The organism is candidate division WOR-3 bacterium, from assembly GCA_016867815.1.
In the GTDB taxonomy this organism is placed as follows: domain Bacteria; phylum Hydrothermota; class Tepidihabitantia; order Tepidihabitantales; family Tepidihabitantaceae; genus UBA2258.
In genome coordinates this window covers 1-49,259 of record VGIR01000011.1, presented here as the reverse complement: position 1 = coordinate 49,259, position 49,259 = coordinate 1, and the positions used below count along the sequence as shown (strand labels likewise).

Below are 49,259 nucleotides of genomic sequence, written 5' to 3'. Positions count from 1 at the left end.
AGGCCGTGTTGCAGGCCATCCGGACCGACGTCTTCAACGTCGTCGCGCCGGTTGCCCCTTAGGACGGCTGACGGCCGGAGCCGGAAGCGAACTGCGGGCGGGGTCTGGCTGCCGGACCCCGCCCGCGTTCGGCGGACGCCGGAACTCGACTTGGCATTGACAAGCCACGGTAGCGGCCGATAATTGACCACTCGGGAGGTACTATGAAGTGTGCTTTCGTGCTGCTTGCGTTGGGCTGCCTTGTGACAGCCGTCCATGCCCAGTGGCTGGAGGAGACGGTCTATCTCCCGGATTCGCTGTCAGTGTTGCCCTATCCGTCATGCATAACCTACAGCCCTTTGAGCAGCAAGGTCTACGTGAGCGGGGGAATCGACGAGTATGGTTCTAGGCGAGTCGGCCAGGACTGCTGGGTAGTGGTGATCGATGGCACGACGGACCAACGGGTGAAGCGCATAGCTGTACCATCGGCCATATCCGCTCTCTGCTATGACTCCATCGACAACAAGGTCTACGCGATCAACTACTGGGATAGCATAGTCAGCGTCATTGACGCAGCGTCCGATTCGGTCGTGGCGGAAGTGCAGTTGCCGTGCGACCCCAACTTCGGGCTCTGCTGGAATGGAGCGCGGAACAAGGTCTACCTGGAGCTGAATGTTGACTCCGCAGTAGCAGTCGTTGACTGTTCATCAGACAGCGTGACGGGGATCATCCAGACAGTGTACCGTGCCTCGATGTTGGTATGCGCGGCTGAGTACGACCGCGTGTACTGCGGCGGCAAGTACATGAGCGAGGTGGCCGCCGTGGACTGCAAGGCCGACACAGTTTGTGCGAGGTTCCCGCTAACGAGCTACCCGATGGCGATGTGCTATGATACATCCGGGGGCAGGGTTTTCATAGGCAGCGGCAATGAGGTCCTGAGCGTGGATGCCAGTTCGGACACCATCATGGCCACGACTCCGGTTAGCGGGATCGTCGCATTGAGCTACAACTCCCAGCGCAACCGGCTGTACTGCGCCCGGTCGTACGACAGCGTGTACGTGCTGGACGCGACCACCCTGGCACTGGTCGATCGACTGCAAGTTTCGCTTTTCGGGGCGAAGTCACTGTGGTGTGACTCTCCAGACGACAGACTTTACTGCGCCGGCGAGAATGACGGGGACATCGTGGTCATCGATTGCGAGGACAACAGGATCGTGGCCGTCCTCACGGCTGGCATCGCTCCTGTAGCTCTCTATCCCAATTCACAGCAGGGCAAGGTCTACAGCGTGAACCACGGAAGCGACGATCTGGCAGTGATTGTGGGCGACTCCGTAACCACCAGGGTTGCCGTTGGTAGCCGGCCCGCCCTGTCCTGCTTCAACCCGACGCGCAACAAGGTCTACGTCACACACGGCCCGAGCGGACTGGTTTCCGTGATAGATGGCGTGACCAACCAGGTGCTTGCCAACATTCGAGCCGGCTACGGCGCCTACGCCCTCTGCTATGCCTCGGGCGCGGACAAGGTTTACTGCCCGAGTCAGCTGGAGGGCCGGGTGACGGTGATAGACTGTGCCACCGACTCGGTTGTAGCTCGGATCCCGGCCGGCACGCTGCCGACGTTCATATCGTACAGCCCGGTGCAGAATAGGATCTACTGCTCCAATGCGGCGGGACCGGACCCGAGTGTGCATGTTATCGACTGCGCGACAGACAGCGTGCGGTCAAAAGTGGTCTTGCCCGGACCGCTCCAGTCGCAAGGATACCACGGTATGGCAGACAAGCTGTACTGCGGCTTCGAGGATCACTCGCCCCACTACTCCATCCGGGCAATCGCCTGTGGGCCTGACACGATTGTGGACACTGTACCGGGAACCCGAGGCGGCTGCTGGGACATCCTCAGCAGTCCGCTTTACAACAAGGTCTATTGCGACATCGGGCAATACGGCGAGATCGCAGTCGTGGACGGCGCCGCCGATACAATAGTCCGCACGATTGACCTGCCCGGCTTCGTGTCGTGCTGGAGTGGCGCCTGCTTCAGCCAGAGACATGACAGGCTCTACTTGGCACTGAGCGCAAATCCTGGAGCGATGTGGGTGATGGATGCAAAGACCGATTCGATAATGGAGTTGGTCAGAAGCTCTCCCGTGCGCGACGTCTGCTACAATGCGACGAATGACAAGGTCTACGCGGCAGTCGCATCTGACTCAGTCGACGTCTGGGATTGTGCATCCGGCGGATACATCGCCCAAATCCGAGTCGGGCGCGCCCCAGCCTACCTCATTTGGAACAGTGTCAGCAACAAGGTCTATGCGTTGAACCACCGTAGCGGCAACGTGTCCATCATCCGAGACAGCGGCGGCGGAGTCGAGGAGGCTGCACGCTACGAAGTTCGGCGGCGACGCTTGGCGACCGTCGTGCGACGTGTCCTCCACGTACCGACAGAACAAGATCCAATTCCATTGTCGCCAGCCGTGCTTCTGGACGCCACTGGCCGTAGGGTGCAGGACCTACGTTCTGGGGGAAATGATGTGCGGGCGTTGCCACCCGGCGTCTACTTCCTGCGTCAGGCGTCAGGCGCAGAGCGTGGTGCGCCAAGCGTCACCAAGGTCGTCATTCAGAGGTAGCCACCAGCTTCAAGCCGTAAGCTACTAGCCCGGTTAGAATCCAGACAATCTGCGTCGTCTGCGTGATCTGCGGATGCGTCTGCTGGAACTCGGGCTAGGAGAGGACCGGGACGACGGCGCCGGCGTCGGGGATGATGTAGACGCGGGCGTCTTTGCCGAGTTTGGCAAAGGCCGCGTCGAGCGCGGCCTGCGCGGTCTTGTAGGGGTGCATGAAGACGCTCTTCACGACTGCGTCGTCTATTCCCATCACCGTGTAGAGGTCAGCAGTCTGCATTATCTGGGCAAGGCGGGCGGATTTGTGCCAACCAAGGAGAGAGGAGTGAGGAGAGAGGAGGGAGGAGTGATGAGTGACGGAAGTCGAGGAGGAAGGGGAGGAGGGAGAGGAGATTTCAGATTGCTGATTGCAGGTTGCAGATTGCAGAATCTCGGAGGGGGAGGAGCAGCCTTGGAAGACCTTGATGAAGCTGTCGTTGCCGACGCCGTCGTAGCAGGCCGAGACGGTGATGTGAACAGACGGGTCTTTGAGCACGGGCCGGGCGAATTCGACCGCCCGCTGGGCCTGGTAGAAGTTGATGTTCGAGGGCGGGCCCAGCACGCTGAGGACGATGTCAGCCTTCTCTTTCACCGGCACGGCGAAGACCGTGTGCGCGTCGGCTGCGGCTTCGTCGAATGACTTGAACAGGTCGCCGCAGCGGATGGAGAGTAGGTTGTGGTTCCGGTCCTGGGAGAGCTGGATGGAGAAGACCGGGCGCGGGAGCATCCGGGCGGCTTCGGTCATGTCTTCATGCACCGGGTTGCCTTTGAGTCCGAACGTCGTCGAACCTGCGCGGGTGACCATGTTGTGGTTCTGGGTGATGGTGTCGTACCCGGCAATCCCGGGCAGGAAGCCTTTGCGGCCGCCGGTGTAGCCCGCGAAGTAGTGCGGTTCGATGGAGTTGATGGTGATGACTTTGTCGGCCCAGAGAAGCTCTTTGTTGAGCCAGACGTCGGTGCCGAAGCTGGTCTTGCCGAGGAAGAAGAGGCGGGAGTTGTCTTTGGAGTCGTGGCAGAGAAGCGATGAGCGATGAGCGATGAGCGATGAGTTGAGGAAGTCGGGGCCGAAGATGCGTGCGAGTTCGGGTTCGGTTGGCGGGCGGTGCGTGCCGAGGCAGACGAGGTATTTCGCGTCGCGGTTGCGGAGCGTCGGCTCCAGGGCTGTGAGAATCGGCGCGTTGGGAGTGGGACGCGTGTAGTCGTTCACGAGCACCAGGATGCGCTGCGCGTCGCCGAGGAACCGGGCGCAGGCCTCGGCTGCCTGCCGTAGTGCCGCGCTGGTGTCATGGAACGGACAGCAGTCGTTGGGTTTGAGGATTGCGGCCAGGTTTCGGTCCGGCACTTCGACCGTCTCTTTGCCCGGGGCGTGGATGAGTTCTATTCGCACGAGCAAGTATAGGCAGGCGGTCGTTTCTTTACAAGCTGAGCCGGAATTCATAGAATAGCCTACCATGAAAAACCAGCCAGTTGTCGCCATAGCGATGGGCAGTGATTCGGACCTGGCGGTGATGTCCGAAGCCGCGAAGGTCCTGGATGAGTTTGGTCTCGGGCACGAGGTGCTGATAGTCTCGGCGCACCGGACTCCGGACCGTTGCCGCACGTTCGCACGCGGCGCGGCCGGACGAGGCATCAAGGTGATTGTGGCCGGGGCAGGCAAGGCCGCTCATCTGGCCGGGGTGATTGCCGCGCACACGACTTTGCCTGTAATCGGCGTGCCGCTGGACGCGGGGATGAACGGGCTCGACGCGCTGCTCTCGACCGTGCAGATGCCGGGAGGAATCCCGGTGGCCTGTATGGCAGTGGGCAAGGCCGGGGCGAAGAATGCGGGCCTGCTGGCCGTCGCCATCCTGGCCCTGGGTGACCCGGGCCTCGCCAGGGGACTTGCGGCCTACCGTGACCGGATGGCGAAGGAAGTCGCGGCCAAGGCAAAGGCAGCCGCACGTTCCGCCGGCGCGGCAAAGAGCTAGACCGGCAGAAGGCGCAGGCAGGTATGCTGGGTTTGCTGCTGCTGTGCGGTGTCATGGTCCAACCGGTCGGCTCTGATTCCCTGGTCAAGCTGCCTCCGCCGGATACGGTTGGCCGTATCACGGTCGAGCAGGCGCTCTGGCACCGGCGCTCGGTCCGGTCTTTCGCCGACGAATCGCTTTCAGTCGCGCAGGTCGGGCAGTTGCTGTGGTCAGCCCAGGGGCTGAACCGCGGCCTGGTCGGCCGCACCGCGCCTTCGGCCGGGGCTACGTACCCAATGGAGCTCTACCTGGTTGCAGGCAAGGTGAAGGGCCTGAAGCCGGGACTGTATCACTACGGGTTTGACGGCCACTTCCTCTCGCTTGTGAAGGGCGGAGACCAACGGGCGTCGCTGGCGGAAGCGGCGCTTGGCCAAAGCTCAATCACGGCTGCGCCTGCTGTGCTGGTCCTGGGTGCCGACTTCAGCCGCACCGCGCGAGCGTACGGACAGCGTGCGCCCCGCTATGTGTACATGGAGGCCGGCCACATCGGTGAGAACGTCCATCTGCAGTGTGAGGCGCTCGGGCTGGGCACCGTGATGATCGGAGCGTTCCAGGATGGCCGGGTGAAGAAGCTGATCGGGACAGGGCGGGAACCGTTGTACATCATGCCGGTAGGCAGGAAAAGGTCGAGGTGAAAGGAGTGCGAGACAAGTGGTAGTGAAACAGGCCGAGTTGCCGGGTATTGGACGGGTCGCTCAGGGCAAAGTCAGGGACATATTCGAGGTCGGCGAGCACCTCATGATTGTCGCCACCGATCGGCTGTCGGCATTCGACGTGGTCCTGCCGGACCCGATTCCGGACAAAGGAAAGGTGCTGACCCAGCTTTCGAAGTTCTGGTTCGAACGGTTCGGGAAACTGGTGCCGAATCACGTGGTTGAGACGGACGCGGCGCGCTTCCCCGGAGCCCTTGCGCCGTTTCGCGAGCAGCTTGACGGCCGGGCGATGCTGGTGCGCCGGGCAAAACCGCTGCCGGTGGAGTGTGTGGTGCGCGGGTACCTCGCGGGCAGTGGCTGGAACGACTACCAGAAGACCGGGGCGGTTTGCGGTATCAGGCTGCCGGCGGGAATGAAGCAGGCAGAGAAGCTGCCCGAAGCGATATTCACGCCATCCACCAAGGCGACGACCGGCCACGACGAGAACATCACGCAGGACCAGGCGGCCGCACTGGTAGGTGCGGATGTGGCTCGGGAAATAGGGGAAGTGTCCCTCAATATCTACCGGCGGGCAGCGGAGTATGCTCTGGGCCGGGGCATCATCATCGCCGATACGAAGTTCGAATTCGGGCTGTTTGACGGCAAGCTGATGTGGATTGACGAGGCGCTCACGCCCGACTCGTCGCGGTTCTGGTCGGTCGCGGAGTACAAGGTCGGAATGTCGCCGCCGAGCTTCGACAAGCAGTTCGTGCGCGACTATCTGCTTTCTATCAAGTGGGACAAGACCCCGCCCGCGCCGAACCTGCCGGCAGAAGTCGTCAAGGGTACGTCAGACCGCTACCGCGAAGCATATCGGTTGATCACCGGCAGCGAACTCGGATGATCGGATGCTGACCACCAAGACACAAAGACACGAAGTCTGGAACCGGCGTGGGCGCCACGAAGGCACGAAAGGCACGAAACGGATGGGTTCCGGAATGCCGCGATCCGTTTCATCCGGCTTCGTGTTTTCGTGGCTGGCTACTTCGGGATTCGGTTCCCTCCAATCCCCTTGGTGCCTTGGTGTCTTTGTGGTGAGGTTTCTCTCCGCATGCTCGTAGCTGATTTCGACTACGACCTGCCGAAGGAGTTGATCGCCCAGCAGCCGCTGGCGCGGCGTGATGCGTCGCGGATGCTCGTGCTCGAGCGCAGCACAGGCAAGGTGAGCGATGCCATGTTCAGCGACATCGGGCAGTGGCTAAGGGAAGGCGACCTGCTGGTTCTGAACAACACCCGGGTCATACCGGCGCGGGTGTTCGGCAAACTGCCGACCGGCGGTACGGTGGAACTGCTGCTGCTGCGACAGGTCGAGCCCGGTGTCTGGGAAGCTCTCTCCCGCCCTTCCCGCAAGGCGAGGCCGGGCGCAATCCTGCAGTTCGGCTCCCACAACGCGACCATCGTGGAGCGGAAGCCGGAGGGCATACGTCTGGTGAGGTTCGACCCGCCGGATGTTTCTACTCTGCAGCAGTCTCGCGGCGAAGTGGCCTTGCCGCCCTATATAGAAGAGAAGTGCGGTGACTATGCGCGGTACCAGACGGTGTTTGCGCAGGTAGACGGGGCGATTGCCGCGCCGACGGCCGGGCTGCATTTCACGCCGGAGTTGCTCCGCGCGCTGGGTCATGCCGGTGTAGAGACGGCGTTTGTCACGCTGCACGCCGGGCTCGGGACATTCCGCCCGGTGAAGGCAGAGAACATCGAGGAGCACGCGATGCACCCGGAGGAGTTCGAGCTTTCTGAGGCAGCGGCCGGACAGGTAAATCGCGCGCTCTCTGAAGGACGCAGGATTGTCTGCGTGGGGACGACGACTGTCCGAGTCCTCGAAGGGCAGGCCTTCGAGGAAAGTCCGAATGACGAAACTCGAATGTCGAATACTCCTCACCCCGTCCCTCTCCTCTTGGAGGAGAGGGAGAGCGAAGCGACGGTGAGGAGGAAAGCGGTGAATGGCGGGTGGCGGGTGAAGCCGGGGAAGGGGCAGATCGACCTCTACATCTATCCAGGCTACGAGTGGAAGGTGGTCGGAGCACTGCTTACTAACTTCCATCTACCCAAGTCTACGTTGTTGATGCTGGTTTCTGCCTTGGCTGGCCGCGACGCGGTTCTGGCGGCGTATCGGCACGCAGTCGAGCAGAGGTACAGGTTCTATTCGTTTGGCGACGCGATGCTGGTGGTATGAGAGGGATAGAGGGATCGAGGGACAGAGTAACGGAGCCGGAATGGAACCCATAAGGTTGAATGAGCTCGTGACAGCAACCGGAGGTCGGCTGGTGAACGGCCGGGATCTGAAGGTCACCGGCGTATCGATTGACACTCGCACCCTCACGTCCGGAGACCTGTACGTTGCTATCCGGGGCAAGCGGCTCGACGGTCACCAGTTCTGCGAGCAGGCCGTCGCGAAGGGCGCGGTCGGGGTTGTCGTTGACTCGGATACGGCCGTGCCGAAGGGAAGCGTCGGTATCGTCGTCGAGAATACCACCGCTGCCCTGGGTCGAATCGCTTTCCGTCACCGCGAGCGGATGTCTGCCCGAGTCGTCGCGGTTACGGGCAGCAATGGCAAGTCGACGACGAAGGAGATCCTCGCCGCCATCCTCGCCGTCAAGTTCAAGACGCTCAAGCCTCAGGGAAGTTTCAACAACGACATCGGCGTGCCGCTGACAGTGCTGCGGATGACCAGGGAGACCGAGGCGGCAGTCTTCGAGCTAGAGATGAACGAACTGGGCGGGACCGCGCGGCTGGCCCGCATCTGCCGTCCCGAGGTCGGGGTGGTTACCAACATCGGGGACACGCACCTCGAGTTCATGAAGGACCGACACGGTGTGGCGCAGGAGAAAGCCGAACTGCTTCAAGCTCTGCCCGAAAAGGGGGCAGCCGCCCTCAATGCCGACGACCCGATGGTGATGGCTATAGGCTCGACCTATGCTCCGCCTCGTCGGGTTACATTCGGGCTGGAAGAGAAGTCAGAGGTCTTCGCCACCGACATTGTGGACGCCGGGCTTGCCGGAAGCCGGTTTCGATTGATGGGTCAGCACGAGATCACACTGCCCATGCCGGGGAGACACAATGTTGCCAACTGCCTGGCTGCCTGCGCCGGCGCCTATGCCATGGGCATGTGGCCCGGCGACATGCCGGACGCGATAGCCCGGCTCGAACCCCTGCCGATGCGGCTGCGGGTGCAAAAGCTAGGCGACATCACGCTCATCGAGGATTGCTACAATGCAAATCCGCAGTCAGTCGGTGCGGCGCTGAAGATTCTGGAGAAGTGCGGTCCAGTCGAACGGCGTGTCGCGTTTCTAGGAGATATGCACGAACTGGGGGAGTCGTCGGCGGTTCGGCATGAGGACCTCGGCCGCGAGGTGGGGACATTTGTAAGTAGACTGGTAGCGGTCGGGCCTATGGGCGAGCATACGGCCAGAGGGGCGTCTACCGCAGGACTGAAGCAGGTAGCGCGGTTTGACAGGGCTGAGCAGGCGCGGGGGGCGGTGTTTGACTTCGTTAGGCCCGGGGATACAATCCTCGTCAAAGGCTCCAGGGCCATGGCCATGGAAATCATCTGTCAGGAGATTGTGAGAGTTTATGGCGAAAGACAATAAACCGGTACCGGCCGACGGGCCGGGTTCTTCTTCGTTGCCTCCGATTCAGTTTACAGATACCACGCTCCGCGACGCGCACCAGTCGTTGTGGGCCACCCGGATGAAGACAGCCGACATGCTGCCCGTGCTCGACCATCTGGACAAGGTCGGGTACTGGTCGCTGGAGATGTGGGGCGGGGCCACGTTTGACGTCTGTCTGCGGTTTCTCAACGAGGATCCGTGGGAGCGGCTGAGCGAGATCCGGAAGCGGGTGAAAAACACCCGGCTGCAGATGCTGCTGCGCGGACAGAACGTGGTCGGGTACAAGAACTACCCGGACGACGTGCTCAAGGAATTCGTGGTCGAGTCGGCGGGGCGGGGTCTCGACGTCTATCGCGTGTTCGACGCCCTGAATGACGCGCGCAATCTTGAGCGGGCCATCGACTACGTGAAGAAGGCCGGGAAGCACGCGCAAGGGACCCTCTGCTACGCCATTTCACCCGTGCACACGATTGAGTACTACCTCGCCCGAGCGCACGAACAGCAGGAGATGGGTATCGACTCCATCTGCATCAAGGACATGGCAGGGATTATCTCGCCGGCAGTGGCCTATGACCTGGTCAAGGCGCTCAAGGAGACTATCGGCCTGCCCGTGCAACTCCACTGTCATGCGTCGAGCGGTATGGCCGTGGCGGCGTATCTCAAGGCAGCCGAGGCCGGGGTCGACGTGATAGACACCGCGGCCGCGCCCCTGGCATTCATGACCTCGCAGCCGGCAGCCGAGAGCATGGTCGCCACCTTTGCCGGCTCGCCGCGCGACCCGGGACTCAACATGGCTGAGATGGAGGCTGTCGAAGGGCACTTCGGCAAGCTGGCAGCGGGCCAGTGCGTCGCTCTTCCCAAGGTCGTGGATTCAATGGTCATCATCCACCAGATTCCGGGCGGAATGGCTTCGAACCTGTTGTCCCAGCTCAAGGAGCAGAAGGCCGAGGACCGGCTGCGCGAAGTGCTGGAGGAGGTGCCGCGTGTGCGCGAAGACCTGGGGTTCCCGCCGCTCGTGACCCCGACCAGCCAGATTGTCGGTGTGCAGGCGGTGCACAACGTGCTCGCAGGGGAGAGGTACAAGCGAGTAACGCGTGAGACCAAGGACTACGTGAAGGGGCTGTATGGAAGGGCGCCTGCCCCGATCCGGGAGGCGGTGGCCCTCAAGATACTCGGCGACGAGAAGCCTGTGAAAGGGAGACCCGCGGATACGCTTGAACCGGGCATGCCCAGGGCGCGCAAGGAGCTGAGCAAGGACCTGGTGCAGGCCGAGTCCGACTTCATCTCCTACGCCATCTTCCCGGAGGTCTCGCTCAAGTTCTTCCAGTGGCGGAAGAACCCGACCGCCCCGGAGCCCGAAAAGAAAGCTCAAGCCCAAGCTCAGGCACAGGCGCAAGCGCAGGCACAGGCGAAGCCGGCGGCAGCGCCGGAAGACCCGCAGGTGCGTCGTCTGCGCGGTCTGATCGAGATAGTCGCTACTCACTCGGTGACCGATTTCGAGTGGGAGCACGAGGATGAGAAGGTGAGGATCAGGCGGGGCTCAGGAGAGGCTGCACCTGTACCAGCGAAGCACGATGTGCCGGCTCCGCAGCCCGCTGCCGAACCAGTCCACGTTGCCGCTCAGCCGGTCCCAGAGCCAGTCGTCCCTGCGGCCCCTGTGCCGGCCCCGCAACCGGCTCCGGCAGCACAGCCCGCAGCCAACACCGAGGAAGTGACGTCGCCGATGGTGGGCACTTTCTACCTCAGGTCCAGACCTGAGTCCCCGCCGTTCATCAAGAAGGGTGATGCAGTCGACCCGGGGCAGACACTCTGCATCGTTGAGGCGATGAAGCTGATGAACGAGATACAGGCGGAGAAGAAGTGCAGTATAGTCGATATCCTGGTTGAAGACGGCGAGTCGGTCGAATACGGCCAGCCACTGGTAATCATCGAGCCGCTCTAGCCAGTTCACAGTTCCAGGCTGCTGGTTCCTGGTTCGGGCAACCGAAGTCATACGCTCAGAATCGAGGCGAGCATAGCCGGGGAGTATGAGGAGATCACTTGCCGCCCGGGCGTCCTGACCACGCTTGAGGACGGCGCGTAGGTGGAGGAAGTTGAGGAGCGGTTGAGATCATGACCGCCTCCGGCGCCAAGTAGCCGCAGCTCCCATAGTACGACTCGGGGCGGGCCTCAGTGCCCGCCCCGAAGCTTTGGCAGCGCCGGTCGGGTTGACTTTGCGGCCGATTGTGGCAAGCTTACAGGCGTGAAACGCTTCGAGAAAGCTCTCCTTGAGAAGGACGTTAAGTTCATAGACCTGAAATACTCGGACCTGCCGGGCCGGCTGCGGCATGTGACGCTGCCGATCGAGCGCTTCGAGCAGGCGACGAGGCAGGGAGTCGGGTTCGATGGTTCGTCGGTGGCGGGCTTTCGCACGGTGGATGCGGGTGACATGGTTCTGAAGCCGGACCTGGAGTCGGCGTTTGTCGATCCGTTCGCACAGGAACCGACGGTCTCCTGCTTCTCGGAGATGTACGAGAGCGACGGCGCTACTCGCAGCGAGCGGGACCCGCGGGCAATACTCGCGCGGGCGGTTGCCGCACTGAAGAAGGAGACCGGCGCCGACGACCTGATGCTCAGGCCGGAGTTCGAGTTCTACCTTTTCAACAAGGCTGAGTTCTGGACTGACCGGTCATCTGCGGTCTACCGGATCGAGACCGACGAACTGAAGCACGACGACCCTTCGGGTTTCTCGCTGTTCAAGGGGCCGGCGTACCACGTGGCGCCGCCCTTTGACCGCAGTTCCGATTTCCGCTCCGAGCTTTCGCTGATGATGGCCGGCTGCGGTGTACCCGTGAAGTATCACCATCACGAGGGAGGCAGGTATTCGCAGGTCGAGGTCGAGCCCGAGTATCTACCGGCGCTGCATGCCGCCGATGGCATCATGCTCGGCAAGTACCTGGTGCGGAACCTGGCGTTCAAACACGAGAAGAGCGCGACGTTCATGCCGAAGCCGATATTCGGCGAAGCCGGGTCGGGTATGCACGTCCACATGTACCTGCGGAAGGGCAGCAGCGGGGAGCAGGGCGACGGCGTTTCGCTGTTCGGCGACGACAGGGCGGCCGGCAAGCTCTCCCAGCTCGCGCTGTACTACATCGGCGGCATCCTGAATCACGCGCCGAGCCTCTGCGCGTTGACCAACCCGAGCACCAATTCCTACCGGCGACTGGTGCCGGGGTACGAGGCCCCGGTCATAGTCTTTTTCTCTTTTGCCAACCGGACCGCTGCCATCCGGATTCCCGGCTACGTGTCGTCAGCGTCTGAGATGGCGATCGAGTACCGGATACCGGATGCCACCGCCAACCCCTACCTTTCGATGGCTGCGGTTCTGGCCGCAGGCCTGGACGGTATCAGGTCCAAGACCGATCCGGGCGCGCCGCTCAAAGGCCGGCTCGATTCTCTAGACAGGACCCTGGGCAAGAAGGCGGTGCCCTTCTCGTTGATGCGTGCGCTCGATGAGCTGAAGAGGGACAACGGGTACTTGACCCAGGACGGTATCTTCTCCAAGGAGACGATTGACAAGTGGGTCGAGATCAAGATGGACGAGGTGGAAGCGGTGGCTCGCCGGCCCCATCCCTGGGAATTCAGCCTCTACTATGGCTGCTGATTTCGGACCGATTGCGGATTTCAATGACCTGGTGGCCCGGGCCAAGGCCAGGGGTTCGCGGCGCTGCGTGGTGGCTTGCGCCGAGGACTGCGCGAGCATCGAGGCCCTCCATGCCGCCAGGCAAACCGGCATTGCCCAGGGCATCCTCTACGGCGACGAACAGCGCATCGCCACCATCTGCGAGAGCCAGAAGTTCTCGCCCGGGGATTTCGAGATCCACAACACCGCCTCGCAGGCCGAGTCGATCCGGCAGGCCATCTCCGACGTGGCCGGCAACGGCGGTTTCCTGATGAAGGGCCAGATCGATACCGCGACTTTCATGCGGGGCGTGCTCGATGAGGGACTCGGGTTGCGCGGCGACCGGATTCTCAGCCACGTCGCCCTGCTCTGTCTGGCTACCTACAAGAAGGTGCTGTTCGTAACTGACGGCGGCATCAATGCCGAGTTGGACCTGCGACGCAAGATAGACATCGTGCGCAACGCCGTGGAGTTAACGCGGCTGCTGGGAATAGCCCGGCCCCGGGTCGCGCTCCTTTCGGCGGTGGAGAAGATAACGCTGGGCATAGCCGAGACTCTCGACTGGGCGATAGTGACGAAAATGGGCGACCAGGGAGAATTCGGCGAGGCGGTGGTCGAAGGGCCGCTCGCGCTCGATATCGCGTTCTCACCCGAAGCGGCGAAGATCAAGCGCGTCGCCAGCGAAGTGTCGGGGAACGTAGACATCCTGGTTGTGCCGTCGCTCGCCACGGGCAACATTCTGGCCAAGGGGTTGCAGTACCTGGGCGGGGCAAAGGGCGCGGGCATCATCGTGGGTGCAAAGAAGCCGATTGTGATGCTGTCGCGGGCCGATTCCTCCGAGACCAAGCTCTACTCGATAGCCCTGGGCAATCTGGCATCATAGGAAAAGTCCGAAGACCGAATCACGAATGACGAATTGAGGAGGCCAGTTGGACAAAAGGACGGCGATTCTTACCGACAAAGCCCCGAAGCCGATCGGGCCATACAGCCAGGCAGTCAGGTTCGGGAACCTGGTTTTGACCTCCGGGCAGATCCCGATTGACCCGGCCAGCGGCGACCTGGTGTCCGGCGACATCGCCAAAGAGACCGAGCTCGTTTTCGCGAACCTGGCCGCGGTCCTGGCCGCGGCGGGGACCAGCCTTGAGCGCGCGGTGAAGACCACCGTGTTTCTGACCGATATGAACCAGTTCGGCAAGGTCAACGAGGTGTACGCCCGGCATTTTCGCGAGCCATTCCCCGCTCGGTCCACTATCCAGGTCGCGGCCCTGCCCAAGGGTGTCTCGGTTGAGATCGATGTCGTGGCTGAAGTGTAGCTTGTTGCTCGGGCTGTTCCTCGCGCTGGTGCAGGCCGCGCCGGCCGGTGACCTCATCCGGGCCCGCGACTTCTGCTACCAGCAGAACTACGATTCGGCCCTGGCCGTGGTCCGCGCCATGAGCAGGTCCGATACCACCGATCCCGCTCCCTACTACTGGTTGGCGAGCATAACCCAGCTTCTCATCTACGACTCGGGCAACAAGCGGCTCATCGACTCGTTCTACGCCCTGAGCGACAAAGCGGTGGCCAAGGCCCAGAAACGCCTTGGCTGCAATTCCCGTGATGCCCAGGCGCACTTCTATATCGGCGTCACGCAGCTCAATCGGGCGAACCTGCTCGCCTGGCAGCAGCGCACGCTGCCGGCTCTCAAGACTCTCTTCGCGGTTACCCCGCAGTTGCGGGCGGCCCTGGCCGACGACTCTTCTTTGGCTGATGCCCGGTTCGGCATCGGCGTGATCGAGTACTTCAAGGCGAATGCCGATCGCTACGTGTTCGGAATGGGGCTGCTGGGGTCGCGACAGAAAGCGTACCAGCTGGTCAAGGCTGTCGCCGACCGTGAGTGCCTGCTGCAGCCCGCGGCCCGGTTCCTTTACGGCTACATGTTGAAAGAGGATGGAGACTACTCCGGCGCGGTGCGTGCCTGTCAGGACCTGCTTCTCCAATACCCCTACAACCGAACTGCGCTCCGCATGATGCGCGACGCGCAATACAAGGCCCGGAAGTTCTCCGACGCGGTGGCGACCGGGCGGGTGGTCGAGCAGGAAGTGCTGCGTGCCTGTCCAGGCAGCCGCTACGCTCTGTCCGAGAACTGGATTGTCTGCGGCAAGGCGTTCGCCGAGGCGGGGCAGAGCGACAGCGCCCGGGTTAGATTCGACCAGGTCATCGCCTGGGAGCCGCACACCGGTGAAGTGCCGTGGCTTTCCAGCTACGTGCGCGAAGCGAAACAGTGGCGGAAGAAGCTTCGCAGCTAGTCATACTCGGGGTCGGAAATCGGCTGCGCGGCGACGACGCGGTCGGCTGTCTTGTTTGTGACGAACTCAGGAAGGATAGGATTCCAGGATCCGAGGATTCATGGGGTCCGGTACCGGACACTCGAATCCTCGATTCCTCAAACTCTCGATCCCTCCTGGACGGAGACCGCCCTCTGCCGGTTGGCGTCTTTCTGCTCGACTGCGGCAATACACCCGAGAACTACCTGCAGCCGATTGCCGACCGGAAACCGAGTCGAATTCTGGTGGTGGACTGCTGCGACTTTGGTGCGGAGCCCGGTGAGTTCCGCCTGTTCACCCGCCCGGAAATCGAGCAGCTCTCCTATGGTCTCATGTCTACACACACGCTGCCCCTGACCCTGACCATCGAGATGCTCTCGCTCGAGACGAGAGCAGCAATCGAGTTGCTCGGCGTACAGCCGGAGCGGATTGATTTCGGCGCAGACCTCTCCGCGCCGGTCAGAAGCGCACTACCGGCCGTGGTCGAGTTCGTGCAGCAGTGGGCTCGGAGACCCTGGCCCGGTGCGTGACTCGCGCGGTTAACGTCTGAGCCACGCTTCCAGGAAGCCGACAACTTCCTCGCGCACACTGGGCCAGGAGTACTCGTGCTCCCGAACGAAACCGGCTTCGGCCCTCACGTCTTCCGGGGCCGGCGGACGCGCCGAGGCGCGTCGGAACAGGCCTTCAACCCAAGTTCGTATCAGAATCCACCACTCTCCGGTCACGACTGGGTCCTGACCGCGATTGCCGAGGCGAAGAACGGACGCGCCGGCATCGGCAGGACCGAGGAACGGCGGCCCGACCTCGATGGCGCAAACCCGGCCCTGCGCGGTCGCTGACAGTCGGTCCATTACCTCGTCCGCGAACGCGGCACCGTTCGACAGCCCGATCATAATCACCCGTTGCCCCGGATGGCGGAGCAGGAAGAGATCCAGGTCTCTGGACAACCGGGTCGCGTCACTATGATGCAGTTCGAACATCTCGCTGATGGTCAGCAGTTTGCCGACGGCCCCACCTCGCGATCGATAGAAGGGCACGAGTATTGACTTCATCCCGGCACCGCTGAGGTGCATCCTGACTCCGTCGATAACCGGCAGGATGTCGTGCGCCTGCTCGATGGGGACATTTCCCCAGCCGCCGAAATGGGCCAGGACGATGACCTGGCTGCCCAGCGGCAGTTCTGCGAGTTCGGCGAAGTCGAAGTCGCGCGGTATCGGGTCGCCGCCGAACAGGGGGGACAAGCTTGTGTCCGGGGTTCTGTACCACGCTATTGCATCACCCGGATTGGAGATGGCGAAGGCAGGGCTTTCAGGATCTGTACGGTTGCCCAGCCGGTTCCTTCGCAGGTCGCGTCCGGAACGAGGCAGCGGTTCGTAGCCAACCTGCAGGCCTGCCGGCTGGCCGGGGCCCGAAATTGACTTCGGCGTTCCGTCCCAGCATTCGACGAGCGCCCACCCGGCGCTATCTCTTTCACGGTACAGAAACGCACATACAGGAGGAGTGGAATCACCGATCGCCCGGATAGAGAGTGGCCGGGCGGCCTGGCTGGGCTGTCCCTCAAACGCAAGGACCACATTCGTTGCCCGGGACAGGGGCGGGAGTGCAACCAGGTATCTCAGCGGGGACGGCCGATCAATACCCAGTGGTTCCGCGACCCGGCCAGTATCGACCGCCAGCGCCAGTTGCTGTTCGGCCGGAGAGAAGTCGAGGACCACCTGGCCTGCCGACAAGAGGCAGGGCAGCAGCAGCGTCCACACTATCCCTGCGCGACCTCGGCAGCGGCAGACCTGTCGGCAGGGCGTCTGTCTTCCTTGTATGCTGTTCGCGCGGGACTCCGCTGACACGTCACCAAGTTCGCGTCCGACAAGGTTGGACAGGGTTCCGAGTGCCATTCCGGGCGAAGCGTACCAATCGGCGTCTTGGATGTCAAGGTGGCGGCGTGGCGTGAGGCGCGAGCTCGGTCTGCGATGCGGGATGAATTCCCCTGTCCCGCGCACCAGCCGTCGGTTCTCGGTCTCGGCTACTTCTTGACCGGGTGGTTACCGAGGGTGTAGAGCTTCTTCGAGCCGCGGCGTTTGATGGCGTTGCGGGCGTCGAGGATCAGCCGGCTGTGCTTGAAGATGAAGTTGTAGTCAAAACACTTGTGGTCGGTAAGTATCACTACGCAGTCGGCCGACTTCAGTGCCTTCTCGGTCATCGGCACGGACTTGGACCGGCCGCCGTTGATGTGAATCTCCGACACCCAAGGGTCGTGGTAGGCAATGCTCTTCACTTTGTGCTGGACCAGTTCCATCACTTTCATCGCCGGGGAGTGGCGGGTATCCTCGACGTTGCCCTTGAACGCGGCTCCGAGAATCAGCAGCTTCGCTTTGGAAACGGCGACACCGTTGATGCCGAGCACCTCGGTGACTCGGTCGGCGACGTAGAAGGGCATCGATTCGTTCGTCTCGGCCGCGAGTTCGATGAAATTGGAGTGGAAGTCGTACTCGCGGGCTTTCCAGGCGAGATAGTAGGGGTCAATCAGAATGCAGTGACCGCCGATGCCGGGCCCGGGGTAGAACGGCATGTAACCGAAGGGTTTGGAGGAGGCGGCGTTGATGACTTCCCAGATGTCGATGTTGCCCATCCGGTCGCACATCATTGCCATCTCGTTCACCAGGGCAATGTTGACGCTGCGGAAGATGTTTTCGAGCAGCTTGGACATCTCGGCCGCACGGGGAGAGGATACACGGACGACGCGTTCGACAAACCGGGAGTAGAAGTCGACGCTCAGGTCGGTACAGGTCTTCGTCACTCCGCCGACAACGACCGGTGTGGTCTTGGTGTTGAACCTGTGATTGCCCGGGTCGATGCGTTCGGGCACGAATGAGAGGTAGTAGTCGCGCCCGACTTTCCTGCCGGGGGCGTCGAGAATCGGCTGCAGTACCTTTTCGGTTGTCTCGGGATAGGTGGTGGAGCGCAGCACCACGAGTTGCCCCGGTTTGAAGTACTTCGCCACTTGGCGGCCGGCATCTTCAATGTAGGTCACGTCCGGGTCCTTGCTGGCGGTGAACGGCGTCGGCACGCAGATGTTCACAATGTCACAGGAAGCGAGGACACGGAAGTCAGTCGTGGCCGTGAACTTCTTGCTGACCTCGACGATGTCCGCGTCTTTGACGTCGCCGATGAAGCTCTTGCCTTTCCTGACCGCTGCGACCTTGGACTGGTCCACGTCGATGCCGACGGTGGTGAAGCCGGCGCGGGCGATTTCGATGCTGAGCGGCAGACCCACGTAGCCGATGCCGATGACTCCGACCTTTGCGGTCCTATCGTGAATCTTCTTTGCCAGGTCCATGCGTTCTCCTCTCACTTCCGGATTCCACAGACTATGCTGGTGAAAACTCGAAACCCGAAGCACCAATGACGAATCTCTTCCGAATCTAGAATCACGAGTGCCAATTCTATGATAAAGTCATCGAGAGGTCAAAGCTCGAAGTGCGAAGCGCGAATGACGGTCGAATCAAGGAAATGACCAAGCGGGATTCCGGGTTTCGTCATTCAGTCGTCGTTCGGACCTCGGACTTCATCATTCCTGCCCTCACCATGCCGTCCGGTCGAGGGTGCGGTATTGCACCGCCTCGGTGATGTGAGGCGGCTGGATGCTGTCTTTGCCTTCCAGGTCGGCAATGGTCCTTGCCACTTTGAGCACGCGGTGATAGGCGCGGGCGGAAAGGCCGAGCCGATCGATTGCGGCACGGAGGATCTCGTCGCTCTGGGCCGACACCGGGCAGAAGCGGCGGATGAGTTGCGGTCCCATCTGGGCGTTCGAGTAGACCGGGTGGCGCGGGCTCGTTGCGGCAAACCGGGCGAGCTGGGTCCGGCGCGCCCGGGCGACCCGTTCGGCGACCAGACTCGAACTCTCGCCCGCCCGCTTGGTAGAGATGTCGTCGTACTTCAGGGCAGGCACCTCAATGTGGATGTCAATCCGGTCGAGCAGGGGACCGGAGATCTTGCTGCGGTAGTGGCGAATCTTCTGCGGCGAGCACGAGCAGGTGTGGCGGGGGTCGCCGGCGAATCCGCACGGGCAGGGGTTCATGGCACAGACCAGCATGAACCGCGCCGGGAAGGTGAAGGTCGAGCGGGCCCGGCCGATGGTGACGTCGCCGTCTTCGAGCGGTTGCCGCAGGGCTTCGAGTACGTCACGTCGGAACTCCGGTAGCTCGTCGAGGAAGAGCACGCCGTTGTGGGCGAGTGACGCCTCTCCGGGCCGGGGCACGGTACCACCGCCGATGGCGCCGGATTCCGAGACGTTGTGGTGCGGGGAGCGGAATGGCCGGGTCGCGACCAAAGGCCGGTCCGGGGAGAGCGCGCCGACTACGCTGTGAATCCGCGTCGCTTCCAGCGCCTCGTCCAGGGACATGGGCGGCAGGATGGTCGCAAGCCGGCGCGCGAGCATGGTCTTGCCCGAGCCGGGCGGGCCGATCATCAGCGCGTTGTGTCCGCCGGCCGCGGCAATCTCCAGAGCCCGCTTGGCGTGCTCATGTCCGTGGACCTCAGCCAGGTCGACCGGCGGAATCGCAGCCTGGGCGAAGAGCGTGGCGATATCGGTGTGCGTCGGTTCGATTGCGGTTGCGCCGTTTATGAAGTTCACCGCCTCGACCAGCGAGCCGACCGCGTATACCGGCAGCCCCTGTACCATCGCGGCCTCGGTCGCGTTCTGGGGCGGGACGATCAGTCCGCGCAAACCCGCGAGCTTCGCGGCCACCGCCATCGACACCGCGCCCTTGATGGGGCGGACCGAGCCGTCGAGCGAGAGTTCGCCGAGGAGAGCAAAGTTACGGAGAGCTTCTGGCTGGATGGTCCCGCCGGCGCCGAGGATGCCGACCGCCATCGGCAGGTCGAAAGCCGCACCCTCCTTCTTGACGTCGGCCGGGGCGAGGTTGACCGTGATCTTGCGGTTGGGGAAAGCGAAGCCGGAGTTCTTGATTGCCGCCTGAACCCGGTGCTGAGACTCCTTAACCGCGGCGTCGGGCAGACCCACGATGTTGAATTGGGACAGTCCATGGGTGACGTCGGTCTCGACGGTCACGATGTAGCCGTCCACTCCGAACACCGCGGCCGAAAGCACCCGCGACAACACTAGAGAGCTCCGACGATATGGTCGAATTCCGGATGGCCGGAGCCGAGCGTGACGCCGAGGACGTCGAACCGGACGTCGGCCGACTCCTGCCGGTGCTGCACCAGGTAGTCTTCCACCAGCCGGCGCAGCTTGGCCTGCTTGCGCTGCGTGACCGACTGGTCGGGCCGGGCGAAGTCGGTAGCGGTGCGGGTCTTCACCTCGACAAAAACGAGCGTGCCGCGGTCCCGGCAGATGAGGTCGATCTCGCCGAGCCAGGTCGTGTAGTTGCGTTCGAGGATCTCCCAGCCGATGTCCCGCAGGTACGAGGCAGCAAGATCTTCTCCCTTCCGGCCCAGCGGTTTGGCTTTCACTGCTCGCTGGCGACGAGGGCGGCAACCGGTTTGAATGTCCGGCGGTGGATGGGGGAGACGCCGAGTTCACGGAGCGCCCGCAGGTGGGCTGCGGTGCCGTACCCTTTGTGCCGGTCCAGACCGTAGCCCGGGTAGTTCCGGGACAAGCGTATCATCAGGCGGTCGCGCCAGACCTTGGCGATGATTGAGGCGCAGGCGATGGAGAGACTGGATCTGTCGCCGTGGATGATGCCGTGGCAGGGGAGGCCGACATCCGGTATGGCCCAGCCGTCGGCCAGGATGAGTTCGGGCTGAACCCGCAGCCGGCGAACAGCGAGGCGCATGGCGCGGAAAGAGGCTCGGGCGATGTTCTGTTCTTCGATGAAGCGGTGGCTCGCCGCGCCGACCGCCCAGGCCACGCTGCGGAGCTTTATCTCGGGCTCGAGCCGCTCGCGCCGGAGCGGAGTCAGTTTCTTGGAGTCGTCAACGCCTGCGATTGTGGCGTGGCGTGGGAGGATTACTGCGGCCGCGACCACCGGTCCGGCCAACGCCCCCCTTCCCACCTCGTCCACGCCGCAGAAGAGGGAGCTACTCAGCCACAGTTCCTGGTCTAGGTTGTACTTCACCCCGCTGCTCTTGGAGTATCGCCTCGCGGCCGGTCCGCTTGCGCAGGTAGTAGAGCTTCGCCCGCCTGGCCTTGCCGTGCCGTTTCACCTCGACTTTGGCGATAGCCGGGGTGGCGTAGGGGAAGATGCGTTCGATACCGTAGCCGCGGCTTACCTTGCGGACCGTGAAACTGCGGTTCGCGCCCGCTCCGCGAATCTGGATGACCGTTCCCTCGAAAAGCTGCAGGCGTTCTTTGTCACCCTCGACAATCCGCACGTGGACTGCGACGCTGTCGCCGGGACGCAGCGGCGGAATCTCGGCCGGCTCGTGCCGGACAGGCGCGGCGGCCTTCGTTTCCTTGGCGGCTTCTTTCTTAGCCATTGATAGTCTCCTTTTCCAGTTCGCGGCAGAGGAACTCGCGCTCGGATTCGGTTAGGACTTCCTTGCGCAGGAGTTCGGGCCGGCGCTGAGCGGTCGTCTTCAAAGCCTGTTCCCGGCGCCAGCGGGCGACCGAGGCGTGGTCGCCGGACACCAGAACCTCCGGGACTTCTCGGCCGCGAAACTCGCGCGGCCGGGTGTAGTAAGGGGAGTCGAGGATACCGGCTGAGAACGAATCGGTCGCGACCGAGTCCTCGTGGCCGACTGCCCCGGGCAGGAGCCGGGCGATGGCCTCGATTATTACCACGGCCGCGGCCTCGCCGCCGGCCAGCACGTAGTCGCCGACTGACACCTCACGGTCTACCAGCGTGCGGACGCGCTCGTCCACACCTTTGTACCGTCCGCAGACAAGTACCAGATGGTCGATGCGGCTGAACAACTCAGCCATCGGTTGGGAGAAACCTTCTCCTTGCGGAGAGAGGAGTACGACCAGGCTGCCGGGCCGGCGGACGCTGTCGATTGCCAGGCAAAGGGGTTCCGGTTTCAACACCATCCCGGCGCCGCCGCCGAACGGGTAGTCGTCCACGGTGCGGTGGGCGTCGGTCGTGAAATCTCGGGGGTTGGTGAAACTGAGTTCGAGCTTGCCGTCAGCCCGGGCGACGCGGGTCGGTCCGCAGTCGAAAGGACCGCGGAAGTACTCCGGGAACAGCGTGATGACGGCTGCCTGCATCGGTCGGGATGGCGGTCGTGTCCGCGGTCGGTTTAGGGGATTACGTCGACCGTGGCGTGCTTGTCCAGTTTACGGGCAGCCGCTCTGACAATCGCCCGGACCGCGTCGATGGTATTGCCCTGCCGGCCGATGACCTTGCCCTGGTCGCCGGGCATGACCTTGACTTCGTAGGTGAGCGTACGCTCGCCGGCGAGTTCGGTGACCTTGACCTGGTCGGGGTGGTCGACGAGCGCCTTCACGATGTGCTCGATCATCTCTTTCATGGCCTACTCCTTCGGTGTGTCCGTCGGTGTCGCGCTCTCCGGGGTGGAAACGGGTTCGCCGGGTATGGTTGCAGCGGTCGCACCTTCGCCGTTGGCGGGCTCGGCGGTCGACGCGTGCTGCCGGGCGTAGCGGCTCAGGAGCCTGCCGACCGTGTCGGACGTTTGGGCGCCTTTCGAAACCCAGTGCCCGATGCGATCGGTTTTCAGTTCCAGGAGTTTCGTACGCGGGTCATAGTGGCCGACCGACTCCAGGTATTCGCCGTCGCGCGCCTTGCGCGAGTCGATGACGACAACCCGGTAGTCAGGCCGGTTCCGAAGTCCCATGCGCCTTAGTCGAATTTTAAGCAAGGTTTTCTCCTTATTCTGAACCCATACCATAGCGAAAAGGTCGGGATTGTCAATCAATTCGCCTAGAACCGGGATCGGAGTCCGCCACAGGGCCACGAAGACACAAAACGGGTCCGGACGAGAGCTCGGCGCATGTCTGGTGCCGCGGTGTCTTGCCGGCAAAGCGCCGGACCACGGGGATTCCAGCCGTGTTGACTTGCCTTGCCCGGCGGCTACAATCTGAACGAGGATCGTGCGCCTTTCGGCTGACGGCGGGCCGCGGTCCTTGACTGGTCAGACAGGCGATGTAACTACGGGAGGCATTCTTGAGGAGTTTGGTCGCTGTATTGGTACTGGTGCTGGCGGGGACAAGCTTCGGGCTCATCAGCCCGGATCTGCAGCAGCACATGGCCGCGGCGAAGGCAGGGCAGAAACTGCCGGTGCACGCAGTCCTGAAGGAGCAGTTCGACGCCGAACTGCTCGACAATCTGGTGGACGGCATGCCGAAACCTCAACGCCGGGCCGAGGCTGCCCGCGTACTGCAGGAGTACTCGGCCGACCAGCAGGCCGGGGTGCTCGAGTACCTGGCGACCACCGACGCCCAGAATGTTCAGTCGCTCTGGGTGGTGAACGCGGTGTACTGTGAGGCGACTCCGGCCGTAATCCAGCAGCTCTCGGAACGGACCGAGGTGAGCTACGTCCACTATGACCGTGTGTACAGCCCGGGCCTGCCGTTGCCCGAGCAGCAAGATGAAGGGACCGAAGAGCTCGCTTGGGGCGTGTCCAAGATCAACGCTCCCGCGGTCTGGACCCAGGGATACACCGGGGCGGGGATTGTCTGTGGCCACATCGACACCGGTTGTGACTACACCCACCCAGATCTGGCCGACCACCTGTGGACCGACGCGAACTACCCACATCACGGCTGGAACTTCGAGTACAACAACGACGACCCCATGGACCAGCATGGCCATGGTACGCACACGGCGGGCACGGTTGCCGGTGACGGCACCAATGGTACTCAGAGCGGCGTCGCGCCGGACGCTCAGATCATGATTTGCCGGGTCAAGAACGGAGTGGACTCGGCTGGCCAGAGTCAGATGTGGGCCGCAGTGCAGTTCTGTGTGTCCCCGCCGCTTTCGCCGACTCACGGCGCCGACCTCTACACTATGTCGATGGGCTGGCGGATCACCTGGGGTCCGGACCAGTCGACGTGGCGCACTCTTGCCAACAACGTCAAGGCGGCCGGCCTGTCGCAGATCGTGGCGGCGGGCAATGAGCGCGGGTACGACTATCCGCCAACCGGCCTGCGTTGTCCGGGCAACGTGCCGCCGCCGTGGTGGAATCCGCAGAACACCGGTACCGGCGCTTTGTCGGGAATCGTCTCCGTCGGTGCGACCGACGCAAGCGATGCCATCGGGTACTTCTCGTCGCAGGGCCCGGTGACGTGGTCGAGCGTCGCGCCGTTCAACGACTACGCGTATCCGCCCGGGCTGACCCGGCCGGACGTCTCTGCTCCTGGTGTCGCCGTCAAGTCGTGTGCCATCGGTGGCAGCTACCAGGAGATGGACGGCACGTCGATGGCGACCCCGCACGTCGCGGGAACGGTCTGCCTGATGCTGCAGAAGAACCCTGACCTGCTACCGGGCGAGGTGGATTCGATTCTCGAGCTGACCGCGGTCGACCTCGGGGGTGCGGGCAAGGACAACGATTTCGGCGCGGGCCGGATAGATGCGCTTGCGGCGGTCGACTCCGTCGGCCTGTCGAGCGGACCGTCGCTCAAACTCACCTCGACGCAGGTGATAGACTCCACCGGCAACAACAACGGGGCCATGGACCCGGGCGAGACCGCCAAGCTGCTGGCCACGCTCAAGAACAGCGGCGGCGCGGCCTGCAACAACGTTACCGGCAAGTTCCGCAGCTACAACACCCAGCTGACCGTACCCGACTCACTGGGGTCATGGGGCAACATCCCGTCCGGCGGCTCAGCCACCAACACGGCCAACCCCTTCGTGCTCCACGCCGACGCCGGCATCGTCCCCGGCACTTCTTTCACCTGCTCGCTTTTCATCACCGGCGATAGCGCCGCCCTTTACACCAAGAAGATGCAGATAGTGCTGGTTGTCGGTATGCAACCGGGTCAGATCATCTGGGGACCCAAGCCCGTCCCAGACATGCCGTCGGCCCCGGGCCTGTACGGCGTGACCTACAATACCAGTGACAACCTGATCTACTGTGTCAACTACAACCAGGCGACCATCTACAAGTACTCTTCGGACAGCATGCTGACGTCGCAGGGCACCATCCCGGCGCCGCAGGATTCCTGCACCGATATCGACTATGTCGGCTACGACAACGGGCTCTGGGTGTCCTGCAATCCGCAGAAGATCATGTACAAGATCGGCACCAACGGCGCGGTGCGCCACCAGTTCACCATGTCGCTGGCCTACCCGATCGGCGCCACCGAGCACGAGGCCGCGCACACTGTCTACCTGTCGGACCGTCGGCTGTCTTCCTCCTCGCGGCAGATGATATACCTCACGGACACGCTCGGTTTTTCACAGGGCTCCTTCACCCATCCATTGGTGGGACCGTACGGTACCCGTTGCCTGGCGCTCGACGACCGTTCGCCCACGAATCCGCCGTCGCTCCTGAACGCCTGGGCATGGTACAACGCGTCCGGCGGTCTCATCGACAGCTGCGGCATGTACGAACTGGACCGCGTCGGTGACACGGTGCTCAACGGGTATGTTTTCCCGATCAAGACCTGGGACGTCCGGGGTATCGAATACGACCCACGCGACGGCTCGTACTGGCTGACCATCATGAAGGGTGGCTCCAGCAACAACATGATCGTGAAGGTGGCGGGGTTCAACTACGGACGGGCCGGCGTCGAAGAGCCGGAACTCCGCTTTGCGGGAGCCGCCGACCAGATGGAGGTGCTGGCCCGGCCCAACCCGTTTACAGGCAGGACGAACCTGTCGCTGCAGATGCCCTCGGCCGGCAGCATCGACCTGCGGATCTACGACAACAGCGGCCGGGTCGTACGTACGCTCGCCCGAGGATCCACAGTTGCGCCGAGCGTGCGGCTCTCGTGGGACGGCCGGAACGACGAGGGACGCGCAGTCGCGCCGGGCATCTACTTCTACCGCGTCCAGAGCGCGACCGCGCAGGCCTGGGGCAAGGTAGTCCTGTCCCGCTAGACCGCGCAAACCAATCCCGTTCGGAGCGGCGCTTCGGCGCCGCTCCGCTTTCCGCGTGAGCCTCGCCTGCAGGGCACTGAGGAAATGAAGCCGAAGACCTACCGAAAGAAGCACTCGGTCCTGGTCCGATGCAGCCGGCTGCGGCTTGTGCCGGAGCCTCCCTCGCTATTCTCCAAGAAGCTCGGCAGGTTGGTAGCGAGGTTGTCTGCGGAATCATCTGGGTCGTTACTCGGAGAGGAACGTGGACTGGAACCTGGGCTCGGACCTGGGAAGGAACGCTGCATGTTGACCGACAAGGATCCGGACAGCGAACTCTGGTCGTTGCTCGCGAGGTAGCCGATGAAGTCGCGGTGAAGATAACGCTCGAATCAACCCCACTAGTTCCGCGGGAAGTCCCTCGGGAAGTGACTTCGGAGGCTTTGTGGATAGCTGCGGGGGAGGCATAGGAGGGGTCAGGGCGGGGATGGCGAATAGTGAATTGAGAATGAAGAACTTAGGCCTGATTGCGGCCGCCGGGAGAATATGCAGTATACACAATCAGGAGCCTGGTTTTCCTGTGGGCGGCTCAGATTCCTACAGCCAGGGGTTGACGCCGGGGGCGGTGACGGTCGAACTCGGCCCCCCAGCAGAGCGGGTAAGTGGTTGAGAACCCGTCCGGTGGTCGCTCCTCCCACATTTGGGTACAGCCTTCCTCCTGTAGTCGGCCAAGGTCTCTACCCGGCAGTTGCGTCCGGCGTCTTGCCGGCTACGGGCCAAGGTGCTGTACCCGCAATCCCTCACGTCCTCTGCTCCGGAGTTGAGCAGGCAGTTGGAGCCTCCATACCGCCCGCACGCAACCCCGCAGCTTACGCCACTACATGCCCACTCGCCGGACAAGTCGCCGGTTACATTCCTGCCCCAATCACTGCTCCTGCGGTTGCTCCCACTGTCGGCCTCAGTCTCACCACCTTCATCTGTCCTGCTGCCTTCCCGGCACTCGGCCCAAGCCTCTGCCCGCGTCTCTGTCCCGCTTCGGCGGGAGCTTGACTTCGTATTGCCGGAGGGTATTCTGGAGCTTCAATGGGAGCCTCTGCGCCCGCACTGGTGATTGACCCTGTCGAGCACTTCGAGCGCGACCGCGAGGTGCTGCTGTCCCCTGAGTACAAGGAAGAACAGCTCCGCTGTCTGACCCTGGCCGGATTCGGCCATTCCTCAAAGCCGAAGGACCCCGATATGCCGACAGACCTTGACGAGAGTGGAAGTGTCACGCATTGTGACTGTCCGCAAATCGGAAGTTCGCGTCTCCGGTCAAACTCCATGTCAACGGACTAGCCTGACCGCAGCAAAGGAGCACATGAGACGAACACCCGCCGTCATCAGCATGGTTGTCCTCACCTGCGGCATGCTGGCCGCGGACGAACAGCCGGCTTTTCGCAACACTGATCTGAAGGTTGTCATTTCCGTTTCGGCAGGCGCGGGCATGGAATGGCGGTACCCGAACGCGGGTCCGGCATTCATAGCTGACGACGTGCTCGAATGCCTGAACAACAACGGAGCGGCTGACGGTGTCAGCTTCACCGAGGCGAACGGCGTGCAACCGAACCTCCGCATCGACATGGTCTGGACGTACGAGACACAAGGCACGACTCAGATAACGGCGACCGCAGGCGTGTCAGGACTCAATCGCGGTCATCTCTTCGACGCGAGCAGTGGTCAGTCAGCCTACACGGACGGTGACGATGCCATCCAGGCCTTGGCCGACGACATCTACCGCTGGCTGCACCAGGGCTGGACCTACAACACGCCGCCGACTTCCTACGTGCCGCCGAGCTACAGCCCGGGTTATGGCGCAAGCGAGAGCCGGTTCGGCATCTTCGGTGTCGGCTTTTCGGTCGGCCGAGGCGGAGGGCTGTTTGCAGGCTACGCTTCCTTCCAGCCGCTTGACTTCCTCGGCGTCGAGTTCGACTATGGAACCCAGCCGGTCGTGACATCCGCGGCCGGACCGGTGGTCACGTTGTGGCCGAGCCTGCTCAGCGCCAAACTGCAGCTCTACAACGGCAAGCGTTCGCGGTCGCCCCAGCTCGGCCTGGAGGTGGCGGCGGACCATACCGAGGAAGCGGGGTGGGGCGCACACGGCGCGTTCCTGCTCAGGCTGAGGTCGTACCCGTTGAACATCGACTTCAATGCCGGGTTGGGCCGGTTCTTCAACTACCAACTGGGCACGAAGAACTACGTTGAGCGCCTCTATTACAAACTCGGGTACTTCCCGACAGACCTCAAGCTCGGATTTGTGGGGCCGGCGCCCAACTATCTCGTCGGCGGCATTGGTTTGAGCATCTGCTTTTGAACCGGGGCGCTGGTAGTGGGCGATGGCATTGTACGAAAGGACGTGAAGTGAGACGAATCCTCTTGGTGGCGGCGGTGATACTCTGCGCCGGGCCAGGCAAGGCCGACGCCATGTACCTGGGCGTGGGACCGATGATAGGCGTGCCGTTTGGCCTCAGCGCCAAGCTGTGGACGAAGACCGGGTTCGCGCTGGACGCAGGGATCGGATATTCCTGGTGGGCGGACTCGTCGGTGCAGGTTCATGGTGACATGCTGTTTCACAGCGTGCGGCTGACAAAGGACGCGGCCGAAGACGGCCAGTTGGGGCTCTTCATGGGGCTGGGCCTGCAGGCGAGGATGCGCGAGCCGCTTGAACAGAACATGAGGATGGCGCTCCGGATGCCCCTCGGCCTCGAGTACTTCCTTCCACATCTCCCGCTCAGCATCTACGGTGAGATAGTGCCGAGATTCAACCTCGGCACGACCGACCAGTACTTCGGCGGCGACGCTGACGCCGGGTTCCGTTTCTACTGGGTCATGGGTTCCAGCAGCCTGTCGTGACAGGGCGGAGAATCAGAGCCGGCCATTCGACGAGATGACGGCAGATGCTGGCCTGGGGTTTGCGGCTACCGGCCTGCAGCCTTCAGAAAGGACACTGGCGAAGCTGTTGGCTTCGGAACCCCCTGTGGGAAACGCAGGGCGGCAAGTCGCGCGCCTCAGGCCGAGGGCATGTCACGTTGGCGGTCCGGACGAGGATGGCCGACAGCTTGCGGCCAACAGCCAGCGGCCTCGGCCGTTCATCGTTCCCGCAGCACCTCGGACTGGAGGTTCGCGCACACGGCGGGACAAGATGGTGAGTCTGACCCGGCACGGGTCTTAATGCCCGGATTCCAGCCGATGGACAGGTTCAGCGCCGAGAACCGGAAGCTCTGGGATGAACTGGTAGTCATCAACGCCGGCTCGAAGCTGTACGACGTGGCCGGGTTCAAGGCCGGTAGATGTACCCTCGATCCCATCGAGCTCGATGAGGTGGGCGACGTTGCCGGCAAGACGCTCCTGCACCTGCAGTGTCACTTCGGACAGGACTCGATGTCGTGGGCCAGGCTCGGCGCGAAGGTCACCGGTGTCGACTTCTCAGAGAAGGCCATCGACCTTGCCCGGTCGCTTGCCGGCGAGCTTGGGCTCGACGTCCGGTTCATCTGCTCCGATGTATACGCCCTGCCGGCGGTACTTGCCGGGGAGTTCGACATCGTCTTCACCTCGCTCGGCGTGCTCTGCTGGCTGCGGGACCTCGGGGAATGGGCGCGCGTGGTCTCGCGTTATCTCAGGCCCGGCGGCATGTTCTACCTGCGCGAGGCCCACCCGTTCGTGAACGTGTTCGACAACAGCCGCGCGGCAAAGGACCTTGACGTCCGGTACTCCTACTTCCATGGGCCGGAGCCGACGCGGTGGGAGTCAGAGGGTTCCTACGCCGACCCGAACGCGGTAGTGCAGCACCCTTCCTTCGAGTGGACGCACAGCCTGGGCGACATCGTGAACGCCCTGCTGGGCGCGGGTCTGCACCTGGAGTTCCTGCACGAGTTCCCATATCTGAGCCATGACCACTTCCCGTTCATGGAGCAGGGCGCGGACGGCCGCTGGCGCATCAAAGGGAAGCCTGACACCATTCCGCTGATGTTCTCGGTGAAGGCGACGAAGCCGGAGGAGAATCATCGGCAGTGGTCCGATCGGATGATGTCCACGGGGCGCAACTGCCCTGCGGACAGCAGACCAGATCGGTAGAAGAAGCGTTGAGACGGAAATTTCATGCAAGTGGGGAGGCAAGATGTGGAGATTGTCTGCTTCGATGCTCGGGCTGTTGACGGGGCTGGTTCTGATCGGCTGCGGGGGCAAGACCAATCTACGTATCACCCTTCGGCTCGCTGACACCACGCGTGCGGCGTTGCGCCTTCGCGGCGACTCAGCCAGAATCCAGACGCGGCTTGATTTGCTCTACGAGGAACCCGGCTTTCGCCCGCCGAGCCAGCGGGCGAAGGTGGAGATCGGCGAGAACCGACTCGTCGTCACGGTCGAGGACACTGCGGGCGCGGCACGGATTGAGCGAATTGCCTCGACCCAAGGACTGGTCAGCTTCCGGCTGATCGCAGAAGACTCGGTCGCATGGACGGTTCTGGACAGTGCGGACAACTGGCTGCGCAGGCATCCAATCTCCGGCCTGGAGTCTCTTTCCGGCAGGATCGGCTATCGCGCGCACGATTTCCGAGTCTCCAACCCGGACTACCGGTTGGTCAGCGCCGTGCTCGACGGCATCGACTCGCTGGTCTACGGAAGCTGGCAACCGGTGTTCAGGGCGCCGGACATGGGTATGGCCGACACATGGCGAACTCTCTACATCGTCGAACGGCAGCCGCAGATGTCCAACGTGAAGGGATGGCTGATTGAGCATGCGGACGCGCATCGGCCGCGCGGCGCCCGACCCTCCCGTCCACTGCCGAAGGATGCTGAGCCGTTCCACGCGCCCTTTGTTGTGGAAATCCGACTGGGCCGCGACACGTTCAGCGGCTGTAACCCGACGCAGAAGCTGGCCGAGGTCACGGCCAGGCACGTCCGCCAGCGGCTCGCTTTCGTGATGGACTCGGTGGTGCTTTCGGCGCCGATGATCCAGTGCGAGATTCCGGATGGGACGTTCCTGGTAGTGACCGACGATACGCTGGGAGCCTATGCCCGGGACCTGACTACGGTCCTGCTGAACGGACCGCTCCGTTCACCGCTGGTCGTCGACCGGGTCGAACGAGTCAGGGCAAGATGAACGAGCATCCGCGGCAGTCACCCGATTCGATGCCGGCGGCGCGGACTTCGGCTGCGGCACGACTGCCCTCCGCGTGAGTAGACGGCCTTCAAATCAATCGCGGTTTTCGTGCTGCCAGGCGGCGGCCCTTCCAGTAGCCCAGGCCGGTCAGTGCTAGCAGCATCGCCCGAACACCAACGAACACCGACACTGTCAGGATTGCCGGGTTGAGCAGGAAGAGATGCCAGGGCAGGCCGAACCGGAGTGAAGCCAGCAGCCAGATGCCGCCGGCAATGGCGATGGTTGCGATGGACACCGGCGGCACAGTGGAGCCGCGCGCAATCGCCGCTGCCGCTTCAGCAATGGGATACCAGGCTATCGTCAGCAGCCAGGCCCAGACAAAGAGCGCGACCAGCGTCAGGTGGTTGAGCAACGCGAACAGGTTCGTGCTGAATTCGGCGACCGCATCCCTCAGTCCGTAGTACATCCTCGCAGTCACGAGCTGCGAGATCGGGTTCTTGTCCCGGATGCGCCCAGCTTGCGCGCGGGGTGCCGGAAGCCCGCTTGACCTGCTGAAGGGATGAGGATAGATTCTGTGCCATGAGCCGACATTTCATCATCTGTGACGTGTTCGCGCGAAGGCGGTTTGAAGGCAACCAGCTTGCCGTGTTCCCGGACGCGGCCGGGATGCCGGACGAGGAGATGCAGGCCCTGGCGCGGGAGATTCACTTCAGCGAGACTACTTTCATCTTGTCGGACAGACCGAATGAGCGGGGGTGGCCGGTGCGCATCTTCACTCCGGCGCGCGAGGTGCCGTTTGCCGGGCACCCGACCTTGGGGACCGCATTCGTCATCTGGGACCGGTTTCTCGGGCGCAGTCCGGACAAGGTCGATCTGGACCTAGGAATCGGGACCGTGCCCGTGGCAGTGGAGGAGAACGGCGAGCGATTGATGATGACCCAGGTTCCGCCGGTGTTCGGTGCCGCGATAGACGCGCCGACAGCGGCCGGTGTGCTGGGTCTCGCGCCTTCCGACATCGACAACGCCTTTCCGGTGCAGGAGGTATCGACCGGACTTCCATTCGTCATCGTCCCGGTCAGGACCTTGGCCGCAGTGCAGGGCATCAAGGTGAACCAGGCTGATTACTGCCGTCTGACCGACCGGCTCGAGGCCAAGGCTGTGCTGGCGTTCGCGCCGGAGACCATCGACCCGCAATGCCGGCTGCACGTGCGGGTCTTCTGCGACTACTACGACGTGCCCGAGGATCCGGCGACCGGCAGCGCCAACGGCTGTCTCTGCGCTTGGCTCGTCCGGCACCGGTACCTGGGTACGGGAGAGTTCGCCATCTATGCCGAGCAGGGAATAGAAATCAAGCGGCCGTCGCTGCTCTATCTGCAGGGAGGGGAGAGGGATGGCGGTATTCTGGTGCGCGTCGGCGGCAGAGTGGTGGTTGCGGGTCGGGGGCAGTTTGATCCCTGAGTTCCCTTTCCCGCTTGACTGACGCGGGTGCAATACTAGAATCAACCCAGGCTCAGCCGGATCTGTCCGGCTGTGTGCGATAGGCTGCAAACCCCCAAGGAGGTATGTGTGCGTAGTATCGTCGGTCTGATGCTGCTGGCGCCGGCGCTCGCCCTGGCCGTGTCGCTGCAGCCCGTGACTGTGCTCCCTGACGACGGCAAGGTGCTGCCGTCAGGCCCGCAAGCCGGATCCGGTCCAAGACATGAGGCGCGATTCACCATCGGCACCGTTGATACGGTCGGCGGTACGACCTATGACTGGGGCGCCAACGGACCGGCGCTGAGGATGCTCACCCAGACTCCGGGCAAAGGCATCCACGTGCTGTGGATGTACTCTACGGACCAGTCGAACACCACGTTCCCCGACCGCAACATGCGCTACAACTTCTATGACTACACGGCCGGCGCCTGGAACTGGAGCGACGTCGACTTCATGCAGTCGGGCGTCAATGCCTACTCCATACGCACCGGGTACGGCAGGATCGATACCGATACGAACGGCGTAGCCGTTATCTCGGCTCACCACTCCACCGGCTCGGGAACCATGGACTTCGCGCCACTGTTCGCCAGGGATGCTGACGTTGGAGCCGGTATCTTCGAGTACGTGTACGGCGAGTCAACGGCTCTGAACTACTGCGAGTGGCCATGGATCGCTGTCAGCAACAACGGTGCCTACCAACTGGCGGTGATCGACGCAAACAATCAGGACAACCTTCTCCGGAGCCGTTCCACTGACTGGTCGACCTGGGAAACCCCGGCGAGCGTACCTGCGCCCCAACCCGAGCCGAATTTCCCCACCCACAACATCACGACATCAGGGGTGTCCGGCTCGAACAAGGTCTGCATAACCTGGGTCTCGACGCCGGCCAGCGGCTACGCGCAGAACCCGGGTTTCTACGTCGAATCCTATGATGCCGGCGGCGTCTGGGAAATGCCTGTGGATCTAGGTTTCCCGCCGGCCTTCACTCCCGGCTCCGAGAGCCTGCCGTCCTATCACCTGACGTCGCTCTTCCCGTTGTATGACCGGCAGGACCGGCTGCACATAGTGGGCAACGTGAGTCCGTACGTTCGCGACACCAACTGGATTCTGCCCGGCGAGATCTGGCACTGGTGTGAGTCCAATCCGGATACGTGGAACCGCATTCACATCGCTTCACCGGAGTCGCTAAACGCTGCCGTCGGGTACAACGTCATGATCTGCGCCCGCCCCAGCCTCGGCGAGGACGACCGAGGCAACCTCTTCGTCGCCTGGGAGGAGTTCGATGGTGTGAACGTGGAGCAGACGACGTCGCGGGTACGCGCCGACATCTGGTATTCCTTCTCGGAAGACAACGGAGTGACCTGGGCTCCCGGGACGAAGATCACCGACGGCGGCGATGTCTCCTATCGATTCCCGTCCATCCTTCATCCGATCGGGGACACGGTCATGGTCCAGTACCTCATTGATCAAGTCGCCGGGTTCCTTCTGTACAACGAAGGGCCAGGTACCGACAATCCGATCGTGATTCAGAAGTGGCAGAACCCCAGCGGCATCCAGGGACCGAATGTGATTCCTCCCAGGCAAATGGAAGTCGCTGTCGGACCGAACCCGTTCCGTCGTAGCACCCGGCTGGCGTACTCCGTTCCTCGGCGCGGCAACGTGTCACTAGACGTCTTCGATGCGGCCGGCAGGATCGTCCGCACTCTGGCCGGAGGCCGGAGCGATCCGGGCAGGTTCAGCGCGGTCTGGGATGGCCGGTCTCAGACCGGCGCGCTGGTTCCGGAAGGCGTATACCTGTACCGGTACGAGTTCGACGGTAGGCATCTGACCGGCAAGCTGATGGTGACTCGGTAGCAGGATCCGGTTTCTCTCTCCAGAGCGCCCGCTTCGCGCGGGCGCTCTTCTTCCATCAGGTTTGACAGGAGGCAGCAGGTCGAATAAGCTGAATCATGAGCCCGAGAGTCACAGCCGTGTCGTGTCTGGTGGTGACGCTGGCTGCTTTCGGTCTGGCCGCTGATTCTCTGACCGTACCGAAGCTGGTCGGTCAAGACATCTATCATGCCCACCGGGCGCTCAGGAAGCTCGGGCTGGTGTCGCGGTTCGAGCAGGTCGATGTAGATACCGCGAAGGTGACGCTCTTCCTCGTGACGTCGCAGGTCCCGGACTCGGGCGCCAGGACCGAGCCCGGGGACACGGTTGTGCTTGGTTTCAACCATCCGGGGATGCTCTGCTACTGGAACCAGTCGGTGATACCCTTGCTGGGTGACTTCGAGAATACGGTCAGCTTCTACAAGGTCCAGAAGCCTCCCCAGCCCATTGTTGTGGAGCCGGCCGGCTACCCGGAAGTGCTGAAGCAGTACAGCTTCAGCGGCGCGGCAGACGCAGAAGCGCTGGTGGACTTCGACGGTGCGGTTCTGGCAGCGAGGATCGTGCGTTCTTCGGGCTATGCAGCGGCCGACTCGTCGGCCTGCGCAACGGCACTGCGTGGCTCATTCGCCCCGGCCGAACACTTCGGGCAGCCGGTACGGGTCTGGTTCCCGTTGCCCTACTACTTCCAGTTCAAGGAAGACAAGGCCCTGCCCAACTCGGTCAAGCAGATCCGGGACCCGACCGAGCCGCCATAGCCCGCTACGCGGGAAGCTCGAAGTCCTAAGGACGAATGACGAAGTCCGGAACCCGGGCCATGCACTCAGCACGAAAGCACAAGCCCAAGCCGGGCCTCCTGACTGCTAACCCCTGACTCCTAACTTGCCTAGAACGGAATGTCGTCCAGTTGGTCCTTGGGAATGTCCGGTTCTTCCTCAACTGGTCCTGCTCCGGGGCCGGAAGCGAACTCGGTCTTGTCCAGGACCTGGGTCCGGTTGGCGTTGATCTCGACCACGGAACGCTTCTCGCCATCCTTGCCTTCCCACGAGCGGCTGCGTAGTTGACCTTCGACGAGCACGGCGGACCCCTTCCTCATGGTCTTGCTCAGACGCTCCGCACTTTGACCCCACAGGTTCACTTGGAAGAACGACGCTTCCCGCTTCCATTCATCTGTCGCCTTGTCGCGCCAGACCCGGTCCACCGCGATCCGGAAGCCGAGCACGGGCGCGCCGGACGGAGTGTACCGCAGGTCCGGGTCCATCGTCACCCGGCCCAGCAGTATGACGACGTTCAAGTTCCCGAGCCGTATGGGCGTGCCCGGGTTGCGCTGACCGCCGCGTTCGGGATCAGCCATTCGGCGCCTCCGGGGCGGGTTGCGGCGCGGGCGCTGCCTCGGCCGCGACCGGCGGCTTGGGCACCGGTTTGCAGACGAACGCCATGCGCATCAGACCTTCGCGGTGTCGCATTTCGTAGCGGAACTTCTCGGGTATGCTCGGCGGGCCCGAGAAGCTGACGTACACGTAGTTGGCTTCGTTGTGCTTCTTGATCGGGTAGGCCAGCGCCCGACGCTCGACCTGCTCGTCTGACACAGCGGTGGCACCGCTGGCCGCCAGCAGTTCCTTTGAGTCCTGGGCGAGTTTCTGGACATCCTTCTCGGCCAGGTCCGGGCTGACGATCATCGCGAGTTCGTAGCTATTCAAACTTCCTCCTCTGGGAATTGACCAATGACGATTGGTGATTGACTGGGGATCTTGCTTTGCATCTTACCTGAACTTGATGAGCAGGACGTCGCCATCCTGCACCACGTAGGTCCTGCCTTCGACCTTGACGTGGCCCTTGTCGCGGCAGACGTGGAAGTCGCCGGACGTGACCAGGTCACGGTAGTTGACCACCTCGGCTTTGACGAATCCGCTGCCGATGTCGGTGTGAATCATGAACGCGGCTTCGAGCGCTGTCGTCCCGGCCGGCGCCGCCCAGGCCCGCGATTCCGTACCCTTGATCGTGTAGAACCGGATGAGGCGGAGCGCATCGAAGCAGCGCGTGACGATGCCGGCCGGGCCTTCGGGCGCGAGGTTCAGCGACTTGCGCATCTCGATCCGCTCCGGCTCGGTGAAGTCGCACATGCCGGATTCGAGAGCCGCGGAGAAGAGCAGGCTGGTCCTGGCCGCGGTGGCCGCAAATCGTGCCGGGTTGGCCGGCTCGGTGTCCGAGCAGTTGACGGCGTAGATCACCGGCTTGATCTGGATAAGCCCGAGTTCGCGCACAGCGCGGGCCTGTTCCGGATTCAGCACCGGACGCTCGCCCCGGGCCAGAGCCGAATGCAGCTTTTCAAGTGCCTCGAGCAGAAGCTGGTGTTCCGGGGACTTCGGCTCCTTGCGCACGTGTTCCAGCCGCTTCTCGACAATCGCGAGGTCGGCTATGGCCAGCTCGGCCTCGACTATCCCCGCGTCACGGTCCGGGTCCACCGTGTCGAGCACGTGCGGGATGTTGCCCGCGGAGAACGCGCGCACGATGTGCAGAATCAGGTCAGCCTCGCGGATGTGGCCGAGGAACTTGTTGCCCAGTCCCTCGCCCGCGCTCGCGCCCTTGACCAGACCGGCGATGTCTACGAACTCGACATGCGCCGGTGTTGCCTTCTCCGGCCTGAGAATCTGGGCGATGCGGTCCAGCCGCTCGTCGGGCACCAGCACCACGCCGACGTTCTGCTCGATGGTCGTGAACGGGTAGAGGTCCACCCTGGCGCTGCCCCTGGTGAGCAGGTTGAAGAGCGACGACTTGCCGACGTTGGGCAGGCCGACAATTCCGACCTTCATCTATCGGACTTCTCCTCGGCCCCGGGCGCGGGCATCGGATTGAAGCGGTTCATGGCCCGTTCGAGTCCCTGGGTGACAACGGCGAGGCAGGCATCGGCGGCGCGTTCCAGTACTTCCGGCAGCAGTTCTTCCTGTTCCGCCGGGAAGCGTTCGAGCACGTAGTCCACCCCGTCGCTGCTTCGGGCAGGAGCGTCGATTCCGATTCGCAGGCGCGAGAAGTCGCTGCGGCCGAGGCGCGCGATCATCGAGCCGAGGCCGTTGTGGCCGCCGTCCGAGCCCGCCGGACGCAAGCGGAGCCGGCCGAACGGCAGAGCCATGTCGTCGCAGACGACAAGCAGAGCGTCCGGTCTGCGTTCGAGCTGCTTGCGAGCGACAGTACCGGATTCGTTCATGAACAGAAGCGGTTTGACCAGCACCAGTTCGTCGCCCGAGAACTGGCGACGGGCGACTGCCCGATCAGCGAACGTCCGGAACCTGAACCCGAGCCTGGCGGCAAGCGAGTCGACGACCATGAAGCCGATGTTGTGCCGAGTGAGAGCATAGCGAGGCCCCGGGTTGCCGAGTCCGAATATGGTCACCGGTCTACTTTTTTTCCTTCTTCTTCTCTTCTTTCTTCTCTTCCTTCTTCTCACCCTTGGCCTTGCCCTTGCCCTTCTCCTCTTCACCCGCGGTCTCTTCCTCGGTCGGCTTCTTTTCGGTTATGACTTCAGGTTCGGCCGGTCCGGCCTCAGCGGCGGCGGCAGCCTCGGCAGCCGAAGGCGCCTCAGTCAGCTTGCGCGGCGACAGCACGGTGACAATGGGGGAGTCGAGGGGTAACGTGTATTCCAGGTCAGGACGGTTCAGGTCCTTGATATGGATGCTGTGGTCTATCTTCAGGTTGGTTACATCGATCTGGAAATGCTCGGGGATCGCGTCGATGGTGGCGCGGACCGGGACGGTGCGGAGGACGTGGTCGAGCATACCGCCCTGCTTGACGCCCTCAGCCGCTCCACTGACGAGGACGGGAACGTTCATCGTGATCTTCTCGCCGGCGTGGACCTTCTGAAAATCGACGTGCAGCAGGCCGCCGGTTACCGGGTTGCGCTGCAGGGTCTTGATGACGCACTTCTGCGGCTGCTGGCCGTCGATCTCGACTTCGACAATCGGGCTGTGACCCCTGATGCGATCGAGCAGCCGGTCGAATTCGTGGGTCGACATCGCCAGCATGAGCGACGGTTCGCCGTGTCCGTACATCACTGCGGGCAGAGACCCGCTGCGACGGAGCCGGCCGACCTTGCCCTTGCCCGTGTCGGTTCTTTGGGTTGCTTTTACTGTGTATGCCATGTTCTCCTCTACATGAATAGTGAGCTGACCGACTCGCTGCGGTGTGTGCGGAGGATGGTATCCGCGAACAGCGACGCGACGGGCAGTACTCGAATCTTGCGAACCAGCTTCTTACGCGGCAGCGGCAGTGTATCGGTGACGATTATCTCGTCTAGCGGCGACTTCTGGAACTTCTGGACAGCGTCCCCGGAAAAGACGGCGTGGGTGGCCACGGCCATCACCGACCGGGCGCCGTGCTTCAGCAGGGCGCGGGCCGCCAGTATCAGTGTCTTGCCGGTATCGACCATATCGTCAAAGATGATCGCATCCAGCCCCTCGACTTCGCCGACTACGTTCATCACCACGGCCTTGTTGGGTTCGGGGCGCCGCTTGTCGATTACCGCCAGGGGCATCTTCTCCATCAGGCGCTGCGCGAATCCCCGGGCACGGTTGGCCCGGCCGGTGTCGGGTGCGACAACCGTACAGCCGTCAACTCCGCGCTTCAGAAAGAAGTCGACCAGGACCGGGGTGGAGTACAGGTGGTCGACGGGGATATCGAAGAAGCCCTGGATCTGCTCGGCGTGCAACTCCATCGTCAACACGCGGTCGGCACCGGCCCGTTCGATCAGGTTGGCGACGAGTTTGGCCGAGATGGGGACGCGGGGCTTGTCCTTGCGGTCCTGGCGCGCGTAGCCGAAGTAGGGGATGACCGCGGTGATGCGCTCGGCCGATGCGCGCCGGAGTGCGTCGATCATCAGCAAGAGCTCCAGCAGGTTGTCGGCCGGCGGCTGCGTCGGCTGGATGACGAAGGCGTCGCTGCCGCGCACGCTCTCCATGATGTTGACGCGGATTTCGCCGTCCGCGAACGTCCTCACCTCGGCAGCGCCGGGCCTGACGCCGAGGTGCTCGCAGATGTTCAGGGCCAGCGGCACGTTGGCCCGGCCATGGAAGATTTTCAGCTCACCTTGCATGTTACCTCGCTCGCGTACCGACATTGTGCTGGGGCGGAAGGAATCGAACCTTCATAACAGGATCCAAAGTCCTGGGTCCTGCCAGTTGAACGACGCCCCAAACGAAACTCCGAAGTGCGAACTCCGAGCGGCAAACGGGCTGCGACGGTTCGGCATTCGGCGCTCGTCGTTCGACGTTGGTCTATAGGGTGCTGGTTTTGACGCAGTGGAATCCACTCCGGGCCAGGGCGGCCATCGGGTCTCTCCAGCCTTTCGTTCGAACCAGGCCATAGACCGTACTGCCGGAACCAGACAGTGATGCTGCGAACGCGCCGTGCCGGAGCAGGAGCTCCTTGGCCCGGCCGAGCGCAGGGTGCTTTCTGAATACCGCACACTCGAAGCTGTTCGTCAGTTGTGCGGCGACCTTGTCCGGTTCGTTGCGCCGCAACGCGGCGCGGAGTATATTAGGCGAAATCACGGGCCGTGTCAAACCCTGCCCGGCTGCCCGTAGGCGGTCAAGTTCCGCGTAGGCCCAGGTCGTGGAAACCGCATGTCCGGGGAAACAGAGAACGAGGTCGAGGCGAGGAAGCTGGATGCGACGGAGTCTCTCGCCGCGCCCGCGGGCGATACTGGGACCCCCGACCAGGAATGCCGGAACGTCGCTGCCCAGGGACGCGCCGATGCTCCTCAACCGTTGTGGACCCAGGGCATTGCCGAAAAGCCGATTGAGGCCTGCCAGCACCGTGGCGGCATTGGATGAGCCACCGCCGAGACCGCCGCCCACGGGGATGCGTTTCGCAATGAGAATCCGGCACCCTGATTCGATCCGGGTTGCCTGAAAGAAGGCCGACGCGGCTTTGTAGGCAAGATTGCCGGGGCCGGAAGGGGCATCGGTCGAGTCGCACGCCACCTCAATTCCCGCCCTGGTGCGGGTGATGCTTATCCTGTCGCCAAGCCTGACCGGTGCGACCACGGATACGATGTCATGGAACCCGTCGGCCCGTTTCCGGCCGACCCAGAGACCCAGGTTCACCTTGGCCGGGGAGTTGAGGACAAGGCTCGGCATCCCCTACTCCTGCAGATACATCGAGGCCGGGTCCAGCTTCCAGTCCGGGCTAAAGAAACCGGCCGCCCTGACTCCTGCCCAGCCGTACCGACGGACTCTGCGGTCGAAGACCATGAAATCCGGCATGCCCGCGCCGGACGATGCTACACCCCAGAACAAGGATAGTCTCGTGCTGGCCGGGTCAGTCCCCATTCGTACCATGACGAGATGGTCAGGGCTCAGCGGATTGGGGTAGACAAAAGCAGCGGCCAGGTTGTCGCCGAGTTCTGCGCCGTCCAGCGACATGCGGCCCAACCTCGCACGAATGGGCAGGCGGTCGGCGATCAGGTTCGTGACCGAGTTCTCCTTCGGACCGCCGTAGAGCACCAGGTTGTATCGCCTGACGAATTCAGGTGTTACCTCGGTATCGGGCAGCACCTGGGCCTGCCCATTGCCGATCAGCCACCACCGCATTCCCTCTTGCGTCGCCGAGTGGCGCAGAAACGCCGTCTGGCCAGTGTCCGAGGTCCCGTACACGAGCAGGAATGGTTTCATCATCGCCTGCTTTGCCGGGCCGTAGCGTTCGCTGGTCTTGGCCAATGGTGCGGATCGGGCAGGACCCGCAGCCCAGCCTTTGCCGGCCGCGTGGAACGTCAGCCTTCCGGGCAGGCTGTACCTGTTGCCGACTCGCCTGCCATCGACCTCTACCGCGACTGCACCCGGGAAAAAGGGATTGCCGGCCAGTTCCAGGCTGAACTGGGCAATGTTCACGGTTCTGACCGAGATGAGGGATTCCGAGGCCCAGGCTTCGATGTCCGCATCGCGGCCGACGACGCGTACACGCTCGATAACCGTCCAGTAACTCCGGTTGGACTGGCCGAGGTCGGCGGTGCGGTAGCGGATGTGGCGCGGCCCGGGGTCGCGCCGCTGCGCCTTGAGGAAGCTCATCAAGGCGGTATCGTCAACGCAGCTGAGGCCGTCCTCGTAACTCCACCAATGCGGCCGGTTCGGTACCTCCTTGTAGGTGAAGCGGTAGCCCAGCTCCTCCAGCCAAGCGGCGAAGTTGCGGCCGTGGATGGGCGGCACGTTGTCGTCGTCCCCGCCGTGCAGGATGTAGAGCGGCAGGTTGAGAGCGTTCCTAAGCATCGCGGGAGGGTTGTCCGGTCGCATCGCCATATCGCGGACTGCAACCTGCGCCGGGTCGGCGAAGGTAGCGCTTCGCTGCAGGAACGTCGGGACGTAGAGTTGGAGGTTCGGCCATCCCGCTTCCGGGGCAGCCGCGGCGAACAGGTCGGAGTGGGCCAGACCCACATGCCAGGTGCCGTGGCCGCCCATCGAATGGCCGGTCAGCAGCACCCGTTCGCGGTCAATCGGCAGACTCGCGAGGGCGTGGTCCAGGACTTCGAGAGCATCCAACCTGCCCCAGTCCTGCCAGTCGAACCCGAACGGCCGGCGGTTGGTCGCGGCGACCACGAACGCCCAGTCCTTGGGTTTGTAGGCGTCGGCTTGTCCCGATGCTTCCACCCCGGCTCCGTGCAAGGAGAGAATCAGCGCGTAGCGTTTAGATGGGGCATAGTCCTTTGGATAGAGGACCGCGTAGTACTGACAGGAGCTGTCAATCGATGAGATGAACGTCACTTTCCGTGACTGCTCGGGGCGACGGATGCGCAGGTGGACCGTGTCGGAGCCAGAGTCTCCCGCATGCCGGGAGTCGATGACCACGGCCAGACCGGTCGAGTCTAGCTTCTGCGCCGGCACGGAGATTCGGACCGGGACTTTGAGAACGCCGGAGCCGGGCACGCCCGCTACCAGCGCCCGCCCGATCGTATCCCCTGACGCCAACAGCACTGTCAGCGCTACCGAATCGAGCGGGTCTGGAGTCAGGTTCAAAACTGGTACGCCGAGCCAGCCGGTCAGGCTGGAATCGGCAACAAGTTCCGGAACGGTGAGGTCTCCGGTCACGATACGGAAGCTTGCGGCCGGCGGCAGAATCTGGAACTTCACCCTCTGGTCGCCGTACCCGGACAGCCGAAGCAGCACGCGGTTCGGCCCCGAGTCGAGCTGGACCGGAGTCTGGAACCAACCGTTGCCGTAGATGTCACCCGTGTAGCCGCGGCCGTTGAGCACGAAACCGCCGAGCCTGGGCGCGGCCGCCAGGGCGCGACAGGCCTGCGGGCAGTCGAATTCGGCATACGCGAAACCCGCGCACGAGAGTCCGACGTTGCCGTAGTAGTCCTGCAAGGTGTCCCAGCGTACGTCCTGGTAGTTGGTTTCGAGCCAGCCGAGCGAGTCAACGGCTACCTTGCGGCAGGTAGTGATGCCGCTCTGGACCAGGGCGGAGCGAAAGGTGTCGCCCTCCTGCGGTCTGAACGTCAGCGGGTCTTCGACGACGCCGGTTATGCCTTCGCGCGTTCCAATCGGGAACGGTCCGCAGACCAGCCACTCCCGAATCGCAATCGTATCCAGGAGGCCGGGAAGAGCAGAAGCATACGCCGATGTAGCGCACAGGACGACCAGCAGAAGTTTCCTCATTGTGCCCTGACTATACTCCGGTTCGGATGGCGGTCAACACGCAGTGCCGGACACCCGTCTCAACCAGACTGGTCTGAATCAGGAGGCGGAATAAGGAAATGCCTGAATGGAGCCCGGCCGATCAGTCGTCGTTTGTGCTTCGGTCTTCGGGTTTCTGACGGACTACCGGCTGGCAGGTCTGGGTCTCTTCACCCGCTGCACCAAGAGCCCGACCAACAGGCAGAGCGCGCACGCCGGCATGAACCAGTCGCCGTAGCGTTGGTAGGGAGTGGGCGCGAGCGGCTGCGGTACCGGGCCGGCGAGAACCGTCTGCACGAACAGCGGAGTGTGCTGCAGAATCCGGCCGTACGGGTCGACGATGAAGGAGATGCCGTTGTTGGCGCTGCGAATCATCGGCACGCCGTTCTCCACCGTGCGCAGGACAGCCAGTTCGGCGTGCTGCTGGGCGCCGACCAGCCGTCCGAACCAACCGTCGTTGGTGACCACGGCGATGAGTTGTGAACCGCGGCGGGCGAACTCGCGTGCGTAATCGGGGAAGATGGCCTCAAAGCAGATGAGTGAGGAGAGCTTGCCTCGCGACCACCGGAAGACGGTGTAGTCGCGCCCCCTTGCCCAGTCGCCCATGTCGGCCGTGCCGAGTATCCGGCGGATGATCGGCAGTTCGTCGGCGTAGGGGATCTTCTCCGAGAACGGCACAAGCCGGATCTTGTAGTAGCGCTGCCTGACCGGTTCGCCCGGCCGAATCAGGACTGCGCCGTTGTGCCAGGACCTGCGGCGTTCGTCGAACAGGGGCGAGCCGGTGAAGATCTCGGTGTTGAGCGAATCGGCAAGGCCGCGGATGGCCGAACCCATGGTCTCCGACCGCGTTACGTCGGTCAGGGTCGCGGTTTCCGGATAGAGGATGAGATCGGGGTGGTCGGCGGCAGACTGCTGCGTCAGCCGGACAAGGTCCGCCTGGATTGCCGCTCGCGCGTCCCAGTCTCCCTTGTCGAAAGGGGAGACGTTGGGCTGGACTATGGCGACATTGAACCAGGGCTTGAGCGGGCGGACGTAGAAGGCAGAGAACAAGAGCGGCGCGGCGAACGCCGCAGCCAGCGCAGCGGCAGGGCCCAGCATGCGCCACGCACTACGCCAGACGCCCGACGCCTCACGCCGGGCATCCGGAGCGTCGGGCGTGAAGCGTGAAGCGTACAGCTTGCATACCAGCACATTCACCAGCACAAGCCACGCCGATACGAGGTAGACACCTCCGAGCGACGCTGGCTGGATGAAGGGAACATAGGGCGTCATCGTGTAGCCGAGCAGACCCCACGGGAATCCTATCTGGGACTTGGTGCGCAGGAATTCGAGCAACGGCCAGACCAGAGGCGCCGCCCAGAGTCCCCAGCGCCGCGTGAGCCAGGCGAATACGCCGACGTACAGGCCGAGGTAGGCAAAGAGGAGAACCACGCCGATGTCCAGCAAGATGCGGGTGATGGGTTCGACGGGCACAACCAGGAACCAGAGCCACCAGAGGTGAGCGGTGAACAGCAGTCCGCCGAACAACCATCCCCAGAGGAACGCCTTTCCCGGCTTCGCGTCCCGGATAACCCGGAAGAGCGGAACGAACGCGAAGAAGGCCAGAAAACGGAGTGGGAAGGGCGCGAACGCAAACGCTCCCAGGCCGATGGCCGAGACGGCCGGGATCAGGGCTCGGCGGATGTGAGCGCGACCTCTCTGCGGGTTGACTGGGATTGGTAGAACGCGTCGGCGAGCCGGCTGACCGTGAGCGCCTCGGACGCGCTGATGGGTACAGGTGTGCCGCGTTCCAGCGCGTCAACCCAGAGATTGATCAGCATTCGCCAGGACGACCGCTGAACGTCTTTCTCCCGGATCTGCGGCGTGACGTTGACCAGGTGACCGTGCATCTCTTTGTGGATCTGGGTTGGGTTGAGCAACGCAGCCCCGGCGTTGCCGAACAGGTTGAGGTAGGTGAGGTCCTTCTGCTGCAGCATCGACCAGCCCACCTCCACGGTAAGCGTCAGGTCCTGCTCGAACCGGATCATGGCGAAGGCGGTGTCCTCTACCTCGGACTGAGGCGCCCGATGGTGCGCTGCGCCGATAACCGAGACCGGGGTATGCGGGGCCACCAGGGCCAGGGAGGCGTCGAGCAGCGCCGTACCCAGAGAGAGAAACGCGCCGCCGCCTGCGCGCAGGCGCTGGCCGCGCCAGCCGGAAAGGGACCAGGACTCGCGTCCCTGCAACCAGCCGGTCTTGCAGTAGTAGAGGTTGCCCAACTCCCCGCCTTCGACGAACCGGCGTATGGCCTGGATGTCGGGCCGCAGCCGGGTGTTCATTGCCGGCATCAGCTTCCGCTTCTCGCGGTCGGAGTTCGCTATCATCTGCCTGACCTCGGTCGAGTCCAGGGCCAGGGGCATTTCGCAGAGCACGTCCTTGCCGTAACGCATGGCGGCTATCGACATCGGCGCGTGGAGATGATTGGGCGTGGCGATGACTACCGCGTCTATCGTCTCGTCCTCTTTCATGTCGTCGAAGTCGACGTAGTGCTTGTCAATCTTATGAATCGTGCAGAGCTGGTTCAGCTTTCGCACATCCGTGTCGCAGAGCGCAACCAGTTCGACTGACTGGTTCTGCTTGAGCACCGGGATGTAGGCCAGCTGCGACTGCGTCCCGCACCCTACCACCGCCACCCGCAGCTTGCGTTCAGGCATGAGTCGTTCCTTCATCCACCGCTCTCCCGGCGTCGTCTCCCAGGACGCGGACTCGCCTGCCTTCTACCTTCAGTCTGCCGGTACAGAACAGCTTCACGGCTTCGGCATAGGCCAGGTGTTCTTCGACCAGCACCCGCAGTGCGAGTGACTCCGGCGTATCAACGTCGCGTACCGCAATCGCCCGCTGGACGATGATCGGCCCGGCGTCGACGTCCGTGTTCACGAAATGGACGGTGCAGCCGGTGACCTTGACCCCGGCAGCCATCACCGCAGCGTGCACCTGCATCCCCTGCAGGCCGGCAAACGCGGGCAGAAGCGAGGGATGGATGTTCATGATGCGGTCCGCAAAGGCGTTCACGAAGACCGGAGAAAGGATGCGCATGAACCCGGCCAGGCAGACGAGGCCGATGTCGTGGCGGTTCAGTTCGGCAACCAACGCCTGCTCGAATTCCGCCCGGGTCTTGAAACCGCGATGGGGGATGAGCATGGCGGGCACGTGCTCGAGTTCGGCCTTCTTCAGCACCGGCGCGTCGGGGATATTGGTGACCAGCAGCCGGACCTCGCCGTGGGTGTTGGGGCGCCGGGTTGCGTGCACCAGCGCCTCGAAGTTCGTGCCGCGGCCCGAGGCGAGTACGGCGATATTCACGCTGCTCACGACTGGATTCTAGCTTCTACCATCAGGTTGTCAAACGCGATGTGGACGGCCGAGAGCTCGGCCCCGGCTTCGCAGTTCCGGCCTGACAACCCGGCAAAGGGCCCGGACGTCCAACCCAATGCAGTGCACCATATTCCAAACCAGAGGAGGTAGTGTGAGGTACTATGCAGCGATGTTGGGCGCGGTCCTTGCGCTCACGACGCCGGTGCAGGCAGGCGAGGCCTGCGACGAGGCCTGCAAGGTCAAGTGCAAGACGGTCGTCATCAAGACGGGCGACGACGAGAACCTCGTCACGTTGAGCGAGGGTGACGACGGCAAGCTCGTCACCATCTGTGAAGACGGCAAGAACAAGGTCATCAGGCTCAAGGGCGGCAAGCTCCTTGACGTGGACGACAAGCTAGACACCGACGCCCATCTCAGCCTGCTCGACGCCAAGATCGCCTACATCAAGGCGACCGGCTCACTGAAGACTGACCTGGCGGTCAAGCGGGCCGAGGCCGAGAAGCTGGAGCTGGCCAAGAAGCCGGAATCCGACGTGACGGCCAAGAAGAAAGAGATAAATGCGCTCAAGGCCAGGCTGGCGGACGCCCGGCTCGACTACGAGCAGGCGGTGAAGAAGCTGGTGCCTGAGGACCTGGCCGACCTCTACATGCTCGGCCTGGGTGACGACACCGACATGCTGTCGCTCAGCCTTGGTCTTCCCGCCGGAGTGGGCAAGAAGATCATCAAGCGCATCGAACTGCGCGACGACGGCGAGGACAACGACTAGCCGGTCAGAGACCGTTCGGCCTCCTGCGGCGGCTCCGGCCGCCGCTTTGCCGTCCGCCGGCCGCCTCAGACGCAGAGTGATTCCATGCGGTGCCGCAGCTCCTTGAGCCTCTCCCGAAAGTCCGGGACGTGGACCGCTACCGCTTGCCAGAAAGCGCGCGAGTGATTCGGATGCCGGATGTGCATGAGTTCGTGGATGAAGATGTAGCGGACGAGGTCCGGGGAGAGAAGCAGCAACCGGGCGTTCAGGCTGATCGTGTTCCGGCGCGAGCAGCTTGCCCAGAGGGTCCGCTGCGTGCGCACTGTCACGCCTTTCAACTCGAATCCCAGTTCGGTCGCGGTCCGATGCAGCCAGGGAACGAGGTGCTTCCGCGCCTGGATTGCCAGCCACCGCTGCAGGATTCGCCGGACCAAGTTGGGGCGGCCAACGGCGCCGGAAACCAGGAGCGTCCGGTCGCTGTGCTCCAGCAGCTCGATTCGCTTCGGGTTCCCCATCTTGTACTCGACATCCCACTCTTCGCCGATGGCCGCCAGCGCAATCCGCTCCGGCGGGCGATAGGGCTCCGGTTTGATTGGCAGCCGACGCAGCGTCCGTTCGATCCAGTCCCGCTTCTGTTCAAGGATCTCCGGAATCCGTCTCTGGTCGAACCTGCGCGGAACAGTCACAACCAGTCCGTGTCGCTGCGATACGACAATCCGGACGTGCCGGGCCCGCGGGTGGATCCTGACCCGGTAGACCAGCTCGGTTCCGTTACTCAACAGCATGTCAGCGGAACTCCGGCGCGGCTATTCTTGATGGTTCAGATGCTACGCGCGGGCTGCGGTCCGGTCAACGACCGGTGCGGCTCGACGATCTACGATGCACGCACTATCCGACAGAGGCGTCCGAAACCAACGATGAACGACGTACGAAAGAACGATAGACGACCGAGGCCGCTAGCTGTTAGCCGTAATCTGTTGGCGGTCAGCGGTAGACTGCCAGTCTTCGGTCGGCCTGCGCTTCAGCTTGCAGCTTGATGCTTGCGGCTGTGACGGAGTCATCTCGACAGGCTTTGGATTCACAGAAATAGGGAAGTGTCCCTGTTTTCCCCCTGTTTTCCCCATAGCCTGTCATCCCCGGAAATCCCGGCGGCTGACAGCAGCGGGGCGCGGTCTGCCGCGCCCCGCCCTTTGAGGAGGCAGTCTATCTCAGTTGGCTTTCACTGTTTTCCTTGTCACCGTGAAGTCCCCGCTATTCATCGTGCAGAAGTAGGTTCCTGACGGGAGGATTCGACCGCCGTCAGCGGTCCCATCCCAGGTCAGTCGGTGCTGACCCGCAGCCTGAGAGGCGTCGAGAAGGGTCCGAACCGCTCTGCCTGCGACGTCGCGAACGATGATCGACACGTCCAAGGGCTTGGGAATGCTGTAGGTCACCAGCGTCGCGCGTCCAACGGGGCTGAGCTTCAACTGCGACTGGTCGCAGCCGTCGGTCAGATCTGTGTCGTATCCTTGCCCTCCGCCTCTTGGCTCATGAGCCACGTCGAAGCACACAGAACTACTATCGAGTAACACCAAGGTCTCGAGGTCTCGCAGTTCGAGTGACAGTTCGAATCTGCCCGTGAGGTCGGGAAGCGAAAAACCAGGCACGACCGTGAAGAGGCCCCAACTGCGAGGCGCTGAGGGATACTCCTCCGCTCTCTGGTACACAAGCATCCTCGGGTAGTACTTCACGATCTTGACGACAACCTTGGTCCGGCATGTTGATGTTCTTGAGTTGCCGACGTAGCAGTAGGCTTCCATGTTGCAGTTGGGAGTGGCGCAGTACCCGAGATCGTCGTCTTTCGGGAAGCCGTTGTCGTCCGTGTCGTAGGCGTATGGGAAGGGAGTCAGTTTTCCCTTGTCATTCGTATGGTATCCGACCCATTTCAGGTAGAGTTCCTTCGGGTTGCCTCTGCGGTTTCCGGGTTGAGCATGTCCCTCGGTTAGTTGAAATTCCTAGCGGCTCCCACATCACTTTAGGCAACTCTCTCTGTTGCGTCAATTTCTTTCGGTGACGCGGACCGTTCCAGTGCACTCAGCAATGCGGGGATGTGCCGGTAGCCATCTACGCACCGGAAGTGCTGCTCGGCATGTAGCAGCCCAGCTACACACCAGCGCCAGCGCATCTCGCCAGGGCGCCAGCGCTTC

At 63.0% G+C, this 49,259-nt stretch carries 45 protein-coding genes and 1 tRNA gene; 21 read left to right on the top strand and 25 right to left on the bottom strand.

Annotation, left to right across the window (positions count from 1 at the left end; all coding sequences use genetic code 11):
• Positions 1-203 precede the first annotated feature (203 nt).
• On the top strand, positions 204-2,603 hold the full coding sequence (locus FJY68_03150; GenBank protein ID MBM3330834.1) for a hypothetical protein: 2,400 nt from the start codon (positions 204-206) through the stop codon (positions 2,601-2,603).
• A gap of 94 nt (positions 2,604-2,697) precedes the next feature.
• Here the strand turns inward: FJY68_03150 and larA are convergent, their stop codons facing one another.
• Positions 2,698-4,113, bottom strand: coding sequence for a nickel-dependent lactate racemase (larA, locus tag FJY68_03145; GenBank protein ID MBM3330833.1), 1,416 nt, complete (start codon positions 4,111-4,113; stop codon positions 2,698-2,700).
• Between larA and purE the strand changes: the two genes are divergently transcribed.
• The 11 genes from purE (at position 4,088) to FJY68_03090 (ending at position 15,437) form a co-directional block, all read left to right on the top strand.
• Complete coding sequence (gene purE / locus FJY68_03140; GenBank protein MBM3330832.1) at positions 4,088-4,603, top strand: 5-(carboxyamino)imidazole ribonucleotide mutase; 516 nt, start codon at positions 4,088-4,090, stop codon at positions 4,601-4,603. The genes larA and purE overlap by 26 nt on opposite strands.
• 53 nt (positions 4,604-4,656) lie before the next feature.
• Positions 4,657-5,277 (top strand): SagB/ThcOx family dehydrogenase, encoded by a 621-nt coding sequence (locus FJY68_03135; GenBank protein ID MBM3330831.1) that lies wholly within the window; start codon positions 4,657-4,659, stop codon positions 5,275-5,277.
• Positions 5,278-5,293: 16 nt separating this feature from the next.
• Positions 5,294-6,178, top strand: a complete 885-nt coding sequence (locus FJY68_03130; GenBank protein MBM3330830.1) for a phosphoribosylaminoimidazolesuccinocarboxamide synthase — start codon at positions 5,294-5,296, stop codon at positions 6,176-6,178.
• A 207-nt stretch (positions 6,179-6,385) separates the two neighbouring features.
• Positions 6,386-7,507 carry a tRNA preQ1(34) S-adenosylmethionine ribosyltransferase-isomerase QueA gene (queA, locus tag FJY68_03125; protein ID MBM3330829.1) on the top strand — a complete coding sequence of 374 codons (1,122 nt, stop codon included), beginning with the start codon at positions 6,386-6,388 and terminating at the stop codon, positions 7,505-7,507.
• A 40-nt stretch (positions 7,508-7,547) separates the two neighbouring features.
• Positions 7,548-8,921: a UDP-N-acetylmuramoyl-tripeptide--D-alanyl-D-alanine ligase gene (locus tag FJY68_03120; GenBank protein MBM3330828.1), complete on the top strand. Its 1,374-nt coding sequence runs from the start codon at positions 7,548-7,550 to the stop codon at positions 8,919-8,921.
• Complete coding sequence (gene accB, locus FJY68_03115) at positions 8,905-10,884, top strand: acetyl-CoA carboxylase biotin carboxyl carrier protein (protein ID MBM3330827.1); 1,980 nt, start codon at positions 8,905-8,907, stop codon at positions 10,882-10,884. Before FJY68_03120 ends, accB begins: the two co-directional genes overlap by 17 nt.
• A 300-nt stretch (positions 10,885-11,184) precedes the next feature.
• A complete protein-coding gene (gene glnA, locus FJY68_03110; GenBank protein ID MBM3330826.1) occupies positions 11,185-12,585 on the top strand; it encodes a type I glutamate--ammonia ligase in 1,401 nt (466 codons plus the stop codon).
• Positions 12,575-13,486 carry a bifunctional enoyl-CoA hydratase/phosphate acetyltransferase gene (locus tag FJY68_03105; protein MBM3330825.1) on the top strand — a complete coding sequence of 304 codons (912 nt, stop codon included), beginning with the start codon at positions 12,575-12,577 and terminating at the stop codon, positions 13,484-13,486. The genes glnA and FJY68_03105 overlap by 11 nt, the downstream gene beginning before the upstream one ends.
• Before the next feature lie 46 nt (positions 13,487-13,532).
• On the top strand, positions 13,533-13,916 hold the full coding sequence (locus FJY68_03100; GenBank protein ID MBM3330824.1) for a RidA family protein: 384 nt from the start codon (positions 13,533-13,535) through the stop codon (positions 13,914-13,916).
• A 4-nt stretch (positions 13,917-13,920) separates the two neighbouring features.
• A complete protein-coding gene (locus FJY68_03095; protein MBM3330823.1) occupies positions 13,921-14,889 on the top strand; it encodes a hypothetical protein in 969 nt (322 codons plus the stop codon).
• Positions 14,832-15,437: a hydrogenase 3 maturation endopeptidase HyCI gene (locus FJY68_03090; GenBank protein MBM3330822.1), complete on the top strand. Its 606-nt coding sequence runs from the start codon at positions 14,832-14,834 to the stop codon at positions 15,435-15,437. The genes FJY68_03095 and FJY68_03090 overlap by 58 nt, the downstream gene beginning before the upstream one ends.
• A 9-nt stretch (positions 15,438-15,446) precedes the next feature.
• Here FJY68_03090 and FJY68_03085 read toward each other — a convergent pair whose 3' ends face one another.
• The 9 genes from FJY68_03085 to rpsP form a co-directional block, all read right to left on the bottom strand.
• Positions 15,447-16,799, bottom strand: coding sequence for a hypothetical protein (locus tag FJY68_03085; protein MBM3330821.1), 1,353 nt, complete (start codon positions 16,797-16,799; stop codon positions 15,447-15,449).
• Positions 16,800-16,927: 128 nt separating this feature from the next.
• Positions 16,928-18,241 carry a nucleotide sugar dehydrogenase gene (locus FJY68_03080; protein MBM3330820.1) on the bottom strand — a complete coding sequence of 438 codons (1,314 nt, stop codon included), beginning with the start codon at positions 18,239-18,241 and terminating at the stop codon, positions 16,928-16,930.
• Between the two features lie 243 nt (positions 18,242-18,484).
• On the bottom strand, positions 18,485-20,026 hold the full coding sequence (locus FJY68_03075; GenBank protein ID MBM3330819.1) for a YifB family Mg chelatase-like AAA ATPase: 1,542 nt from the start codon (positions 20,024-20,026) through the stop codon (positions 18,485-18,487).
• Positions 20,026-20,376 (bottom strand): YraN family protein, encoded by a 351-nt coding sequence (locus FJY68_03070; GenBank protein MBM3330818.1) that lies wholly within the window; start codon positions 20,374-20,376, stop codon positions 20,026-20,028. The genes FJY68_03075 and FJY68_03070 overlap by 1 nt, the downstream gene beginning before the upstream one ends.
• Positions 20,373-20,981, bottom strand: a complete 609-nt coding sequence (locus FJY68_03065; protein MBM3330817.1) for a ribonuclease HII — start codon at positions 20,979-20,981, stop codon at positions 20,373-20,375. Before FJY68_03065 ends, FJY68_03070 begins: the two co-directional genes overlap by 4 nt.
• Positions 20,944-21,342: a 50S ribosomal protein L19 gene (locus FJY68_03060; protein MBM3330816.1), complete on the bottom strand. Its 399-nt coding sequence runs from the start codon at positions 21,340-21,342 to the stop codon at positions 20,944-20,946. The genes FJY68_03065 and FJY68_03060 overlap by 38 nt, the downstream gene beginning before the upstream one ends.
• Positions 21,335-22,069 (bottom strand): tRNA (guanosine(37)-N1)-methyltransferase TrmD, encoded by a 735-nt coding sequence (gene trmD, locus FJY68_03055; protein MBM3330815.1) that lies wholly within the window; start codon positions 22,067-22,069, stop codon positions 21,335-21,337. Before trmD ends, FJY68_03060 begins: the two co-directional genes overlap by 8 nt.
• Positions 22,070-22,101: 32 nt before the next feature.
• The gene (locus FJY68_03050; protein ID MBM3330814.1) at positions 22,102-22,332 is read right to left on the bottom strand and encodes a KH domain-containing protein; all 231 of its coding nucleotides are present in this window, start codon (positions 22,330-22,332) and stop codon (positions 22,102-22,104) included.
• Positions 22,333-22,335: 3 nt separating this feature from the next.
• Positions 22,336-22,680, bottom strand: coding sequence for a 30S ribosomal protein S16 (rpsP, locus tag FJY68_03045; protein ID MBM3330813.1), 345 nt, complete (start codon positions 22,678-22,680; stop codon positions 22,336-22,338).
• 305 nt (positions 22,681-22,985) lie between these two features.
• On the opposite strand from rpsP, the gene FJY68_03040 reads away from it, so the two are divergent.
• From FJY68_03040 to FJY68_03020, 5 genes are all read left to right on the top strand, one after another.
• Positions 22,986-25,862, top strand: coding sequence for a T9SS type A sorting domain-containing protein (locus FJY68_03040; GenBank protein MBM3330812.1), 2,877 nt, complete (start codon positions 22,986-22,988; stop codon positions 25,860-25,862).
• Positions 25,863-27,195: 1,333 nt separating this feature from the next.
• Entirely contained in the window at positions 27,196-28,188 is a 993-nt protein-coding gene (locus tag FJY68_03035) for a hypothetical protein (GenBank protein MBM3330811.1), read from the top strand.
• Between the two features lie 47 nt (positions 28,189-28,235).
• Complete coding sequence (locus tag FJY68_03030) at positions 28,236-28,727, top strand: hypothetical protein (protein MBM3330810.1); 492 nt, start codon at positions 28,236-28,238, stop codon at positions 28,725-28,727.
• A 336-nt stretch (positions 28,728-29,063) separates the two neighbouring features.
• Positions 29,064-29,948, top strand: coding sequence for a class I SAM-dependent methyltransferase (locus FJY68_03025; GenBank protein ID MBM3330809.1), 885 nt, complete (start codon positions 29,064-29,066; stop codon positions 29,946-29,948).
• A 43-nt stretch (positions 29,949-29,991) separates the two neighbouring features.
• On the top strand, positions 29,992-30,975 hold the full coding sequence (locus FJY68_03020; protein MBM3330808.1) for a hypothetical protein: 984 nt from the start codon (positions 29,992-29,994) through the stop codon (positions 30,973-30,975).
• Positions 30,976-31,063: 88 nt separating this feature from the next.
• On the opposite strand, the gene FJY68_03015 is transcribed toward FJY68_03020, so the two are convergent.
• Positions 31,064-31,441: a hypothetical protein gene (locus tag FJY68_03015; protein MBM3330807.1), complete on the bottom strand. Its 378-nt coding sequence runs from the start codon at positions 31,439-31,441 to the stop codon at positions 31,064-31,066.
• A 113-nt stretch (positions 31,442-31,554) separates the two neighbouring features.
• On the opposite strand from FJY68_03015, the gene FJY68_03010 reads away from it, so the two are divergent.
• The 3 genes from FJY68_03010 to FJY68_03000 all read left to right on the top strand — a co-directional run bounded on the left by FJY68_03010 (position 31,555) and on the right by FJY68_03000 (position 35,075).
• Positions 31,555-32,433: a PhzF family phenazine biosynthesis protein gene (locus FJY68_03010; GenBank protein ID MBM3330806.1), complete on the top strand. Its 879-nt coding sequence runs from the start codon at positions 31,555-31,557 to the stop codon at positions 32,431-32,433.
• A 108-nt stretch (positions 32,434-32,541) separates the two neighbouring features.
• Complete coding sequence (locus tag FJY68_03005) at positions 32,542-34,305, top strand: hypothetical protein (protein ID MBM3330805.1); 1,764 nt, start codon at positions 32,542-32,544, stop codon at positions 34,303-34,305.
• A gap of 95 nt (positions 34,306-34,400) precedes the next feature.
• Positions 34,401-35,075, top strand: a complete 675-nt coding sequence (locus tag FJY68_03000; protein MBM3330804.1) for a TonB family protein — start codon at positions 34,401-34,403, stop codon at positions 35,073-35,075.
• A 128-nt stretch (positions 35,076-35,203) separates the two neighbouring features.
• Here FJY68_03000 and FJY68_02995 read toward each other — a convergent pair whose 3' ends face one another.
• The 12 genes from FJY68_02995 to FJY68_02940 all read right to left on the bottom strand — a co-directional run bounded on the left by FJY68_02995 (position 35,204) and on the right by FJY68_02940 (position 46,325).
• Positions 35,204-35,671, bottom strand: a complete 468-nt coding sequence (locus tag FJY68_02995; GenBank protein MBM3330803.1) for a single-stranded DNA-binding protein — start codon at positions 35,669-35,671, stop codon at positions 35,204-35,206.
• Positions 35,664-36,017 carry a 30S ribosomal protein S6 gene (rpsF, locus tag FJY68_02990; GenBank protein MBM3330802.1) on the bottom strand — a complete coding sequence of 118 codons (354 nt, stop codon included), beginning with the start codon at positions 36,015-36,017 and terminating at the stop codon, positions 35,664-35,666. Before rpsF ends, FJY68_02995 begins: the two co-directional genes overlap by 8 nt.
• 63 nt (positions 36,018-36,080) lie before the next feature.
• A complete protein-coding gene (ychF, locus tag FJY68_02985; GenBank protein MBM3330801.1) occupies positions 36,081-37,130 on the bottom strand; it encodes a redox-regulated ATPase YchF in 1,050 nt (349 codons plus the stop codon).
• A complete protein-coding gene (locus FJY68_02980) occupies positions 37,127-37,708 on the bottom strand; it encodes an aminoacyl-tRNA hydrolase (protein MBM3330800.1) in 582 nt (193 codons plus the stop codon). Before FJY68_02980 ends, ychF begins: the two co-directional genes overlap by 4 nt.
• 4 nt (positions 37,709-37,712) lie before the next feature.
• Positions 37,713-38,453: a 50S ribosomal protein L25 gene (locus FJY68_02975; protein ID MBM3330799.1), complete on the bottom strand. Its 741-nt coding sequence runs from the start codon at positions 38,451-38,453 to the stop codon at positions 37,713-37,715.
• Between the two features lie 8 nt (positions 38,454-38,461).
• A complete protein-coding gene (locus FJY68_02970; protein ID MBM3330798.1) occupies positions 38,462-39,403 on the bottom strand; it encodes a ribose-phosphate pyrophosphokinase in 942 nt (313 codons plus the stop codon).
• 28 nt (positions 39,404-39,431) lie between these two features.
• A tRNA-Gln gene (locus FJY68_02965) sits at positions 39,432-39,503 on the bottom strand.
• Between the two features lie 81 nt (positions 39,504-39,584).
• On the bottom strand, positions 39,585-40,448 hold the full coding sequence (ispE, locus tag FJY68_02960) for a 4-(cytidine 5'-diphospho)-2-C-methyl-D-erythritol kinase (GenBank protein MBM3330797.1): 864 nt from the start codon (positions 40,446-40,448) through the stop codon (positions 39,585-39,587).
• 3 nt (positions 40,449-40,451) lie between these two features.
• Positions 40,452-42,959 carry a hypothetical protein gene (locus FJY68_02955; GenBank protein MBM3330796.1) on the bottom strand — a complete coding sequence of 836 codons (2,508 nt, stop codon included), beginning with the start codon at positions 42,957-42,959 and terminating at the stop codon, positions 40,452-40,454.
• Positions 42,960-43,121: 162 nt separating this feature from the next.
• Entirely contained in the window at positions 43,122-44,693 is a 1,572-nt protein-coding gene (gene lnt / locus FJY68_02950) for an apolipoprotein N-acyltransferase (protein ID MBM3330795.1), read from the bottom strand.
• On the bottom strand, positions 44,645-45,685 hold the full coding sequence (locus FJY68_02945; GenBank protein MBM3330794.1) for a Gfo/Idh/MocA family oxidoreductase: 1,041 nt from the start codon (positions 45,683-45,685) through the stop codon (positions 44,645-44,647). The genes lnt and FJY68_02945 overlap by 49 nt, the downstream gene beginning before the upstream one ends.
• On the bottom strand, positions 45,663-46,325 hold the full coding sequence (locus FJY68_02940; protein MBM3330793.1) for a phosphoribosylglycinamide formyltransferase: 663 nt from the start codon (positions 46,323-46,325) through the stop codon (positions 45,663-45,665). Before FJY68_02940 ends, FJY68_02945 begins: the two co-directional genes overlap by 23 nt.
• Positions 46,326-46,479: 154 nt before the next feature.
• Here FJY68_02940 and FJY68_02935 point away from each other — a divergent pair, with 154 nt between their 5' ends.
• Positions 46,480-47,094, top strand: coding sequence for a hypothetical protein (locus FJY68_02935; GenBank protein ID MBM3330792.1), 615 nt, complete (start codon positions 46,480-46,482; stop codon positions 47,092-47,094).
• Positions 47,095-47,159: 65 nt separating this feature from the next.
• Here the strand turns inward: FJY68_02935 and FJY68_02930 are convergent, their stop codons facing one another.
• Positions 47,160-47,858 carry a M48 family metallopeptidase gene (locus tag FJY68_02930; protein ID MBM3330791.1) on the bottom strand — a complete coding sequence of 233 codons (699 nt, stop codon included), beginning with the start codon at positions 47,856-47,858 and terminating at the stop codon, positions 47,160-47,162.
• A 423-nt stretch (positions 47,859-48,281) separates the two neighbouring features.
• Positions 48,282-48,872, bottom strand: a complete 591-nt coding sequence (locus FJY68_02925; GenBank protein MBM3330790.1) for a T9SS type A sorting domain-containing protein — start codon at positions 48,870-48,872, stop codon at positions 48,282-48,284.
• Positions 48,873-49,259 lie beyond the last annotated feature (387 nt).

Excerpts from the sequence above, each read along its gene's own strand:
- FJY68_03150 (MBM3330834.1), top strand. The coding sequence starts at position 204 with ATGAAGTGTGCTTTCGTGCTGCTTGCGTTGGGCTGCCTTGTGACAGCC.
- purE (MBM3330832.1), top strand. The coding sequence starts at position 4,088 with ATGAAAAACCAGCCAGTTGTCGCCATAGCGATGGGCAGTGATTCGGAC.
- larA (MBM3330833.1), bottom strand. The coding sequence starts at position 4,113 with ATGGCGACAACTGGCTGGTTTTTCATGGTAGGCTATTCTATGAATTCC.
- FJY68_03135 (MBM3330831.1), top strand. The coding sequence starts at position 4,657 with ATGGTCCAACCGGTCGGCTCTGATTCCCTGGTCAAGCTGCCTCCGCCG.
- queA (MBM3330829.1), top strand. The coding sequence starts at position 6,386 with ATGCTCGTAGCTGATTTCGACTACGACCTGCCGAAGGAGTTGATCGCC.
- FJY68_03120 (MBM3330828.1), top strand. The coding sequence starts at position 7,548 with ATGGAACCCATAAGGTTGAATGAGCTCGTGACAGCAACCGGAGGTCGG.
- accB (MBM3330827.1), top strand. The coding sequence starts at position 8,905 with ATGGCGAAAGACAATAAACCGGTACCGGCCGACGGGCCGGGTTCTTCT.
- FJY68_03105 (MBM3330825.1), top strand. The coding sequence starts at position 12,575 with ATGGCTGCTGATTTCGGACCGATTGCGGATTTCAATGACCTGGTGGCC.
- FJY68_03085 (MBM3330821.1), bottom strand. The coding sequence starts at position 16,799 with ATGGCACTCGGAACCCTGTCCAACCTTGTCGGACGCGAACTTGGTGAC.
- FJY68_03080 (MBM3330820.1), bottom strand. The coding sequence starts at position 18,241 with ATGGACCTGGCAAAGAAGATTCACGATAGGACCGCAAAGGTCGGAGTC.
- FJY68_03060 (MBM3330816.1), bottom strand. The coding sequence starts at position 21,342 with ATGGCTAAGAAAGAAGCCGCCAAGGAAACGAAGGCCGCCGCGCCTGTC.
- trmD (MBM3330815.1), bottom strand. The coding sequence starts at position 22,069 with ATGCAGGCAGCCGTCATCACGCTGTTCCCGGAGTACTTCCGCGGTCCT.
- FJY68_03050 (MBM3330814.1), bottom strand. The coding sequence starts at position 22,332 with ATGAAAGAGATGATCGAGCACATCGTGAAGGCGCTCGTCGACCACCCC.
- FJY68_03035 (MBM3330811.1), top strand. The coding sequence starts at position 27,196 with ATGAGACGAACACCCGCCGTCATCAGCATGGTTGTCCTCACCTGCGGC.
- FJY68_03025 (MBM3330809.1), top strand. The coding sequence starts at position 29,064 with ATGGACAGGTTCAGCGCCGAGAACCGGAAGCTCTGGGATGAACTGGTA.
- FJY68_03020 (MBM3330808.1), top strand. The coding sequence starts at position 29,992 with ATGTGGAGATTGTCTGCTTCGATGCTCGGGCTGTTGACGGGGCTGGTT.
- FJY68_03015 (MBM3330807.1), bottom strand. The coding sequence starts at position 31,441 with ATGTACTACGGACTGAGGGATGCGGTCGCCGAATTCAGCACGAACCTG.
- FJY68_03010 (MBM3330806.1), top strand. The coding sequence starts at position 31,555 with ATGAGCCGACATTTCATCATCTGTGACGTGTTCGCGCGAAGGCGGTTT.
- FJY68_03000 (MBM3330804.1), top strand. The coding sequence starts at position 34,401 with ATGAGCCCGAGAGTCACAGCCGTGTCGTGTCTGGTGGTGACGCTGGCT.
- FJY68_02995 (MBM3330803.1), bottom strand. The coding sequence starts at position 35,671 with ATGGCTGATCCCGAACGCGGCGGTCAGCGCAACCCGGGCACGCCCATA.
- ychF (MBM3330801.1), bottom strand. The coding sequence starts at position 37,130 with ATGAAGGTCGGAATTGTCGGCCTGCCCAACGTCGGCAAGTCGTCGCTC.
- FJY68_02975 (MBM3330799.1), bottom strand. The coding sequence starts at position 38,453 with ATGGCATACACAGTAAAAGCAACCCAAAGAACCGACACGGGCAAGGGC.
- FJY68_02970 (MBM3330798.1), bottom strand. The coding sequence starts at position 39,403 with ATGCAAGGTGAGCTGAAAATCTTCCATGGCCGGGCCAACGTGCCGCTG.
- ispE (MBM3330797.1), bottom strand. The coding sequence starts at position 40,448 with ATGCCGAGCCTTGTCCTCAACTCCCCGGCCAAGGTGAACCTGGGTCTC.
- FJY68_02955 (MBM3330796.1), bottom strand. The coding sequence starts at position 42,959 with ATGAGGAAACTTCTGCTGGTCGTCCTGTGCGCTACATCGGCGTATGCT.
- FJY68_02945 (MBM3330794.1), bottom strand. The coding sequence starts at position 45,685 with ATGAAGGAACGACTCATGCCTGAACGCAAGCTGCGGGTGGCGGTGGTA.
- FJY68_02930 (MBM3330791.1), bottom strand. The coding sequence starts at position 47,858 with ATGCTGTTGAGTAACGGAACCGAGCTGGTCTACCGGGTCAGGATCCAC.
- FJY68_02925 (MBM3330790.1), bottom strand. The coding sequence starts at position 48,872 with ATGGAAGCCTACTGCTACGTCGGCAACTCAAGAACATCAACATGCCGG.